Source organism: Pseudomonas sp. PVC-5-1, from assembly GCF_057444345.1.
The window spans coordinates 4396310-4453980 of the sequence record NZ_CM172024.1; the positions used below are offsets into that span (position 1 = coordinate 4396310).

Genomic DNA, 57671 nt, shown 5'->3' on the forward strand with positions numbered 1-57671 from the left:
GTACAGCAGCGCGTAGCCGCCAGTCTTGCCGACCGACTTCATGCTCTGCATGCCGGCGATGCCGCTGACCACGGTGCAGAAGATGATCGGGGCGATGACCATCTTGATCAGTTTGACGAAGCCGTCCCCCAAGGGTTTGAGGGCGACGCCCGTCTCCGGATAGTAGTGGCCGAGCAGGATACCGATGGTGATGGCGACCAACACCTGGACATACAGGGATTTGTACAGCGGCTGACGTGTCGTCATGGCTAATTTTCCTCAAGTGTGCCGGTTCACCCTTCCCAGGGCGATGGGGCACCTGAATCGCTAACCCTCCTGCACCCGGAGGGATTTGTCGTTGTGTTCGAGCTGCCTGGGCAGGCCTCTGCGAGGATCAATAGCAAGGGTGGTGCCAAAATGCCCACGAAGGGTGCAAGTGCCGTATTTGCGAGGGATAAACGCCCAACGACGGGGCGAATTGCCTGAGGAAGGCTGGCGGATTTCCGCCCGGTGGCGGGATTTGTACAGGGGCATTGGCGGGAATCCGCCCATTGTGATTTGCCTATGCGGGCCCTTTCGCGGGCTTGCCCACTCCCACAGGTACTGCGCAGGGCCTGAGTGCAGTGCGGTTCGTGTGGGAGCGGGCAAGCCCGCGAAAGGGCCCGCATAGGCTACAAAATCAATCCAGGTTGAAGGTGATCCTGAACGCCGCGCCCCCCAGAGGAGAATCCCCCAGGCTCAGCTCGGCGTCATAGCTGTCGACGATATCCTTGACCACTGCCAGCCCGATCCCCTGCCCCGGGTGCTGGCTGTCCAGCCGCTCCCCACGCTCCAGAATCCGCTCACGCTGGCCCGCCGGCACCCCCGGCCCGTCGTCCTCGATGCACAAGGTCAACTGCCCAGGCGCCTGCTCCAGACTCACGCGCACCTGGCCCAGGCTCAGGCGGTAGGCGTTCTCCAGCAGGTTGCCCAGCAGCTCCAGCAACGCGCCCTGCTCCATCGGCACCTGCGCCGCATCGGGCAGTTGCAGCGTCACGTCCACCCGCTTGTCCCGGTACACCTTGGCCAAGGTGCTGCACAGGCTTTCGAGCAACGGCCGCAGCAACACGCTGTGGCGTACCAGGCCGCTCTTGCGCAGGCTGGCGCGTTGCAACTGGTAGTCGATCTGCTGGCTCATGCGCTCGATCTGGCTCTGCAGCACGCGCGCCTGCTCGCGCTCGCCGCTACGCTGCTGCAGGCTTTCGCCCACCCCCTGCAACACCGCCAGCGGTGTCTTCAGGCTGTGCGCCAGGTCATCGAGCGAATCACGGTAGCGCTGACGCTGCTCGCGCTCGCTGCGCAACAGGCGGTTCAGCGAGCCGGTCAGGCGCAGCAACTCGCGTGGGTGTTCGCCGCTCAGGCCATCCCGCACTCCCGACTCCACGTCGTCCAGCTCGCGGCTGAGCCGGCGCAACGACCGCAAGCCCCAGGTCAAACCGGCCCACAGCAGCACCAGCAGCGCCAGCAAGGCCGCGCCAAAGCCCAGGTAGAGCTTTTCGCGCAGACCATCAAGGGTGTGCTGGTACTCGCGCACAGGTTGCAAGGCAACGATGCTGTAGGCGGCGCTCTGGCCACCCAGCAGCTTGATCTCGACGTCGTACACAAAAAACTCTTCGCCATCGGCTTGGTGAATGCGGGCGAATTCGTTGCCGCGGCCGTCGTAGCGCGGGCGGTAGTTGATGTTCTGCGCGGCGGTTGCCCGCGACTGCCAGACCAGCTTGCCGTCGCGGTCGAAGATATAGCCGAGCAGGCCGGTGTACGGCAGGTTGTAGCGCTCGTCTGGCAGCAGCGTCGGCATCTGCAGTTGGCCGTGTTCGATACGCGCTGCGGAAATCAGCGTGGTCACATCCGAGGCCAGGCGTTGTTCGATCGACTCCTGCAGGGCCAGGCTGAAGGCCTTCTGCAAGGCCGGCAGCAACGCCAGCATGAACAGCAGCGCCAGCACCGCGGCCGCCAGCATCAGGCGCACCCGCAGCGAACGGATCATCGGCAGCGCTCGGTGAACAGGTAGCCCAGGCCGCGCACGGTGTCGATCGGTTTGAAGCCATGCTCGCCCTCAAGCTTGCGCCGCAAGCGGCCGACCAGCACTTCGATGACATTGGGGTCGCGTTCCTCGTCACCTGGGTACAGCTGCTCCATCAGGCGGTCCTTGGCCACCACCTGCTGGTGATGGCGCATGAGGTATTCGAGGATGCGGTATTCGTAGGCGGTCAGGGCCAGGGGCTGCTCGTCCAGCGTCGCCTGCTTGCGGTTGAGGTCGAGCACCAGCGGGCCGGCGGCAATGGTCGACTGGGTGAAGCCGCTGGAGCGGCGCAGCAGGGCGTTCAGGCGTGCCTCGAGTTCTTCGAACTGGAACGGCTTGACCAGGTAGTCGTCGGCACCGGCGGCCAGGCCCTCGACCTTGTCCTGCCAGTTGCCGCGGGCGGTGAGGATGAGAATGGGGAAGGTCTTGTCCTGGCTGCGCAGGCGCGTGATCAGTTCCAGCCCGCTGATGCCGGGCAGGCCCAGGTCGATGATGGCCAGGTCGAAGTGGTATTGCCCGGCCTGGTACAGCGCCTCCTCGGCATCGGCGACCGCCTCGACCACATGGCCGCCTTCGCCCAGGCGGGTGTAGAGGTGATGGCGAAGCAGGGCTTCGTCCTCGACCACCAGCAGTTTCATGTGCAGCTCCTTGATATGTATTGCCTGTACCGGCCTCTTCGCGGGCACGCCCGCTCCCACAGGGATCGCACAGGCTCCAAGGCTCGTGCAGTACCTGTGGGAGCGGGCGCGCCCGCGAAAGGGCCGGTACAGGATAACCCGGCTCGCCCGTCAGAACTTGTAGCTTGCAGCCAGGTAGGTCTGCGCGCTGCTGGTCAGGCGCAGGGTGCCGTCCTTCGGCCCGCCGTGCGCACCCACTTCGGTGGCGGCATTGGTGCGCAGGTAACGGTAGCCCAGTTCCACAGAAGCCTTGTCGGTGATGTCCTGGATCACGCCGGCCTGCAGGCCATAGGCGTAACCGTCGTCGGTATCCCGGCTGGCCCCCGGCGAGTCCTGGGTCAGCTTGGTCACGCCCAGGCTGCCGCCGCCGAACAGCTTGGTGGTATCTCCCACCGGCAGGAACAGGTCGTAGCTGCCCAGCAGGTTTTCCTGGCGCAGCTTCAGGCCGCTGTGGTCGCCCGAGACATTGTCGTAAGTCATGTAGTAGCGGCCCTGGTCATTGATCTTGCCCACTCGCACGCCCCAGGTGTCGTCCTTGCCGATGATGCCGTCGGCGTTGAGGTGGTCGGTGTTGCGCTGCAGCAGGCCGGACTTGCGAACCTTGTCGCTGGTCTGGCCGTAGGTCAGGCTGGCGAAGTTGTCGTCAGCGGCCTGTGCGGTGGTGATGCCAGCGGCGCAGACGGCCATGGCGGCAAGCAGGGTGTTGAAGGTTTTCATGGCTGGATACTCCAGTTGAGTGCGCTGTTTCGGTCTGGAAGCTAGAGTAAGCAGGGCACCCTGAACCGCGACTGAACCCTGGCTGAACCCCGGCTGAACGAACCGTTTGAAGAACAAGGAGTAGTGACCATGCGCGCCCTGCTGGCCTTGACCCTGATGTGCAGCGCCGCCCTCGCCCAAGCGGCGGTACAAACCCGCGAGATCCCCTACCAGGACGCCGACGGCAATCGCCTGGTCGGCTACTACGCCTATGACGACGCCATCGAAGGCAAGCGCCCCGGCATTGTCGTGGTGCATGAATGGTGGGGGCTGAACGACTATGCCAAGCGCCGCGCCCGCGACCTGGCAGCACTGGGCTACAACGCCCTGGCTATCGACATGTATGGCGACGGCAAGCAAACCGAGCACCCTGCCGACGCCAAGGCATTCATGACAGCAGCGATGAAAGACCCCAAGGCCGCGGAGCGGCGCTTCGATGCCGGCCTCGAACTACTGAAACTGCAGCCGAACACCAACAAGCACCAGTTGGGGGCGGTCGGTTATTGCTTCGGCGGCAAGGTGGTACTGGATGCCGCACGCCGCGGCGAAAAGCTGGACGGCGTGGTGAGCTTCCATGGCGCACTGGCCACCCAGACCCCGGCCAGGCCTGGGGTGGTACGCGCGGAGATCCTGGTCGAGCACGGCGCGGCAGATAGCATGGTTACTCAGCAGCAGGTGGAGGCATTCAAGGCCGAGATGGATGCAGCCAAGGTCAACTATGAGTTTGTCAGTATCGAAGGGGCCAAGCATGGGTTTACCAACCCGGATGCAGACCGGCTGAGCCATGGCGAGCATGGCGGGCCGGATATCGGCTACAACAAGGCGGCGGATGAAAGATCGTGGGCGGATATGCAGGCGTTCTTCAAGAAGGTGTTCAAGTAAACAACGCGAGGGGCCGCTTTGCGGCCCAATCGCCGGCAAGCCAGCTCCCACAGGGGCCGCGCATTGGGAGCTGGCTTGCCGGCGATTGGGCTGCAAAGCAGCCCCTGCGATCCGATCTCCCACACCGTCGCCTCGGCTGGCACAATACCCCCCATGAACACACTCCCCGCCTGCTGCGCCCCGCTCCAGCACCACTGGCCCCTGCCCCGCCCCCTACCCGGCGCGGTGCTGGTCAGTTGCGCCTTCGACCCCGCCCGCCTGGCACCCGATGACTTCCAGCGCGCCGGTGTCGTGCCAGGCGACAGCCTGCAGCGCTCGGTGGCCAAGCGCCAGGCCGAGTACCTGGCTGGCCGGGTATGTGCCCGCGCCGCGCTGCAGCGCCTGGACGGCCGTGACTACGTGCCCGGTACCCACGAGGACCGTTCGCCCATCTGGCCCGCCGGCATCCACGGCTCGATCACCCACGGCAAAGGCTGGGCTGCCGCCGTGGTTGCTGCCGAGGGCAGTTGCCAGGGCCTGGGCCTGGATCAGGAAGCACTGCTGGATGACCAGCGTGCCGAGCGGCTGATGGGCGAAATCCTCACCCCCCCCGAACTCGAGCGCCTGGACCGCCGCCAGCTCGGCCTTGCCGTCACCCTGACCTTCTCGCTGAAGGAAAGCCTGTTCAAGACGCTCTACCCGCTGACCCGACAGCGCTTCTACTTCGAGCATGCCGAAGTACTGGACTGGTCCGCCGAAGGCCTGGCCCACCTGCGCCTGCTCACCGACCTGTCGCCGCAGTGGCGGCATGGCGCCGAACTGCAGGGCCAGTTCTGCCTGCAGGACGGCCACCTGCTCAGCCTGGTCAGCGTCTGACCGTCACAGCGGTGCCTGCTGCCGTGGCCAGTTCAGGCTGAAGCAGGCGCCACCCAGCGCGGCGCTGCGCCCCACTGTGGCTCGGCCCGCGTGCCAGTAGATGATCCGCCGCACGATCGACAAGCCCAGGCCATGCCCGCCCGAAGCGCGGGTACGGCTGTCGTCGAGGCGGGTGAACGGTGTGAAGATACGGTCCCAGACGCCCTCGGGGATCCCCGGGCCGTCATCCTCCACATCGATGCGGCAGCGTTGCTGCCCCAACTGGTAGCTCAGGCGCACCTCGGCCTCGGCGTGGCGCATGGCGTTGCCCACCAGGTTCTGCAGCGCCCGGTGCAGGTAGCGCGGTTCGGCTTCGACCCAGGCGCCTCCGCCATCGGCACCCTGGCACTCACCGCGCACCACCCTTACCTCGGCACGCAACGGCGCGAGTTCTTCGATCACCCGGTCGAGCAAGGCATCCAGGTCTACCCGCTCGAACTTCAGCGCCGGTGCGCCCTGCTCCAGGCGGGCGTAGGTGAGCATCTCGTCGACCAACTTGTCGAGGTCCTGGATATCGCCGTCCATGCCCGCCAGGTGCTTGGCCCGGGCCTGCTCGGTGGTGGCACTTTCGATCATCTCCAGGCCAAAGCGCAGACGTGCCACTGGCGTGCGCAGCTCGTGGGAAACCGCCCGCACCAGTTCGCGCTGCATGGTCAGCGAGCGCTGCAGATGCTCGGCCATGCCGTTGAAGGCCGCAGCCAGGCGCCCCACCGAGTCGGCGCCGCCGGCCGGCACGCGGGTGTCCAGGCTGCCTTGGGCGATGCGCGTGGCGGCAATCTCCAGGCCCGACACGCGCCGCTCCAGTTGGCGTACCAGCAGGTAGACCACCAGGCCGATCAGGCACAGACCAAGAAAGGTTATCAGGATCAGCAACTGCGGCGGATAGGGGTTGAGCTGGTACAGCGGGCCGATTTCCAGCACCCAGGGCGAACCCGCTAGCCCGGCGAACACACGGATCGAGTCGCCATCCTTGCCCAGGGCCATGACCGTATCGCCCTCCTCGACCCGGCGCCGCTGGTCATCGTCCAGGCTCACCCGCTCGATGCGCTGCAGGGCCACGCCAAAGCCGAAGCCCTTTTCTTTCTTGATCTGTGCCAGGCGCTGCTGCTGTTCGGTCACCGGGTAGCGCACCAGTTCGTCGGCCAGCAGATAGAGGGTGGCCCGCGCCAGTTGCTCGCTGATCTGTTTGATCTGCGCCACAAGCATCAGGTCTTCCTGGCCGACCTTGCGTAGCACCTCGGCCGCATGCGGGCCGGTCTTCTCGACCACCACCAGGCCGCGGTACAGGCGCGCCCGCTGACCGCCATCGAGTGTGCGCGCGGTCATGGGCTGCAGCGCCAGTGGCACGCCGAGCAGGCGCTCCCAGATCAGCAGCGAGCGCTTGCGCTCGGTATCGTTCTGCAGCGCCAGGTTGTCGGCCATCAGGCTGAAGGTGCCCTGGGCCAGGCCTTCTCGGTGCTGGGCGGCACGCACTTCGTTGACCAGGTGCAGGCTGAGTACACCGAGCAGGGCCACCAGCACCAACACGGCCAACATGCCGCCATAGATACGCAGGAAGATCGAATTGTTCATGGGGCCTCGCCGACGAACAGGTAGCCCTTGCTGCGAAGGGTCTTGATCAGCCTTGGCTGGAGCGGGTCGTCGCCGATCTTTGGGCGGATCTTGGAAATGCGTATGTCGATGGAGCGGTCCTGCCCGTCGTAGCCGACCCCACGTAGCGCGGTGAAGATCTGCTCGCGCGTCAGCACCCGGCCGGCGTTGCTGGCCAGCAGCCAGAGCAGGTCGAATTCGGCGCCGGTCAGCTCTATCAGCTGTTCGCCCAGGCGCGCCTCGCGCAGGCGATTGTCGATGCGCAGCGCGCCGAAGGCCAGGTCCTGGCGCTTGCTGTCCGGTGCTTCGCTGCGGCGCAGCAGTGCCTGGATACGCGCCAGGAGGAGCCGTGGGCGTACGGGTTTGCAGACATAGTCATCGGCCCCAAGGTCCAGGCCCTGGACTTGGTCGAGTTCATCGCTGCGGGCGGTCAGCATGAGGATCGGGCCGGGGTACTGGCTGCGCACCCGGCGACAGATGCTCAGGCCGTCCTCGCCGGGCAGCATCAGGTCGAGAATGACCAGGTCGGGCTGGCTGTCGACGATGCGCCGCGCGGCGCGAGCGCCATCGCCCTCGACGCTGATTTCGTAGCCGTTGGCCTGCAGGTACTCGGCGGTGAGCTCGGCCAGGCGCTGGTCGTCTTCGACGATGAGGATGCGGGGTGCGGGGTGGTCCATGGCTTGTGCCTATGTTTGTTGTTTTTCTATGGCCTGTGCCGGCCTATTCGCGGGTGAACCCGCTCCCACAAGGACCGCACCGCTTTCGAACCCTGTGCAGTACCTGTGGGGCGTGCCCGCGAAGGGGCCGGTGCAGGCAACATACCCTTTAACCAAAAGGCAACATCTGCTTCGGATACTACGTCCCGCCCCCGGGCACTGCCAACCTGCCAGCAGCCCCTCGACTGAACCGTTTTTTGTGATAGGGTTCGCGCCCGAAAAATTCTGCCCCGGGGCAGCAAGACGCAGAAAAATACTGCAAACCACTTGGCACAAGGCCTACAGCGAATACCCACCATTCACTCACAAAGTACGCACAAGTTATCCACAGGCGCTCGCCTTGCAAAGCCCCCGATACCGCATTATCTTGTATCCCGATCGCAGCGAACCACTAGATATAGGGTTTCGTGCAAAATCACACACAAAAGTCAACCCGCAAAATCAAGCGATTTATCGGGTGAACTTCAAGTGATTCCAGCAGCCAAACCGCTCCTGCGGAGGGCGACCGAGGCAAGCCCCTCCAGGGCCTTGTTCGGGTATGGGTGTTGCAGGCCAGGCCTGGCATCCATCAGCAACAGTTTTTGGGCCCGGCCCAGAACCTTTGACTTCGGCCAGGGAGCGGCGAGCCATTGCCCCTTATTCCTGAGTCTGTCCCGAAGTTGGTACGCCCGCGCGGGCGGATGCGCATGCATTGCCCATCCCCGCCAGGCCATCGAGCAAGTGGACGGAACGGTGGGCGCCCAAAAGGCGCCTGAACAATATAGAAACTGTGGAGACACCCACCCATGCAAACCGACACAACTCGCGAGAACCCGCAGGCCAAGGTGCCGCAGGCCGCCGATTCCAACCAGGATCTGGCCGCCACCGCTCCCGGCCAACTGCGCGTGATCAAGCGTAACGGCACTGTCGTCCCCTACACCGACGACAAGATCACCGTGGCCATCACCAAGGCGTTCCTCGCAGTTGAAGGCGGCACCGCCGCCGCTTCGTCGCGCATCCACGACACCGTCGCGCGCCTGACCGAGCAGGTCACCGCCACGTTCAAACGTCGCATGCCATCGGGTGGCACCATCCACATCGAAGAAATCCAGGACCAGGTCGAACTGGCCCTGATGCGCGCCGGCGAGCAGAAGGTCGCCCGTGACTACGTGATCTACCGTGAGCAGCGCGCCAAGGAGCGTGCCACCCGCGTCAACACCGAGTCCGTGGTCGAGCCGCACCCGAGCATTCGCATCACCCTGGCCGACGGCAGCCTGGCGCCGCTCGACATGGCCCGCCTGAACACCATCATCAGCGAAGCCTGCGAAGGCCTGGCCGAAGTCGATGGCGACCTGATCCAGCGCGATACCCTGAAGAACCTGTACGACGGCGTGGCCATCAAGGACGTCAACACTGCCCTGGTGATGACCGCCCGTACCCTGGTGGAGCGCGAGCCGAACTACTCGTTCGTGACCGCCCGCCTGCTGATGGACACCCTGCGTGCCGAAGGCCTGGGCTTCCTGAACGTGGCCGAGAGCGCCACCCACCACGAAATGGCCGACCTGTACGCCAAGGCCCTGCCGGCCTATGTCGAGAAAGGCGTCGAGTTCGAGCTGCTGGACCCGGCCCTGAAAGGCTACGACCTGGAGCGCCTGGGCAAGGCCATCGACCACGAGCGTGACCAGCAATTCACCTACCTGGGCCTGCAGACTCTGTACGACCGCTACTTCATCCACAAGGATGGCGTGCGCTTCGAGCTGCCACAGGTGTTCTTCATGCGTGTGGCCATGGGCCTGGCGCTGGAAGAGAAAGACAAAGAAGCCCGTGCCATCGAGTTCTACAACCTGTTGTCGTCCTTCGACTACATGGCCTCGACCCCGACCCTGTTCAACGCCGGCACCCTGCGCCCGCAGCTGTCCAGCTGCTACCTGACCACCGTGCCGGACGACCTGTCGGGCATCTACCACGCGATCCACGACAACGCCATGCTGTCGAAATTCGCCGGTGGCCTGGGCAACGACTGGACCCCTGTGCGTGCACTGGGCTCCTACATCAAGGGCACCAACGGCAAATCCCAGGGCGTGGTTCCGTTCCTGAAAGTGGTCAACGACACCGCCGTTGCCGTCAACCAGGGTGGCAAGCGCAAGGGCGCCGTGTGTGCCTACCTGGAAACCTGGCACCTGGACATCGAAGAATTCATCGAGCTGCGCAAGAACACCGGTGATGACCGTCGTCGTACCCACGACATGAACACCGCCAACTGGATCCCTGACCTGTTCATGAAGCGTGTCTTCGATGACGGCAAGTGGACCCTGTTCTCGCCTTCGGAAGTGCCAGACCTGCACGACCTGACCGGCAAGGCCTTCGAAGAGCGCTACGAGTACTACGAAGCCCTGACCGAGTACAACAAGATCAAGGTGTTCAAGACCATCCAGGCCAAAGACCTGTGGCGCAAGATGCTGTCGATGCTGTTCGAGACCGGCCACCCGTGGCTGACCTTCAAGGACCCGTGCAACCTGCGTTCGCCGCAGCAGCACGTGGGCGTGGTCCACAGCTCGAACCTGTGCACCGAGATCACCCTGAACACCAACAAGGACGAGATCGCGGTCTGCAACCTGGGCTCGATCAACCTGCCGAACCACATCGTCGACGGCAAGCTGGACACCGCCAAGCTGCAACGCACCGTGAACACCGCCGTGCGCATGCTCGACAACGTGATCGACATCAACTACTACTCGGTGCCGCAAGCGCGTAACTCGAACTTCAAGCACCGCCCGGTCGGCCTGGGCATCATGGGCTTCCAGGATGCGCTGTACCTGCAGCACATTCCGTACGGCTCCGATGCTGCCGTCGAGTTCGCCGACAAGTCGATGGAAGCGGTCAGCTTCTACGCCATCCAGGCGTCCTGCGACCTGGCCGACGAGCGCGGTGCGTACGAGACCTTCCAGGGTTCGCTGTGGTCCAAGGGCATCCTGCCGCTGGATTCGCAACAGATCCTGATCGAGGCCCGTGGCGCCAAGTACATCGACGTCAACCTGGAAGAGTCCCTGGACTGGGCCCCGGTACGCGAGCGCGTCAAGAAAGGTATTCGTAACTCGAACATCATGGCCATCGCGCCGACCGCGACCATCGCCAACATCACCGGCGTGTCGCAGTCCATCGAGCCGACCTACCAGAACCTGTACGTGAAATCGAACCTGTCGGGCGAGTTCACCGTGATCAACCCGTACCTGGTCCGCGACCTGAAGGCCCGTGGCCTGTGGGACTCGGTAATGATCAACGACCTGAAGTACTACGACGGTTCGGTGCAGCAGATCGAGCGTATCCCGCAAGAGCTGAAGGACCTGTACGCCACCGCGTTCGAAGTCGAGACCAAGTGGATCGTCGATGCCGCCTCGCGTCGCCAGAAGTGGATCGACCAGGCCCAGTCGCTGAACCTGTACATCGCCGGCGCCTCGGGCAAGAAGCTGGACGTTACCTACCGCATGGCCTGGTACCGTGGCCTGAAGACCACCTACTACCTCCGTGCCCTGGCCGCGACCAGCACCGAGAAGTCGACCATCAACACCGGCAAGCTCAACGCCGTTTCCAGCGGTGGCGACAGCGCCCCGGTCCAGGCAGCCGGCCCTGCGCCAGTGCCGAAGGCCTGCGCGATCGACGAGCCTGACTGCGAAGCCTGCCAGTAAGGCCAGGCCGAGGCTTCCTGCGGGAAGCCTCAACGCGTTTTCCGCACCACTGCGGACCCTGTGGGAGCGGGTTCACCCGCGATGAGGCCGGCACTCCCGCCGCCTCTCCACAGCCAGACACAACAAGCCGTGGCTGCAAAGCCGCGGCCAGCCCTTTTCGGGCACCTCAGATTTGCGTGCACCGCACCGCAACCAAGATCCACCGGCCATACTTGATAGATGGCCCTCAAGCAGGAGCATCTCACCATGCTGAGTTGGGACGAATTCGATAAAGAAGACGGCGAAGTAGCCGCCAAAGGCAACACCCCTGCGCAGGCCGCTGCCGCCGCCACCCTCGACAAGCTCGACAGCGCCGGTGGTGCCGCCGCCCTGGAAGCCCGTGCCGCCACCGCCGACGACTCCGACGCAGTCAAGCGCGCCAAGGCTGCCCTGAACGACCTCGACATCGCCGAAGGCCTGGCCGAGCTGGAAGGCTCCAGCGCCCGCGTGCGTGTTGACGAAAAGCGCATGATCAACTGCCGCGCCGACCTCAACCAGCTGGTACCGTTCAAGTACGACTGGGCCTGGCAGAAGTACCTGGACGGCTGCGCCAACCACTGGATGCCGCAAGAGGTCAACATGACCGCCGACATCGCCCTGTGGAAGAGCATGGACGGCCTGACCGAAGACGAGCGTCGCATCGTCATGCGCAACCTCGGCTTCTTCTCCACTGCCGACTCGCTGGTAGCCAACAACCTGGCCCTGGCCGTGTACCGCCTGATCACCAACCCGGAGTGCCGCCAGTACATCCTGCGCCAGGCCTTCGAAGAGGCGATCCACACCCACGCCTACCAGTACTGCATCGAGTCGCTGGGCATGGATGAAGGCGAGATCTTCAACATGTACCACGAGATCCCGTCGGTAGCGAAGAAAGCCGCCTGGGGCCTGAAGTACACCCGCGCCATCTCCGATCCGGAATTCAACACCGGCACCGTCGAAACCGACAAAGAGCTGCTGCGCAACCTGATCGCCTACTACTGCGTGCTGGAAGGCATCTTCTTCTACTGCGGCTTCACCCAGATCCTGTCCATGGGCCGCCGGAACAAGATGACCGGCGTGGCCGAGCAGTTCCAGTACATCCTGCGTGACGAGTCGATGCACCTGAACTTCGGTATCGACGTGATCAACCAGATCAAGATCGAGAACCCGCACCTGTGGGACGCGGCGATGAAGGAAGAAGCGACCCAGATGATCCTGCAAGGGACCCAGCTGGAGATCGAATACGCCCGTGACACCATGCCTCGCGGCGTGCTGGGCATGAACGCAGCGATGATGGAAGACTACCTCAAGTTCATCGCCAACCGTCGCCTGACCCAGATTGGCCTGAAGGAAGAGTACCCAGGGACCACCAACCCGTTCCCTTGGATGAGCGAGATCATGGACTTGAAGAAAGAGAAGAACTTCTTCGAGACCCGTGTGATCGAGTATCAGACTGGTGGGGCGTTGAGCTGGGATTGATAATCCGAGCGAAGCATAGAGAAGGCTGCCGATTGGCAGCCTTTTTTATTGGCAGGAAAAAAGCCGAAGTGGAAGCTTCCTACAAGGTTCTCATTGTGACTTTTGTATCGTCGCGATAACGTCTGTCGGCGCTTAAGAACGCTCACGCAGCGGTATTCCGTTCCCGTTAGCTGCGGCTCTCCAATTCAGGATGGCCAAGATGGACAGTTTCAATACACCTACCCTCTTCACCCGCCGCAACCGCCCCCTCCACACCCTCTGGCTCGAATCCCAAGCCTGGTTTTGCGCCCACGAACTCGGCCGGCTGAGTGGTCACTTCTACGACGAACACTGCATGCGCAAGCTCGACCCAGATCAGTACCGCTCCGTGCAGTTGCTGCGCTATGGCAAGTACCAGGAAACCACGATGGTCAGCGAGTCCGGGGCGTATACCTTGTTGGCGCATCACCATGTGCCGGAGAACCGGCATCTGCGTTGGTGGCTGACGCATGAGGTGGTGGCGGTGTTGCGTGATCGGCAGGAAGACGGGGTGGAAGATGTCCCGCGACTGGGGCAGATGTGCTGGCCTGGGGGACAGAGCGCGACGTTGTTGTATTGGCAGAGTGAGCCTTGGGTGAGGATGCGGGATATGCCGGTGGTGCTGGCTGGGGAAGTGCAACAGCTGCCGCCAGTAGAGCAGCCGAAGTTGAGTTGGCGGGAGTGTGCGCAGCGGGCGCTGCGATTGCATGGGGTTTAAGCGGCGGGTTTGCCTGGGCGGGCCTCTTCGCGGGTGAACCGCTCCCACAGGTACTGCGGTGGCTTCAGGTTAATGCTGTACCTGTGGGAGCGGCCGTGGCCGCGAACACCGGCACAGCCGGTGCCATCCACCGCGTCGCATTCTTCGCGGGCACGCCCGCTCCCACAGGTACAGCGCTAGCTTATGGGCTGCGCTGTACCCTGAGATACCTTGGAACCGCCAGATCCCTGAAGTCTATTCAAGCCGCTCGGCAGCCTTCTTGTATGCCTGGTCCCGTTCGCGACGATCAACAGCGACGACAAAAACCACGATCTCTTGGTCAATGACCTGATAGACCAGTCGATACCCGCTGCTGCGCAGCTTTATCTTGTAGCAGTCAGGCAGCGAGTGAAGGCGATTTGCCTCGATTCGAGGGTTCAGCAGAACTTCCGCCAGTTTCTTCTTGAACTGCTGACGCACCGTATCGCCCAGCTTCTTCCACTCTTTCAATGCACGTGAATCGAAGTCGAGGCTATAGGTCATCCAACTGGACCCTCACGCGCTGCGGGGAAGCAAGCCGCTCTTTCACAGTCGCAATGAGATCTTCATCGTCCTCAGTCATCAGGACAGGGCGGAAGGGCAGCTTGCCTCGCTCTGCAACATATTGCAGAGCCTGGCGCATGAGTTCGGAGGGGGTAACGCCGAGGCGCTCAAGCTCTTTGTATGCGCGGGCTTTGAGTTCGTCGTCGACACGTATGTTGATGGATGCCATGGGTCGGCCCTAAGGTAAAGACGTTTGTCATTACAATGCACGCGTCATTTCGATTTCGCAATGGCAGTTTGTCTGGGGCTCAGCAGTGCGACATGAACTGCTGGGGTGCGGCGCAGCCCTTTCGCGGCAAAAGGCCGCTCCCACGGGGATCGCGTAGCTCGGGAGATTTCAGAATGGCAGTGGTCGAGCAGGCTCGACCGCCTTGGGCGGCCGAATACGAATTGAGAGGCCTCGCCCACGCCGACAAGGGGGTGCGGCACCACAAGGTGCCGGGACTGGACATGCCAGTCTACGTGGTCGAGGGCGAGGCCAGTTCTGAAGATAGCTCAGGGTAGAGGTACCGTCCACGACTTCAATCCAGCTGCTGGGCTCGCAAATCCTGCGCCAGCATGTCGATGAAGGCCCTGACCTTGGCCGAACCGTACTTGCTCTCCCGGTGCAGTATATGGATTGGCCACGGCGCCTCTTCGTATTCGGCAAGGATCACCTGCAACTGCCCACTGGCCACCTCATCCGCGACCTGATACGACAGCAGGCGGGCAATTCCCAACCCGCCGCTGGCGGCAGCGATTGCCCCGTCATTGCTGGTCACCGTCAAGCGAGGCTTCATGCGCACCAACGTTGGTTCATCGGTTACTCCGAAACGCCAGCCGGCTCGCGGCGACAGGTTGGTGGTGCCGATCACCGCATGCTCCGCCAGGTCGGACGGGTGCTTCGGCACGCCATGGCGCGCCAGATATTCGGGAGAGGCGCACAGCATGCGCCGGACCCTGCCCACCCGCAGTGCTTTGAGCCCGGAGTCGGGCAAGGGGCCGATACGAACGGCCACGTCCATGCCCTCTTCGACCATGTTGACGATGCGGTCGAGGAAGTAGGCGGAAACGTCGACCTCGGGGTACTGCTGCAGGTAGTGGACGATGCACGGCATGACGAACTTCTTGCCGAACAGGATGGGCGCGGTGACGGCAAGGTCCCCCTTGGGGGTTGAGTTGATGCCGGCGGCGGCTTCGTTGGCCTCGTGGATGCTGGCGAGGATATGGCGGGTGTCTTCCAGATAGCGGCCACCGGCTTCGGTCAGGCGTACGCTGCGGGTGGTGCGCAGCAGCAGTTTGACCCCCAGCTGATCCTCCAGGGCGCTAACGGCGCGGGTGACTGCGGCAGGGGAGATGTCCAGACGGCGGGCAGCGGCGGCGAAGCTTTCCAGCTCGCCTACGGCGACGAACACCTTCATCAGGTGGATCTGGTCCATGCGGGCTCCTGGGGCTATGAAGTGCCGGGATTATCTTTCATCCGAGCGTTTTGTGTTGCCTCTGTCCCGTACGCGGTCCCTTGTAGGAGCGGCCTTGTGTCGCGAAAGGGCTGCACAGCAGCCCCAGCAATTAATGCTTCACTACTGAAATCCTGGGGCCGCGCTGCGGCCCTTTCGCGACACAAGGCCGCTCCTACAGGGGACCGCGCACGATCAGATATCCAGCACCAACGCCTGCCCCCCCTCCTCGACCCGCGCCGGCACGGCACAACAGATCAGCACCGACCCCGCCTCCGGCAGCTCGGCCGGCGGGTTCGGGTAATGCACCTGACCACTGACCAACCGTGTCTTGCAGGTACCACACGACCCACCTCGGCAACTGAACTCCGGCGACAATCCGCGAGCCTCGGCCAGCTCCAGCAGCGTCCCGCTACCGGGCGCCCAGCGCGCCTCCTTGGCCGAAGCCGCAAAGTACACCGGCACCGGCTCGCTGGCCGCGGGCGGCTGTTGCAGGGTGGGCTGGTCATCGTCGGTGTGCCGCCGGAGCGTTGACGGGCCAAAGGCTTCGGCATGAATCCGCGCATCCGGCACATGCAGCCCGCGCAGCCCTTCATACAGGTCCTGGGTAAAACTGCCTGGGCCGCACAGGTAGAAATCGTAGTCGTCCAGCGCCAGCGTCGCCTTGACCTGCTCGATACCCAGCCGACCGGCAAACTCGTAATCACGCCCCGCCAGCGCATGCTCTTCCGGCTGGCTCAGGGCGCGGTAAACGTGCAGCAGGCCGCCGGCCTGTTGCCGCAAACTTGCCAGCTCCTCACGGAACGGCAGGTCGGCCAGGCTGCGCGCACCATGGAACAGATGAATGCGCCGTGCCTGCCCCTTGCTCAACTGCTCGCGCAGCATGGCCAGTAACGGCGTGATACCCACACCCGCGCCGATCAGCACCAGCGGCCGCGTACTCTGCTGGTCCAGCGTGAAGCTGCCCATCGGCGAGCGCACGTTCAGCACATCGCCTGCCACGACGTGCTCATGCAGGTGCCGCGAGGCCGGGCCCTGGGCTTTGACGCTGATGCGCAGGTAACCGTCGGAAGGCGCGCTGGACAGGCTGTAGGTGCGGATCAGCGCCGCCTCACCGTCGAGCTGGACTTGCACCGGAACATGCTGCCCGGGCGCAAAGGCCATCGCACTGCCAGCAGGAGGCTCAAGGTAGAACGAGCGGATATCACGGCTTTCCTGCTCCACCCGCAGCACACGCCAGGCCTGCCATTGGCGCTGCCGCTGGCGTTGCTGCAGGCGTATGTCGGCCTCGGCCCAGGTGCCGGTCATCAGGCTGGTCGGGGCGTACTCCTTGAAGGCCCAACGCAGGGAAACGGCAGCCGGGCGCCGCACCACCTGCTCGACCTCCAGCGTCCACAAGCGCTCGGCGCCTTCGAACGCCTGGATGGCGGGGCTGTCCAGCAGCAACTCGGCATGCCCGTATAGCTGCAACACGTTGCCGTTGCTGAAATCGATGAATAGCAACCCTGCTTGCGGGTTCACCAGCAGGTTGCCCAAGGTGTTGAAGTGCAGGTTGCCAGCATAGTCGGGAATGGTGAGGCGGTTGCCTTCGACCTTGATGAACCCGGGCCGCCCGCCACGGTGGGAGACATCCACCGAACGCTGGCCGTCGACATGCTCGACATAGCTGGCGACAAAGAAGGTGTCGGCTGCCTGGATCATGCTGATAGCCGAGGCATCGAGCGTCGTCGCATCGACACGCCCTTGGGCGGGTTCCGCGACACGGGTGTAGTCACGCAGCTGGATGTACTGCGGGCAGTTGCCGAACGACTGCTCCACAGTCACCTGCAGTTGCCCGTCGCCGGCCTGGTGGATCTGGCCGTTGAGGCGGTTGCGCCGGCGGGTGTGCAGTTCGATCCCCAGCAGGCCGACCGCCTGCCCGGCAGCCAGCCCCGGGGTGGCGGGATCGTCTGCTGGCAGTTGAGTGTCGATCGTCAGCTGGCGCGGGTCCGGCGAGCTGACGAAACCTTCCGGCCCTTCCAGCAGCGTTGCCCAGGGCCGCCCCAGTGCGTCCACGCTGGCGGCGACCATGAACGGCAACTGGTGATAGAAAATACGATGCTGGTCGGGCATGTAGTCACGAATGACCTTCTGCCCGAACGCCTCCATGCGCTCCGCGACACCGGCTTTTTCCTGCAGGGTCTTCTCCCCCGCATGCCAGGGCGAGGAGTGGTGGTCCGGGTTCTGTTGCATGGCGGCGTTCCTCGCAGTGGCGGGATATCAGGCGCTGGTCTGCAGGCCGATCACGGTGCGTGGCATGGGCACGAAGCGCGGCAGCGCCTCGATCCGCGCCAGCCAGCTGCGTACGTTGGCATAGGGCTCCAGCGACACATTGCCCTCCGGTGCGTGGGCGATGTAGGAGTAGTTGGCGATATCGGCGATGGTGGGTGTGCTACCGGCCAGGAAGGGCGTTTTGGCCAGCTCGGCGTCGATCACCTTCAGCAGGGTATGGGCGCGGGTAATCACTTCGTCGGTGTTGAACGAGGCTCCGAACACCGTGACCAGACGCGCGGCAGCAGGGCCGAAGGCCAACGGGCCGGCAGCGACCGACAGCCAGCGCTGGACGCGGGCGGCGGCAGCGGGCTCCTCGGGGAGCCAGGTGCCGTTGTCGTACTTCTTGGCCAGGTACACCAGGATGGCATTGGAGTCGGCGATCACCGTGCCGTTGTCGTCTATGACCGGGACCTGGCCGAACGGGTTGAGGGCCAGGAAGTCCGGCTGCTTGTGCGCGCCTTTGGCCAGGTCGACGAACACCAGCTCGGTGGGCAGGTTCAGCAGCGAAAGCATCAGCTCGATGCGATGGGCGTGGCCGGACTTGGGGAAGTTGTAAAGCTTGATCGGGTTCGACATTGGCTTGGCTCCTGATCAGCACCGGGGTGGGCTGGTGGAGCACATGCTGCACCGGTTCGGCTGGCAGCAGAATCCGTGTGGAGGGGAAACCATAATTTCGCGGAGCGGAATAATGCACTCAGGCTTCTGGCCTCCTCGCGGGCAAGCCCGCTCCAAAAGCACTACACCCTCCCGTGGGAACGGCTTTAGCCGCGAAGAATCCAACGCGGTGCCTGGCACCGGCTGCGCCGGTGTTCGCGGCTAAAGCCGCTCCCACAGGTCCCTGCTAAATCAGAGAAATCAGCCCAATCGCTGCTGCCGTTGGTAGAGGTAAAGAACATGCACAGCATCTACCACCAACGGCACAGTGGCTTGGTGTTCTTCGAGGCTCATCTTGTCCAGGACGGAAAAATTTTCCTCCGAACCGTGCAAGGCAATAGCGTCGAGATATTTTTGAAGATGGGCAGGTAATTCTGTCCATCGTCCCAAACGAACACCCCGCATGTACCCGAAGCACCACTCTTCAAGCACTACAATTTCGCCCTGCGCAGTATCTCTGACCTCAAAGAACAGATTCAGCTCATCCGTGGCTTCGCTGAGCATGATCGCGACGGTATTGTAAAACTTGATGATCAAATCCGTGTAGCGCTGAGCCTGGGCCTTGCTTTTGAACCGAGGCAATTTGCCGCCAGAAACCTCCGGCAGCCACTCACTTGGTGGCAGCATATGCGGCGAGCTGCATAGGGCATTCACAAAGCCATCGAGTTCACTGACATCAAGTATCGCGTCATCATTGCCATACTTGAAAAGCAGCTCTCCCAGCTCGTCCAACTCCTGGTCGGTGATGGGGTTACTCATAGAGGTCAATCCTGCAGCCGGTGGTAACGGTAAAGCCTGCGTGCTGCCTCGGTCACCTGAGGCACGCAGGACTGGATATCCGCTTCGCTCATCTGGTCCAGCAACTCGAAGTTGTCCTCCAGCCCATGCAGCGAAATGGCCTTGAGCAGTTGGTCCTGCTCCGGCGGCAGCTCGGCCCAGCCAGCGACCTGGGTGCCGCGCATATAGCCGAAGCACCATTCCTCCATCACGACCACCGTGCCTGCCTCGCCTTCACTTTCCTCGAACAGCGGTTCGAAGTGATCGACGTCGTCCCCCAACTCCTCCGCCACCTGGCTGGCATAGCGCAGCATCAATGCCGTATACGCCTCTTCATGCGCCGGCTTCTTGAATTTCGGCACCTTGCCACCAGCCACCGCGGGCAGCCACTGTTCCGGGGTGACAGTGGTCGGTGAGCTGGCCAGTGCAGTGAAAAAGCCATTGAGCTCGGCCAGGTTGAGTACCGAGTAGTCATTGCCGTAGGTGATCAGCAGGTCTTCGAGGCGGTCGAGTTCTTTTTCGCTGAGTGCGGGGAGCATGGGTGAACATCCTGGGAAGCAAAAGTGTGTGCACCCTAGCACAGCAACGCCCGAAGGGCTGCCCGCGCTTACAGCTTTGCGGGCAGATTGCTTAACGTGGCAACCAGCCATGCAGCAGCTGCTGCCTGCCAGTTCCGATCAACAGCCATAGCAGAATGCGACACTTGCGCGGACACAACTGCCCCGCCATATGTACCCCCTTGCTCTGCAGATCGATCTCGGCACCGGCAAAACCGTAAGAGGCCGTGGCTGTTGGGCCACTGCCTGTGCGGGTAGCAACAATCACTGGCAAGGTAGGCGCGAGATGGCCAAGCACTTCGGACCAGCTACCGGAAACGTGGCCGGCACCAAAACCGGCGATGACCAGCCCCTCGTAGCCCAGTGCCGCTGTAGCCTTCAACAACGCCGTATCTGCGTCCAGGCACGCTTCCAGCATTGCAACCCGGTGCTCGGTGCGATGCGGTAACGGCAGCACATCTCGTGGGCCAGGTGGCTGACGATATACCACGGCACCTTCCACAACATCGCCCAGCGCTCCGCACCCGGGCGATTCGAATGCAGCCATCGCGAGGCTTGCCGTCTTGCGAACCCTTGCAGCACAGTGGACCTGATCATTCATCAGTACCAGAACGCCGCGCCCACGGCTGCCCGGCGCCAGTGCAACCTGCGCCGCAGCCAGCAGGTTGGCCGGGCCGTCGTTGCCCGGCTGGCTGGCCGCGCGCATGGCACCGGTCATTACCAATGGCGCATCGAATGGCCAGAGCAGATCGAGGAAATACGCCGTTTCCTCGAGGCTGTCGGTACCTTGGGTCAGTATCACCGCGTGTGCTCCGCGAGCCACCTCGCCCCGGGCCCAGGCCAGCACCTCGAGCATCGCCGCAAAGCCCAGCGAGGCACTGGGGAGCAGACCCAGAGTGGCAGCTTCAAGCTGGGCCATCTCACGCAGTTGCGGCAACTCGGCCAGTTGTTCATCGCAGTCAAGCTTGGGCATCACCCCCCATTCGCTCGCACTTGCCCGCATGCTCACCGTCCCTCCAAGGCTGGCAATCGACAACTTGGGCAGGTTTGCATGCGCTTTCATACGCCACCTCCAGCAAGCAGCCCGACCAGCGGAACGATCGCCAGTGTGCTGATGGCCATCGACACTACATTGCCGATGTAACCATGCATGTAGGCCGGCAAGCGCTGACTGATGGCCACTGCCAACGGTGGCGCTACCAGCGCGCCCAGCACTGCACTGGCTACGACCACTTGCCAGTCTCCACCGTGGGTGAGCACAGCGGCAGGTACGATAGAGACGATGGGAATGTAAGTGGGGTACCAGCCTCGCGCCTGCCATTGGCGACGCCAGAACACGACTCCCACCAGTGATGCCAGCGCCTGCCCGGCAACCAGCGGTATCAGCAGCGAACCGTAGACTGGCGCAGCGGGGGCCAGCATGTATGCCAGGAACACCCCCAACAGTAGCCCGAGGCTGGCCAGTTCATTACCGAAGAATGGCGCTTCGCTGAAATCGGCCAGTACACGCCGCAAGGTCCAGGCCACACCGTAGTCGGGCTGGGCCGCATCGGATTCAGGTGCGGCGGTCGGGTGGCTGGGCCGTACCCATGATGGAAAGCGCCAGCACAGCATGAACGCAATCACGCTTGCCAGCGCCATGCCACTTACGTTGCCGACTACCACCGGCAACTGCAGGGGATAGCACAGGTAGTTGACCATCAACAGGCTGGCTGGTGTTACCAACAGCGCTCCCAGCAGTGCGCCGGTGATAGTCACCTGCCAACCCGCACCAAACAACAGCACCATGGCTGCTGGCAAGGATACGAAAGCAACGAAGGTTGGTTGCCAGGTGCCACTGGCCAAGGTCCATCCCCACAACGCGTGACTGAGCAACAAGCCCAGCAGTGAACTGGTGAATACCCACGGCCATAGTCCGCTGCCGTAGCAGATGGCAAAGCCGTGCCAGCGATACCCATGCACATGGGCCCAATGCGCCAGGCAAGCTCCCAGTAGCAAGCCCAGGGCGGGCAACTCGTGCTTATAGAAGGCCACTTCGCTGATATCACCAACTATCCAACGCAAGCGGCTTAGCGGCTGATCAAGCGTCGCTGCCAATTGCGTGTAGTCCGGCCATTGGCCCTGTACGAGGCTGGCGGCCAGCAGCACCAGCAGGCAGGCAAGGATCAACACCGACGAACGCTGCCGGTTGGGGAAGAGTTGCGTTTTCATGTGCAACTCCTCAGCGGGGCATAGGTGCATGAAGGCGATAGCCAAGCGTCGCATCGTAAAGATCGGTGCGCCTGTCCCGCGGCAAGTCGTTGAGGCTGTTCCAGATCGGAGCCGAGCGGGCGCTGCTGAGGTCGACATCAGCGTAGAGAATGCCCTCCTCCTCTGCACTGGCCACCTCGCCAATAGGCCAGCCATTGGTACCGGCAATCAGTGAACAGCCCAGGAAGCGACCACCCCGCTCGCTACCTATACGATTGGCGGCAGCGATATAGACGTTGTTGGCGTGTGCCGCCGTCATGGTCAGGTAGGACGCCATGCAGCGCCCTGATTCATCGAACAGCGGTGGCGGCGTCCATACCCAGTTGTTCAGGCTGCAGATGATGTCGGCGCCTTGCGCAGCCATCAGCCGCGGCACTTCCGGGAACCAGATATCCCAGCAGATCAGCAGGCCGATACGGCCGATCGGTGTCTCGAACACTGGGAAGCCCAGGTCGCCAGGGGTGAACCAGAGCTTTTCCTGGTTCCACAGGTGCGCCTTGCGGTAATGCCCGAGCAAGCCTTGCGGACCGAACAGTGCGGCACTGTCGAAAAGTTTCAGTCCCTCGCGTTCGGCAAAACCCGCAGCCAGATATACCTGGTACTCCTTGGCGAAATCCGCCCAGGCTTTCAGGCTGCGCCCCTCCTCCAGCGTTTCGGCATGGGCATAGGCCTCTGCACGCGTGTGGAAGGTGTAGCCGGTGTTGGCCAGCTCGGGTAACACGATCAGGTTGGCGCCTTCACGCGCCGCGCACCGGGCCAATGCCAGGCCCTTGCTCAGGTTGCCATCGCAATGCTCCAGCCCGACCTGAGGGTCGTACTGGATGACAGCGATACGTACGGGGCTAACGGGCGTGCAGTGTTCAGACATGGCGGCTTCCTTTTATGGTTGTTTTGGAAGGGCGCCAGTAAAGCGGGGTTGGGCGGGGGAGTGACAGTCGGGGAGTTCCTATGGGATCGAAGGACAAGAGAAGTGTTCCAGTAGGAAATTCCCCACAAAAACTCCCGGATGCAGCTATTTCCCAGCTTGATAATGTGGGTAGTGGTTCAGGGTAAAGCCACCATTGAACGATGCCGATGTTCTGTTGCATAGGTTGATGACCACATCAAGCGCCGTGCGTAAACACGGCTCGGTCCAGCCGGCGTCAACAGAGAAGGACTCTCCAGCCAGATACAACCCTGAACTGGCACTCAGATCACGGTTGTACTTCATCAGGCTCACTGCATCGTAATAGGTCCCAGCCCGATACAACTTTGCGCAGCCAAGCGCGTTTCGATCAGTCATCCAACGCTGTATGCGAATGTTTCGGGTATCGATATAAGGCGATATGGGTTCAGCCACGTTGCTCCCCCATTTCAAAAGGGGTTACAGGTTGCTTGTGATTTCCTGCGTTATTCACCAGCGTAAGGTGACGCCCACCCACACGTCGGGACTGCTCGATCAAGGTGATACGGGTAAAGCCGCAACGTAGCAATTCTCGGGCTGCAGTTAGCCCGGTAACACCAGCACCGACAATACATATCCGGTGATCCGGCTGAGTGGCGTATGCAACTCCGCCCTCTTGTTCGAGTAGACGGCGATAATCAAAGCAAAGATCAGGAGGGGTTAGGGTAACGCGCAGCCCACGGCTTTACGGACAGGGATGGCTCGATAGCCAGATCAGCAGGATGGTTGTGTGTTGAGCCGATGGTCATGGTCTCGTGTTCTCAATGAGTTGGGAACATGAGAATGATCAATCAAGAGATGCGTGAGGAGGTTGTTAATTAGCACCAACTGGCCACCACAGGATCGGGAGATATCTGTGGTGGCCGGGTTGATGTCAATAAAGCCGTTACACCTTAAACCGCCAGCGCGCGCTCACGCAGCTCGCTGTTGAGGATGCGGTCGTTCTCGCTGTAATCGACCGGGCAGTCGATCACGTGCACGCCCGGGGTCTTGATACAGTGCTCCAGCAGCGGCAGCAGGCCTTCGGCGCTTTCCACGCGGTGGCCGTTGGCACCGTAGGCTTCGGCGTACTTGACGAAGTCCGGGTTGCCGTAGTCCAGGCCGAAATCGGTGAAGCCCATGTTGGCCTGCTTCCAGCGGATCATGCCGTAGCCGTCGTCACGCAGGATCACCACGGTGATATGCATGCCCAGGCGTACCGCAGTTTCCAGCTCCTGGCTGTTCATCATGAAGCCGCCATCGCCGCAAACCGAAATAACCGGGCGGTCCGGGTGCACCAGGTGCGCGGCCATGGCCGATGGCAGGCCCGCGCCCATGGTCGCCAGGGCGTTGTCCAGCAGTACGGTGTTCGGCTTGTGCGCCTTGTAATTGCGGGCGAACCAGATCTTGTAGATGCCATTGTCCAGGGCAACGATGCCTTCGGACGGCAGCACGCGACGGATGTCGGCGACCATGCGCTGCGGGTAGACCGGGAAGCGGTTGTCGTCGGCACCTTCGGCGATCTGTGCCTCGTTGGCTTCACGGATGGCCATCAGGCGGGTGAAGTCCCAGTGTGTGGTGTCGGTCAGCGCTTCGCTGATCTGCCATACGGCGTTGGCGATGTCGCCGATCACTTCAACCTGCGGGAAGTACACTGCATCGACTTCGGCGGAGCGGAAGTTGATGTGGATGACCTCTGTGCCGCCACGGACCATGAAGAACGGCGGCTTCTCGATCACGTCGTGGCCGATGTTGACGATCAGGTCGGCGGCTTCGACGGCGCGGTGCACGAAGTCACCCGACGACAGTGCGGCGTTGCCCAGGAAGCGCGGGTGGCGCTCGTCGACCACACCTTTGCCCATCTGGGTGGTGATGAACGGGATACCGGTCTTGTCGATCAGTTGCTTGAGGACCTTGGCGGTCATCTTGCGGTTGGCACCGGCGCCGATCACCAGGATCGGGTTGCGAGCTTTCTGCAGTTTTTCCACGGCGGCTTCGATGGCCTTGTGCTCGGCCAGCGGGCGGCGGCTCAGGCTAGGCGGGATCGGCAGGCTTTCGGTCTGCTCGGCGGCGATGTCTTCCGGCAGCTCCAGGTGCACGGCACCCGGCTTCTCTTCTTCGGCCAGGCGGAAGGCTTCGCGCATACGGGCCGGTATGTTGTCGGCGGAGGCGAACTGGTGGGTGTACTTGGTGATGGGGTCCATCATGCCGCACACGTCGATGATCTGGAAGCGGCCCTGCTTGGACTTCTTGATCGGCTTCTGGCCGGTGATCATCATCATCGGCATGCCGCCCAGGTAGGCGTAGGCGCTGGCGGTGACCAGGTTGGTGGCGCCAGGGCCGAGGGTCGACAGGCTGACGCCGGTCTTGCCGGTCAGGCGACCATAGGTGGCAGCCATGAAGCCTGCGGACTGCTCGTGGCGAGTCAGTACCAGCTTGATCTTCGACTTGCGCAGGGATTCCAGCAGATCGAGGTTTTCTTCACCGGGAATACCGAATACATACTCGACACCTTCGTTTTCCAGGCATTGCACAACGACATCGGCGGCCTTGGCCATCTTGCTTGCTACCTCAGGTGATGGGACGGTGGAAGTCCGGAAATGCGCAGCACGGTACGCTGGCATCGCTCAGCCCGGGGCCAGGAGTGCCCCGAACCAAAGTCTTGACGTAGGGTGGACGCGGGAAAGTCACGTGAATGTGACGGGAATATTTTCGCAGCCTGGGTATTTTGCGGTCGGGGTGGGAGCAGGCGTGTCGAGGCGTCGAACCGCCGCGAAGCGGGCGACGTGGTGGATGGCACCGGCTATGCCGGTGTTCGCGGGTGAACCCGCTCCCACAGGGACTGCGTATGCCCGGGAATTTTTGCGCCAGAAAGACAAAACCCCTACCTGCATGCGCAGATAGGGGTTTTGCGAAATGAATCTTGACGATGACCTACTCTCACATGGGGAAACCCCACACTACCATCGGCGATGCATCGTTTCACTGCTGAGTTCGGGATGGGATCAGGTGGTTCCAATGCTCTATGGTCGTCAAGAAATTCTGTTGCCAGAATGTCCAGATGGACAGCCCAGCGAATTCGGATATGCGATATTTGTGATGTTGCGAACTTTCGGTTGTTTCGTCTTCACCACCGCAATCTGCGCTAGCAAATTGCTTGGGTGTTATATGGTCAAGCCTCACGGGCAATTAGTATTGGTTAGCTCAACGCCTCACAGCGCTTACACACCCAACCTATCAACGTCGTAGTCTTCGACGGCCCTTCAGGGGATTCAAGATCCCAGTGAGATCTCATCTTGAGGCAAGTTTCCCGCTTAGATGCTTTCAGCGGTTATCTCTTCCGAACATAGCTACCCGGCAATGCCACTGGCGTGACAACCGGAACACCAGAGGTTCGTCCACTCCGGTCCTCTCGTACTAGGAGCAGCCCCTCTCAAATCTCAAACGTCCACGGCAGATAGGGACCGAACTGTCTCACGACGTTCTAAACCCAGCTCGCGTACCACTTTAAATGGCGAACAGCCATACCCTTGGGACCGGCTTCAGCCCCAGGATGTGATGAGCCGACATCGAGGTGCCAAACACCGCCGTCGATATGAACTCTTGGGCGGTATCAGCCTGTTATCCCCGGAGTACCTTTTATCCGTTGAGCGATGGCCCTTCCATACAGAACCACCGGATCACTAAGACCTACTTTCGTACCTGCTCGACGTGTTTGTCTCGCAGTCAAGCGCGCTTTTGCCTTTATACTCTACGACCGATTTCCGACCGGTCTGAGCGCACCTTCGTACTCCTCCGTTACTCTTTGGGAGGAGACCGCCCCAGTCAAACTACCCACCATACACTGTCCTCGATCCGGATAACGGACCTGAGTTAGAACCTCAAAGTTGCCAGGGTGGTATTTCAAGGATGGCTCCATGAGAACTGGCGTCCCCACTTCAAAGCCTCCCACCTATCCTACACAAGCAAATTCAAAGTCCAGTGCAAAGCTATAGTAAAGGTTCACGGGGTCTTTCCGTCTAGCCGCGGATACACTGCATCTTCACAGCGATTTCAATTTCACTGAGTCTCGGGTGGAGACAGCGCCGCCATCGTTACGCCATTCGTGCAGGTCGGAACTTACCCGACAAGGAATTTCGCTACCTTAGGACCGTTATAGTTACGGCCGCCGTTTACCGGGGCTTCGATCAAGAGCTTCGCTTGCGCTAACCCCATCAATTAACCTTCCGGCACCGGGCAGGCGTCACACCCTATACGTCCACTTTCGTGTTTGCAGAGTGCTGTGTTTTTAATAAACAGTCGCAGCGGCCTGGTATCTTCGACCGGCATGGGCTTACGGAGCAAGTCCTTCACCCTCGCCGGCGCACCTTCTCCCGAAGTTACGGTGCCATTTTGCCTAGTTCCTTCACCCGAGTTCTCTCAAGCGCCTTGGTATTCTCTACCTAACCACCTGTGTCGGTTTGGGGTACGGTTCCCAGTTATCTGAAGCTTAGGAGCTTTTCTTGGAAGCATGGTATCAACCACTTCGTCGCCTAAAGGCAACTCGTCATCAGCTCTCGGCCTTGAAATCCCGGATTTGCCTAAGATTCCAGCCTACCACCTTAAACCTGGACAACCAACGCCAGGCTGGCCTAACCTTCTCCGTCCCTCCATCGCAATAACTGGAAGTACAGGAATATTAACCTGTTTTCCATCGACTACGCTTTTCAGCCTCGCCTTAGGGACCGACTAACCCTGCGTCGATTAACGTTGCGCAGGAAACCTTGGTCTTTCGGCGTGCGAGTTTTTCACTCGCATTGTCGTTACTCATGTCAGCATTCGCACTTCTGATACCTCCAGCAAGCTTCTCAACTCACCTTCACAGGCTTACAGAACGCTCCTCTACCGCGTCATCAAAGATGACACCCGTAGCTTCGGTGCATGGTTTGAGCCCCGTTACATCTTCCGCGCAGGCCGACTCGACTAGTGAGCTATTACGCTTTCTTTAAAGGGTGGCTGCTTCTAAGCCAACCTCCTAGCTGTCTAAGCCTTCCCACATCGTTTCCCACTTAACCATGACTTTGGGACCTTAGCTGACGGTCTGGGTTGTTTCCCTTTTCACGACGGACGTTAGCACCCGCCGTGTGTCTCCCATGCTCGGCACTTCCAGGTATTCGGAGTTTGCATCGGTTTGGTAAGTCGGGATGACCCCCTAGCCGAAACAGTGCTCTACCCCCTGGAGTGATACATGAGGCGCTACCTAAATAGCTTTCGAGGAGAACCAGCTATCTCCGAGCTTGATTAGCCTTTCACTCCGATCCACAGGTCATCCGCTAACTTTTCAACGGTAGTCGGTTCGGTCCTCCAGTCAGTGTTACCTAACCTTCAACCTGCCCATGGATAGATCGCCCGGTTTCGGGTCTATACCCAGCGACTAAACGCCCTATTAAGACTCGCTTTCGCTACGCCTCCCCTATTCGGTTAAGCTCGCCACTGAATATAAGTCGCTGACCCATTATACAAAAGGTACGCAGTCACCTAACAAAGTAGGCTCCCACTGCTTGTACGCATACGGTTTCAGGTTCTATTTCACTCCCCTCTCCGGGGTTCTTTTCGCCTTTCCCTCACGGTACTGGTTCACTATCGGTCAGTCAGTAGTATTTAGCCTTGGAGGATGGTCCCCCCATATTCAGACAAAGTTTCTCGTGCTCCGTCCTACTCGATTTCATTGACAAGAGATTTTCGTGTACGGGGCTATCACCCACTATGGCCGCACTTTCCAGAGCGTTCCACTAATCTCAAATCAACTTAAGGGCTGGTCCCCGTTCGCTCGCCACTACTAAGGGAATCTCGGTTGATTTCTTTTCCTCAGGGTACTTAGATGTTTCAGTTCCCCTGGTTCGCCTCTTGCACCTATGTATTCAGTACAAGATACTCAGCTTGTGCTGAGTGGGTTCCCCCATTCAGAGATCTCTGGATCACAGTCTGTTTGCCGACTCCCCAAAGCTTATCGCAGGCTACCACGTCTTTCATCGCCTCTGACTGCCAAGGCATCCACCGTATGCGCTTCTTCACTTGACCATATAACCCCAAGCAATCTGGTTATACTGTGAAGACGACATTCGCCGAAAATTCGCATGTTGCTCTTTCGAGCAGAACTCACAAATTTTACCTTAGCCTGATTAACCAGCAGTGAAACTGGCCATCAGTCTATATCTATCACATATCCGAATTTTTAAAGAACGATCTGACAAAAGTCAGAAATCAACATTCGAGCTGAATGTTCATTTCTAAGTTCTGACAAGCTACTGCGTACGGCGAAAGTGGTGGAGCCAAGCGGGATCGAACCGCTGACCTCCTGCGTGCAAGGCAGGCGCTCTCCCAGCTGAGCTATGGCCCCGTATTCTACGGCTGAACCATGTAATGGTAGGTCTGGGCAGATTTGAACTGCCGACCTCACCCTTATCAGGGGTGCGCTCTAACCAACTGAGCTACAGACCTATAACAGGGTCGCGTTACAGCATCGTCTTTTACAATGAATCAAGCAATTCGTGTGGGAGCTCATCAGCAGGCTGATGTCGTCGATTAAGGAGGTGATCCAGCCGCAGGTTCCCCTACGGCTACCTTGTTACGACTTCACCCCAGTCATGAATCACACCGTGGTAACCGTCCTCCCGAAGGTTAGACTAGCTACTTCTGGTGCAACCCACTCCCATGGTGTGACGGGCGGTGTGTACAAGGCCCGGGAACGTATTCACCGCGACATTCTGATTCGCGATTACTAGCGATTCCGACTTCACGCAGTCGAGTTGCAGACTGCGATCCGGACTACGATCGGTTTTGTGAGATTAGCTCCACCTCGCGGCTTGGCAACCCTCTGTACCGACCATTGTAGCACGTGTGTAGCCCAGGCCGTAAGGGCCATGATGACTTGACGTCATCCCCACCTTCCTCCGGTTTGTCACCGGCAGTCTCCTTAGAGTGCCCACCATAACGTGCTGGTAACTAAGGACAAGGGTTGCGCTCGTTACGGGACTTAACCCAACATCTCACGACACGAGCTGACGACAGCCATGCAGCACCTGTGTCAGAGTTCCCGAAGGCACCAATCCATCTCTGGAAAGTTCTCTGCATGTCAAGGCCTGGTAAGGTTCTTCGCGTTGCTTCGAATTAAACCACATGCTCCACCGCTTGTGCGGGCCCCCGTCAATTCATTTGAGTTTTAACCTTGCGGCCGTACTCCCCAGGCGGTCAACTTAATGCGTTAGCTGCGCCACTAAAATCTCAAGGATTCCAACGGCTAGTTGACATCGTTTACGGCGTGGACTACCAGGGTATCTAATCCTGTTTGCTCCCCACGCTTTCGCACCTCAGTGTCAGTATCAGTCCAGGTGGTCGCCTTCGCCACTGGTGTTCCTTCCTATATCTACGCATTTCACCGCTACACAGGAAATTCCACCACCCTCTACCGTACTCTAGCTCGCCAGTTTTGGATGCAGTTCCCAGGTTGAGCCCGGGGCTTTCACATCCAACTTAACGAACCACCTACGCGCGCTTTACGCCCAGTAATTCCGATTAACGCTTGCACCCTCTGTATTACCGCGGCTGCTGGCACAGAGTTAGCCGGTGCTTATTCTGTCGGTAACGTCAAAACAGCAAGGTATTAACTTACTGCCCTTCCTCCCAACTTAAAGTGCTTTACAATCCGAAGACCTTCTTCACACACGCGGCATGGCTGGATCAGGCTTTCGCCCATTGTCCAATATTCCCCACTGCTGCCTCCCGTAGGAGTCTGGACCGTGTCTCAGTTCCAGTGTGACTGATCATCCTCTCAGACCAGTTACGGATCGTCGCCTTGGTGAGCCATTACCTCACCAACTAGCTAATCCGACCTAGGCTCATCTGATAGCGCAAGGCCCGAAGGTCCCCTGCTTTCTCCCGTAGGACGTATGCGGTATTAGCGTTCCTTTCGAAACGTTGTCCCCCACTACCAGGCAGATTCCTAGGCATTACTCACCCGTCCGCCGCTGAATCAAGGAGCAAGCTCCCGTCATCCGCTCGACTTGCATGTGTTAGGCCTGCCGCCAGCGTTCAATCTGAGCCATGATCAAACTCTTCAGTTCAATACTGCTTGGGTTTTTAAGAAACCCTAAACTTGGCTCAGCAATCTCAAATGACTATGTGATTTCTCGCATGGCCACTTGTGATGCTGATAATCTTTGTGACTATCAGTCCGTACTCACAAGCACCCACACGAATTGCTTGATTCGATTTGTTAAAGAGCGTTTGGTTAAGAGCGTTTCGTCTCAACCGAGGCGCGCATTCTACGCTTTCCTCATTTGCTGTCAAGCGTTTATTTTGAAGTTTTTTACAACCGATTTCTTTCGAAACCCTTCAACTTCAACAACTTATCGCTTGCCTCGAAGCGTTCAACGCTGCGAGGAGGCGAATAATACGCGCTTTGAGATCAGAGTCAACACCTTGATCTGAAAAAACTTTCTGCCAGCGTTTTACCTTCGTCGGCAACTAATGAAAGCGCCGCGAATCTGTAGAGAAACACCACCCAAAGGAGCGTAGCGGCCATGAGCGATGCGCAAAGCGAGAAAACCCCGGGCCTGTCGGCGGACGAGGAGCAGGAAGTCAGCCTTAACCAACCGCCCCGCGCGGCAGTGCTGCACGAGATCATTCGTTACCAGGGCGACCAGGAACTGGAACGAACACTCGCCGCACTGTGGTGGTCGGCACTGGCCGCAGGCTTGTCCATGGGGTTGTCGCTCATGGCCATGGGGCTGTTCTACGCACGCCTGCCGGAGGGGGACAGTGCCCAGGTTATCGCCAGCATCGGCTATAGCGCAGGCTTCCTTGCAGTGATACTGGCGCGTCAGCAGTTGTTCACCGAAAACACCCTGACCGCCGTGTTGCCGGTAATGACTGCCCCCACCCTGGCCAACTTCGGGCGCCTGCTGCGCCTTTGGAGCGTGGTACTGCTTGGCAACCTCGCCGGCACCTTGCTGGTGGCCTGGGTAATGCTGGAGCTGCCGATCTTCGACAGCAAGACCGACGTGGCCTTCCTGGAGGTTGGCCGCAAGGTCATGAAAAACGATGTCAGCCAGATGTTCGCCAAAGGCATCGTATCGGGGTGGATGATCGCCACCATGGTCTGGATGATCCCGTCGATGGAACATGCCAAGATCTGGATCATCCTGATGATCACCTATCTGATGGCCCTGGGCGACTTCACCCATATAGTGGTCGGCTCGGTCGAGGTGTCCTATCTGGTCTGGGCCGGCGATGAAACCTGGAGCAGTTTCTGGCTGGAGTTCGCCCTGCCGACACTGGCGGGCAACATCATCGGCGGCAGTTTCATCTTCGGATTGATCAGCCATGCACAGGTGCGCAGCGACAGCGGCAAACCGCCCTCACGGCTACTGAAAGAGGACCAGCCACCCTCCCCGCGCCGCAACAACGGCAACAAATGAACCTCAGCGTGCCGCTACAACGCGCTCGTTCGCCTGGCCGCGCTGACGCACAGGCCGTGGCTGCCACCAGTTCTGCCCGGCGTGCGGAGAGTCAAGGCTGACCCGCTCGCCCATCTGCGGAGTGCTCAGGCGCACCTGTGCCTGGTTGGCCAGCGCCAGGATGCGTTCGAACGGTTCCTGCCAACCATGGATGGACAGGTCGAAAGTGCCGTTGTGAATCGGTAACAGCCAACGCCCGCGTAAATCCAGATGGGCCTGCAGACTCTGCTCCGGCTGCATGTGCACATCGGGCCAGGCGACGTTGTAGGCCCCGGTCTCGATCAAGGTCAGGTCGAACGGCCCGAAGCGCTCGCCAATCTGCTTGAACCCATCGAAGTAGCCGGTATCGCCACTGAAGAATACCCGCACATCCTCGTCGACGATCACCCACGACGCCCACAAGGTCCGGTTGCTGTCCAGCAGCCCACGCCCGGAAAAGTGCTGAGCCGGGGTGGCGACAAAGCGTACGCCCTCGACCTCGCTTTCCTGCCACCAGTCCAGCTGCCGCACCTTCGCCGGTGCCACGCCCCAGGTAATCAGCAAGTTGCCTACGCCCAGCGGGGCCAGGAACACACTTGTTCGCGGTGCAAGTTGGCGAATCGCCTGTTCGTCCAGATGATCGAAGTGATCGTGGGACAGTACCACCGCAGCCAATGGCGGCAATTGGTCCAGTGCCAAGGGTGGCGCATGGAAACGCAGCGGGCCGGCCCACTGCACTGGCGAGGCACGCTCGGCGAATACCGGGTCAGTAATAAAGAAGCGCCCACGCAGCTTGAGCAATACCGTGGAATGGCCCAGGCGCCACAGGCTGCGGTCGGGCGCATCGAGCACCTGCTGGCGGGTCATGGGCTGGAGGCTGACCGGTGTGGCCGGCCGGGTTTCCGGCGGTTTGCGCAGGAACAGGTACTTGAGCCCGATGCGCAGCTTCTTCAATACGCCATCCTGTGGCAACGACGCCTGGTTGTGAAAACGCCCTTCCCGCTGTGGCGCCGGCTCGCCGGCGGGGTTGGCCAAAGGGACCATCAGCAACACTCCGAGCAACAGGAAAGCCTTCATGCTACCCCACAGTGATCGGATCAACCATGAATTGGCTTGTAAGGTCATTTTTCGTCGATGAAACACTGTTCAACAATATTCATGCGAGTTATGCGATAAACGGTGCTTCAGCAGAAGAACGATGATCAAGATGGATAAACGCAGCGGCAAAGGACTTTCATTCGCCAAACGCATCTACCTGCCGCGGGTCATCGGCCTGGGAATCGGCCTGTTCAGTGTCATGGCCGCCATCGCGCCGCTGTCACCGCCCACCTGGGCATGGCTGCTGGTACTGTTCAATGGCCTCTTGTGGCCACATGTGGCCTACCTGTGGGCAGCCCGTTCGGCCACGCCCTACCAGGCAGAACAGCGCAACCTGGTTCTGGACTCCCTGATGGGTGGGTTCTGGACCGCCGCCATGCATTTCAATCCATTGCCCAGTGTGACCGTGCTTTCGATGATGACCATGAACAACGTCGCCGCCGGCGGCAAACGCATGGTCGTTCGCGGGATGCTGGCCCAGTTGGCCGGCATGCTCGTCGCCACATTGTTGCTGGGCCCCGGCCTGCAACTGAATGCCACACCCCTGCAGGTCTATGCCTGCCTGCCGATGCTGACGCTCTACCCACTGGCGCTAGGCTGGGTCTGCTACCAGCTGGCGATCAAGCTGGCCGACCACAAGCGCCGACTGAGTACCCTGAGCCTCACCGACAGCCTGACCGGCCTGCTCAACCACGGTGCCTGGAAAGACCTGCTGCTGCTGAAGTTCCAGGCCTGCCAGCAGCAAAAGGGGCACGCGGTGATTGCCCTGATCGACATCGACCACTTCAAGACCATCAACGACACGTTCGGTCACGTTGTCGGCGACTGTGTGCTGCGCCAACTCGGTGCCGAGCTGCGGCACAACCTACGCGAAGGCGACCAGGCCGGGCGCTACGGCGGTGACGAATTCTGCGTAATCTTGCCGGATACCAGCGAAGCCGAAGCGTGCCTGGCCATGGAGCGCCTGCGCGAGCGGGTCGCCAGCTACCGCAACCCGCAATTGCCGCACCTGCGCATCAGCCTGAGCATCGGCCTTTCGGCATTCGATGCCGACCTGGAGTCACCCGAGCACTGGCTCGAACAGGCGGACAAGGCGCTGTATACCGCCAAGCATGCCGGGCGCGACCAGGTCAATTTTGCCCGCAGCGACGCTGCAACGCTCAGGCTGGCCTATCCTGATTGAACCTCCTTCCTGACTAACTGGCGGGAGGCTGCCTGAAGGAGCCGCTCGCGCATGGCCAGGACCGCCAACCTTCCAACCGCCAGCCCCACCCCGCGCTTCCAGGTGCGTCGCTTGATTGCCGGCTTCAGCGCAGTTTTCGGCCTGGCTTGCCTGGTCATCGTCGGCGCCCTGTTCAATATCGCGGGTACTCTTGACCATCAGGAGCGCCAGCGCAGCGCCTCGCAGGCATCCAAGGCGCTGGAGCAACGGTTGCTCGCATCGCGCCAATTCCTGTCCAGCTACGCCGTATGGGATGCTGCCTTCGAACACCTGGCGGGGCAGGCCGACTGGAAATGGGCCTACGAAGAAAAGAACGTGGGCGAGTCGCTGTACAGCGCCAGCGGCTATGAGGGAGTGTTCGTGGTGGAGGACGCACGCACCACCTACGCCTTGTTCAGAGGCCAGCCTACCCAGGCGGCGGCCAATACCTATATCGATGCAGCGCTGCAGCCAATCATCGACCAGGCCCGGGCAGCGGCCATCCCCCGTGAACAGATCACCCGTTTCGTCCTGTTCAACGGTTGGCCGGCCGTGCTCAGTGCTGCGGCGGTGCGCCCGGACCGGGATGTCACCGAGAGCGAGGTCAGCCAGGCGCCGGTAATGCTGTTTGTCGACCAGCTCACCGAGGACAAGCTGGCGCAACTGAGCAGCGGTGCCGGCCTGACCGGTATGCACGTGGAGAAAAATGATGTGGGCGAGCACGGCCACCTGCGCATCGACCTCGGCGATACCGGCTACCACCTGTCCTGGAGCAGCCCGCTGCCAGGGCACCAGTTGCTGCGTGCTGTGTTGCCCCCGCTGTCGGGAGCCTTGCTGATACTTGGCCTGGTCATGCTCTACCTGTTCCGTCATGCCCTGCGCAGTTCGCGCGCGATCGACCTCACGCTCGCCCACCTTCAGCAGAGCAACCAGGCTCTGGAGGCCAGCGAACAGCGTTTTCGCGCGGTGGCTGAGTCGGCATCCGACTGGATCTGGGAAACCGATCGGCAGCAACGCCTCACCTATCTGTCACAACGTTTTGTCAACGTTACCGGTTACCCTGTGGACGACTGGCTCGGCCACCCACTCAATCAGTTGCTGGCCTGCGATACCACGCCGCTCTCGCCGTGGCTGGATGCCCTGGCCGCGGCCGACCCGCAACAACTTGCCAACCTGCGCTGCACCTACCGCGACCAGAATGGCCAGAACCGCTACTGCCGGATTTCGGCCCGCGCCATCTGGTACGACGACAAGCCCGTCGGTTTTCGTGGCACCGCCAGTGACATCACCGACGAAGTAGATGCCCATGCACGCATCCAGCACCTGTCGCTGCACGACCCGCTGACCGGCCTGGCCAACCGCAACAAGCTAGCCCGCCACCTGGAACAGGCGCTGTTACGTGGGAGCGACTCGCCACCACTGACCTTGCTGCTGCTGGACCTGGACAACTTCAAGCCGATCAACGACTCTCTCGGCCATGCCGCCGGTGACGCGGTGCTGCAGGAGGTAGCGAACCGCCTGCGCGACACTACCCGCGACGGCGACCTGGTCGCGCGTTTGGGCGGCGACGAGTTCCTCCTGGTGCTCAGCGGCATGGACAACCGCAGCGAGATCGACCGTTTCTGTGCGCGCCTTATCAGCCTGCTGCAGCAACCGATCGCCTTCGATAGCCAGACCCTCCATGTTGGCGCCAGCATCGGAGTCGCCCAGACCCGTACCCAAGGCTTCGATGCCGGCGAGCTGATCCGCTGCGCCGATATCGCCCTGTACCAGGCCAAGGCCGACGGCAAGAGCACCTGGCGCTATTTCGCTGCCGAAATGAACCAGCAGATCCAGTACCGCCGCCAACTGGAGAACGACATGCGGCGAGCCCTGCGCAACCAGGAATTCGAGCTGCACTACCAGCCGCGCTACCGCCTCAGCGACCTGCGCATCGTCGCAGTCGAGGCCTTGCTGCGCTGGCAGCATCCGCAGGAAGGGTTGCTGGGGCCGGACACCTTCATCCCCTTGGCCGAACAGAGTGACATCATTGTCGCGCTGGGCCGCTGGGTGTTGCGCGAAGCCTGCCGCACTGCCCATGACTGGCCCGCCGATGTTCTGGTCTCTGTGAACCTGTCACCTGCGCAGTTCCAGCGCAGCGATGTGGTGGCGGATGTACGCGAGATCCTGCTGGAAACCGCTTTCCCCGCACAGCGCCTGGAGCTGGAAATTACCGAGAACGTGATGCTCAATGACATCGAAGGCGCACTGGGCACAATGCTGTCGCTCAAAGAGCTGGGCGTTCGCCTGAACATGGACGACTTCGGCACCGGCTACTCGTCGCTGGGCTACTTGCGCACCTACCCGTTCGACAGCATCAAGATCGACAAACGCTTCATCGGCGGACTGAACAACACCGCTGGCAGCGACCGCGCCGTGGTCCAGGCCATCATCAACCTGGGTGAAGCGATGGGGCTGACCGTGACGGCCGAAGGAGTGGAAAACGAGCAGCAGCTCAGGGCACTGCAGAAGGACCGTTGCCATGAAGTGCAAGGCTATTACCTGAGCAGGCCTCTGAACAGTGCGGGGCTCGAGGCGTTGTTGCAGCAGGCACCCCAGCGCTCGGCGCCCCACCTGTAGCGTAAGTTTGAAAGCTTGCGCAGCCCGCTCCCACAGGGATTTTCAGCACAGCTGCCGCAAGCTGCGCTCAGCCACGATTTCCGGCAGGTCGCGCCGGCGCAGGTAGGTGCGCAGCGGTTCACCGATGTTCAAACGGTCATCCACATGCTGCTCCAGCAACAGCGCCAGCCGTTCGCGGCAAAGAGCCATGCGCAGCCCTTGCTCGGGCCGCCAGACAAACTCGCTGCAGGGCGTGATGCTGGCATCGGCCACGTCCATGCCGAAAGAGTCTTCGGAAAAACGCACGATATGCACGCCGCGCTTGCCATGAAAACCGACGAAGCCCTTGAGCTGGTCGGCAGCGTTGCAGATGTCCTGTGAAGTGATGGCCATGACGTAACCTCGCAATGAAATCGGAAGATACGCACGCCAGGCGGGAAAGGGTTGCCTCTGCCGGACAACTCGTGACTGGCAGCCTAACGCAAGCCATCACACAGGCGCCACGGTTTTCATCGATCAGCAACCACCGTCAACCTGTGAATGCAGCACCTCGCCCAACCATTGCATGAAGGCCTGCACCCGGCGTGGCACATGCCGCTGCCGGGCATACAACAGTGACACGGGCATGGCCGGGGCCTGCCAGCTTTCCAGTACCGAAACCAGCTCACCGCGCTGCAGGTGCTCGGCCACGCCCACCGCCGGCACCTGGATCAGCCCCAACCCGGCCAGGCAGGCCGCCGAGTAGGCCTCGGCATTGTTCACTGTGACCACGCCGGCCATGGCCTGGAAATGCAGTTCACCGTCCTGCAGAAATTCGAAACCGGCACTACGCCCCCCCAGAGTGCGCACGTAATGCACCAAGTGATGCTCGGCCAGGTCCTGCAGCGTGCGCGGCACGCCGTAGCGTGCAAGGTAGGCAGGGCTGGCACAGTTGCGCATGCTCAGTTGGCCGACCGGGCGCGCCACCACATCCAGGTCATGCAGGGCACCAATGCGCATCACGCAATCGAAGCCTTCACGCAGCAGGTCGACCTGGCGGTCGGTACAACTGAGCTCCACCTCCAGGCGCGGGAAGCGCTGCAGTAACTGCGGCAACGCCGGGATGATGACCCGGCGGGCCATCATTGTCGGCAGATCGACGCGCAGGCGCCCGGCCAGCTCGGCATCGTCGGCGCGGAACAAGCCCTCGATTTCGTCCATGCCCGACAGCAGGTCCTTGCTGCGCTCGTACAGCAAGACGCCATCCTGGGTCGCCTGTACCCGGCGGGTGGTGCGGTTGAACAGCTGCGTACCCAGCAAACGCTCGAGCGCCCTGACCTGCTCCGACACAGTCGAACGGGGCAGCCCCAAGCTCTCGGCAGCCAGGGTGAAACTGCTGACCTCGCAGACCCGAACAAAGGTGCGCAACAACTCCAGCTTGTTCAATTCAGCCCTCGTCTATCCGGTTTTACCGAACAGTATTTCCATATTCGCTGGATTTAACAGCACCACACCGACCAATAACCTGTGCTCATCAGCCCACCATGAGGTTTTCACCATGACCCGCAAGATTGCCCTGATCACTGGCGCCAGCCGCGGCCTGGGCCGCAACACCGCAGAACACCTGGCCGCACGCGGCATCGATGTCATCGGCACTTACCACAGCAAGGCCGAGGAAGCCCACGCCGTCGCCGCCCGGCTGGAACAGGCCGGGGTCAAGGCCATCATGCTGCAACTGGACGTCAGCGACAGCGCCAGCTTTGCCGGTTTCGCCGAATGCCTCGGCGCAACCCTGCAGCAACACTTCGGCCGCGAGCGCTTCGACTTTCTGGTGAACAATGCGGGGATCGGATTGAACGTGCCATACACCGAAACCAGCGAGGCACAGTTCGACCAGTTGCTGAACATCCAGCTGAAAGGTCCGTTCTTCCTTACCCAGCGCCTGCTGCCGTTGCTGGTCGACAATGGCCGCATCGTCAACATTTCCACTGGCCTGGCGCGCTTTGCGCTACCGGGGTATGCCGCCTATGCCGCGATGAAGGGGGCGATGGAGGTGCTGACCCGCTATCAGGCCAAGGAACTGGGAGCACGTGGGATTCGTGTGAACATTCTGGCGCCGGGGGCGATCGAGACCGATTTTGGCGGCGGCGTGGTGCGGGATAACCGACAGGTTAATGAATACATTGCCTGCAACACGGCGCTGGGGCGGGTGGGCTTGCCGGATGATATCGGGGCAGCGATTGCGCTGTTGCTGGAAGATGGCAACGGCTGGATCAACGGGCAACGGCTGGAGGTTTCGGGCGGGATGTTCCTCTGAATTCGGTTTTTCCGGGGCCGCATTGCGGCCCATCGCGACGCAAGGCCGCTCCTACAAGAATGCGCAATCGCACGGGGAATACGCGATCGCCTGTAGGAGCGGCCTTGTGTCGCGATGGGCTGCTCAGCAGCCCCTTGGCCCTCACGGCCGGTTCTGCTCCTCATGCACCTGCACACTGGCCGTCATTCCCGCACTCAGGGTCACCCCCTCCGGCACCTGGTCCAGGCGAATCCTTACCGGTATCCGCTGCGCCAGTCGCACCCAGTTGAAGGTCGGCTCGACCTCCGGCAGCAACTGGCTGTCGGGGTTGCTGTTGCGGTCGGTGATACCACGGCTGATGCTTTCCACATGCCCTTGCATCGGTTCGCCCGCGCCCATCAGCCAGACCTTCACCGCATCCCCCACACGAATGCGTGGCAGCTTGGTTTCCTCGAAATAGGCCTGGATATAGAAGGTTGAATCGTCCACCAGGGCCATCACCGCCTCCCCGGTATTCACATAGTTGCCCTCGGCCAGGCGCAGGTTGGTGATATGCCCGCTGCGCGGCGCCCGCACTTCACTGCGCGCCAGGTTGATTTTGGCGACCTGCAATTGTGCCTCGGCCTCATGCAGCTCACCGCGGGCGATGGCCGCATTGATCTGGGCGTTTTCCCGCAATTCGGCACTGATCGCCTCCGGTCCAAGTGCGGTACGCCGGGCCGCTTCACGCTCGCGCAGGCGCAGTTGCTGGCTGCGGGTTTCGGTCACCGCACTGGCTTGGTCGAAAGCAGCCTGGAAGCGTTCGCGGTCGATGCTCATCAGCAGGTCGCCGGCCTTGACCTGCTGATTGTCACGGGCCTTCAGCTCGCGCACCCAGCCGGACACATCGGGGGCGATCACCACCACATCGGCGCGCACACGGGCATCGCGGGTCCAGGGGGTGAGCATGTAGTACTGCCACAGCTGATAGCCGGCGAAGACGGCAAGGGCCACCACACACAAGGTGACCAGGGTACGTACGGCCGCACGCATCGAAACACTCCTTTATAAAGCTCCCAGCAGTCGCACTACCAGGAACAACACACAAACGAACAACGCCGCATCGAACAGCGCTTCATGCCAGATCCAGCGCCCCAACGGCGTGGCCTGCACCACCAGACGCAACACGCCGGTAAGCACCAGCGCCATCAACACATAAACCAGGAAAGGGCTGAACAGCACGCCGCCCAATTCCCACTCACGCAACCCCATGGGATTCCTCCTGCCAACGGCACCACTTGCCCCAGCTTTTTTGCAGTTGCAGCACCGCCCCTTCGGCCAACCGCAGCGGATCGCTGGAGGGTAGACGGCGCAAGGCGCCAATGAACTGTTCGCTTGCGGCATCCAGGCTCTGTCCACGCCCTGGCGCCGGCCCTTTGGCCAGCACTGACTCTACCTGCTGCAGGTATTCACGCTCGGCCCGTCCCAACGGGGCCTGGGCGACCGCCAGGCACATGCGCAAATGCACCAGTTCGTCGCCGATATCCAGGCCGTGCAGGCCGTCGTCCCAGCGCTTGCGTTCGCTCTCGGGCAGGTCGCCGGCATGCCGCGCCAGTTGCATCAGGCGGTCGGCCATGCGCCCGCCAAACCAGCTGTCGGCCCCGCGCAGGTCGCGCCGGGTCAGGCGCACCAGGTCATTCTGGGTCGCCGCGCGCAGGCGCTGGCCCAGCCAGGCCGGGTGGCGAAACACCAACAAGCGGAAGGCCATCACCGCCGCCGACACACCCACCAGCATGGCCAAGGCACTGTTGAGCATGGTGGCCACGCCGAACTGCATGGCGTTGAGCGGCGACACCAGCACGATGAAATGCAGGCAATAAGAAGTAGCCGTGGCCCCGGTCCGCGGGTGAGCCATGCCCAGCGCACCAAGAAACAGCGGCACCCCCATGCCCAGGCAGAGCATGGCGAAGCTGCTCCATTGCGGCAGCAGAATTTGCCCGACCAGAAACGCCGCCGGTATTGCCAGGAGGATCCCTCGTAAAAAGCTCAGGCCGATCTGCGCGCCATTCTCGCGGCTGGCGAACAGGCTGCAGACCACACAGGTCAGCACCAGGCCACCCGGTGCCGAAGGCCAGGCGGTGGCCAGCCAGAAACCACTCATCACCAGAAAGGCCAGCGCACTGCGTGAGCCGAACAGCAAGGCCAGCGACCAGTCGCGGTGCGCGGCCAGGCCCTGAGACACATCCTTGGGCGCCCTGCCCGCCTCCACATCCTCCAGCGCCTGGCTGGCAGCCATGGCGTAATCCAGCAGCAGTGCCATGCGTGCCAGGCAAAAGTGCTCCGCCGGGCTGATCTGATCATCGTGGGCAGCATCCCAGATGCGCTGGCGCAGAAGCAAAAGGCTCGGCTGATCGGGCTTGCCCAACAGTGCGCGCACCTCCTCCAGCCAGGGCGCCAGGCGTTCGGCCTCGCCCTCATCAAGTTGCCGCCACTGGCGGCGCACCGAACGGGAAATGCGCAGCAGCACCATCAGTTTCTGGCTCAGGCCGCGAATGGCACGAGCGCGTTGGCGCCCGCGATTGCCTTCGAACCAGGCGTGTTCGCGTTGGCTGTCGATGGCAACGATACGCCCCAGGCTCTCCAGCAGGCCTTTGCGCGCCTCGTCTTCACCGCCCAGCATGGCACTGGCGGCCTGCAGGCCGTTCTGCCAGGCCTGACGTGCCTGCCCGCCCAGTTGCTGCTCTACCCGCATGGGCCAGAGCAAGGCGCTGCTGGCGGTGGCACAGAAGATACCCAGGCAGATCTCGGTACAGCGCGCCACGGCCTGGTCGAACACCTGCAACGGGTGATCGATGGCCGGCAGGGCAATGATCGCCGCCGTGTAGCCTGCCAACACGAAGGCATAGGCCCAGGCGCTGCGCAACTGGGTGGAGGCGGCGGTGCACAGGGCCAGCCACAGGGCCAGGGTGAGCAGGAACAGACCGGGGGTCTGGGCAAACAGACCGATGAACAGCACCGACATAAACGTGCCGACCAGGGTGCCGGCCAGCCGCGCCAGGCCCTTCTGCACCACCATGCCTGACAACGGCTGGGCGACGATGAAAGCGGTCATCAGGGCCCAGGACGGTTGCTCCAGGCCCCAGCGCATCGCCAACCACAGGGCCAGGCCGCCACCGAGCAGGGTCTTGATGGCGAACTTGAGGGCGAGGCTGCTGGGAGCGAACAGGGCCTGGAAGGTGATGGGCACGAGACGGACCTTGAGGGGATGGTCTTGTAGAAAGATAGACAATGGTGGGAAGGATAAAGCGGAAACGATTAATTAGCTAGCTAATCATCTTTGTTATGGACAGGCTCTCCTGTGCTGCCCTCTTCGCGGGCACGCCCGCTCCCACATGGGACCGCGCACAGTCCGAATCCTGTGAAGTCATTGTGGGAGCGGGCGTGCCCGCGAAGAGGCCGGTACAGGCAACACAAAAATTGCAGGCAAAAAAAATGGGCGACCGAAGTCGCCCTAAATGCCTTGCGTGCTCGTGTACCCGGAAGGTCAGCGTGGTTTGCGCTTGTTCGAGTCCTTCCAGATGAAAATGCCCAGACCGGCAAAGAATGCGACCATCAACCCGACCGTTACCACTCCGGCGATAACCACGTTGTCGAAGAACATGCTGGCCTCCCCATTCGTTTGCCGTTGTCCGATGGGTGCAAGTTAACCAATGTGGAGGCGGGGAAAATTGATCGGGGTCAATGGTGCCCGGGGCCGGGCACGCGAGGCGGGTGCAGGGTTGACCTGCGTCAAGTTTCAGCGCTTCTTCGGCTTGCCCTTGGGCTTCTTTTTCTTGGCACTGTTCAACGGCAGGGCCTGCTCGAACGCATTGCGCATTTCGTTCAGGCGCTTTTCCTTGAGGTCGTGGACGCGCTTGGCGCGTTCGGCATCGAAATCGATGAGGTTGTCTTGGCTCATGGGTGGGCTCGACGATCAACTGAGACTTGCATGATGAAGCCAGGCGCTGGCGCTGACCAGCCCCATGTCAGACTTCGATGTCCACCAGCAGCCCCTGGCGTACATGCTCGCCCATCAATGGCGCTACCGGCACGGTGTTGTCGGCGTTGACCTCGTCACCCGGCATTGCACTGTAGCGTTCGTCGTCGCCCTTCTGCCGACGTTGCTGCTGGCGGCGCTGCTCGTCGCGCAGCAGCAGCGCCTGCTCCTGCGGGTCACGCTGCTGCTTGAGGTCGATGGCACTTTCACCGGATGCAGGCTGGGTCGGCACCACCGGCTTGATGTCGGGTGTCGGCTTGACCGGGTCCTGTTGCGAGGTCACCGGGGCGGCACTGAGCGGAATGATCGGTGGCAGCATGGACGTTCTCCTATGCCCCTGTATCGGCAGGCGCGGGTTTACCTTGATGGCATGCACAACACTTATTCGGCTTCGTCGTCAGGGTTGTCGTCGCTTGGCGGGCTGGCCTCGCTCCAGGGCCGCTTGTACACCTGCTGCCAGACCGCGTCCATGTGCTCGCGCAGCACCTGCGGCGCGCCCTTGAGCGAGGCGCTGTCCTCACGCTCACCGCCGATCGGCTCTTCACCTGCCGGGGTGATCAGCGACTGGCCGGTGATGCTGTAGCTGGCCTGCCCCTCGCGCATCTCGATGGCGATGTCGTGCGGGTCGATGCCACCGCCACAGAATGCGTGGCTGGCAACCGTCACCTCGGCGATGCCGTCCTTGTTCAGGTCGCCGACATCGCTGACGTCGTTATAGAAGTCCACATCCAGGTCCAGGCCCGGGCAGGTGGTTTCCTGTTCGATCTGCCAGCGCGCCTTGAAAGCGTCATTTTCGGCCTTGCGCCCGTACAGCGTGGCCTTGAGTACCACCTTGTCAACTTCCTGCTCGCTTTCCGGGTCGCTGGCCTGGCCATCGCTGCGGCTCAACACCAGCAGGCCTTCACCGTCGCGGTCACGAAAGTGCACGCTCTTGATCGGCGTCTGCACGCCCAGCACCTCGAGCTGTTCGATCGGGATGGCGGGCAAGGTCTCGAAGTTTTTCTGCTCGCAGGCGGCCAGCAGCAACAGGCTGCCCACGGCCATCGAAGCGCTGATCCAGCGGTGCTTGGCAGACATGTTGATCCGGAGCCCTCGTCGGCAGCACGGTGGGGGACGATGAAGCGGCTAGACTGTTGCTACCTATCGCACTTCGGCACCTTTCGATGCGCTCGGCACTTTGGTCTGACCGGCCGATCCGTTAACATAACCGGCTTTTTCATCGCGGGAGTTCAGGCAGTATGGCGCAGCAGTATCAACCGGGGCAACGCTGGATCAGCGACAGCGAAGCCGAGCTCGGCCTGGGTACCATCCTGGCGCAGGATGGCCGCCTGTTGACCGTGCTCTACCCGGCCACTGGCGACACCCGCCAGTATTCCCTGCGCAATGCGCCGCTGACCCGCGTGCGCTTCTCGCCAGGTGACCAGATCACCCACTTCGAAGGCTGGAAGTTGACCGTGCGCGAGGTCGAGGACATCGACGGGCTGATGGTCTACCACGGCCTGGACGGGCAGAACCAGCCGCGCACCCTGCCAGAAACCCAGTTGTCGAACTTCATCCAGTTCCGCCTGGCCAGCGACCGCCTGTTCGCCGGGCAGATCGACCCGCTCTCGTGGTTCAGCCTGCGCTACAACACCCTGCAGCACACCAGCAAGCAGATGCAGTCGGCGCTGTGGGGCCTGGGCGGCTGCCGTGCCCAACCCATCGCCCACCAGTTGCACATCGCCCGCGAAGTCGCCGACCGCAGCGCGCCACGCGTCTTGTTGGCCGACGAAGTGGGCCTGGGCAAAACCATCGAGGCCGGCTTGGTGATCCACCGCCAGCTGCTGTCGGGCCGCGCCAGCCGCGTTCTGATCCTGGTACCGGAAAACCTCCAGCACCAGTGGCTGGTGGAAATGCGCCGTCGCTTCAACCTGCAGGTGGCCCTGTTCGACGCCGAGCGTTTCATCGAAAGCGACGCCAGCAACCCGTTCGAGGATGCCCAGCTGGCGCTGGTGGCCCTGGAGTGGCTGGTCGACGACGAAAAGGCCCAGGACGCGCTGTTCGCTGCCGGCTGGGACCTGATGGTGGTGGACGAAGCTCACCACCTGGTCTGGCACGAAGACCAGGTCAGCGCCGAATACGGCCTGGTCGAACAGCTGGCCCAGGTGATCCCGGGCGTGCTGCTGCTCACCGCCACCCCCGAGCAGCTCGGCCAGGACAGTCACTTCGCCCGCCTGCGCCTGCTCGACCCCAACCGTTTCCACGACCTGGCCGCCTTCCGCGCCGAGAGTGAGCACTATCGCCCGGTGGCCGAAGCCGTACAGGAACTGCTCGACGAAGGCCGCCTGTCGCCCAAGGCCCACGCCACCATCCAGGGCTTCCTGGGTGCCGAAGGCGAAGCCTTGCTGGCTGCGGTCAGCGACGGCGATACCCAGGCCAGCGCGCGCCTGATCCGTGAGCTGCTCGACCGCCACGGCACCGGCCGCGTGCTGTTCCGTAACACCCGCGCGGCGATCCAGGGCTTCCCTGAGCGCCAGCTGCACCCTTACCCACTGGCGACGCCCGAGCAGTACCGCGACCTGCCAGCCGGCGAACATGCCGAGCTGTACCCGGAAGTCGCCTTCCAGGCCCAGGGCGAGGTGGCCGATGACGAGCGCTGGTGGCGTTTCGACCCGCGCGTCGACTGGCTGATCGACACCCTGAAGATGCTAAAGCGTACCAAGGTGCTGGTGATCTGCGCCCATGCCGAAACCGCGATGGACCTGGAGGACGCCCTGCGCGTGCGCTCCGGAATCCCGGCCTCGGTGTTCCATGAGGGCATGAGCATCCTCGAACGCGACCGCGCCGCCGCCTACTTCGCTGACGAAGAGTTCGGCGCGCAGGTGCTGATCTGCTCCGAGATCGGCAGTGAAGGCCGCAACTTCCAGTTTGCCCACCATCTGGTGATGTTCGACCTGCCAGCGCACCCCGACCTGCTAGAACAGCGCATCGGCCGCCTCGACCGTATCGGCCAGAAGCACACCATCCAGCTGCATATCCCGTACCTGCAGGACAGCCCGCAAGAGCGCCTGTTCCAGTGGTACCACGAAGGCCTCAACGCCTTCCTCAACACCTGCCCTACCGGCAACGCCCTGCAGCACCAGTTCGGCCCGCGCCTGCTGCCACTGCTTGAAGGTGGCGAAAGCAAGGCCTGGGAAGCCCTGGTGGCCGACGCCCGCAGCGAACGCGAACGCCTGGAAGCCGAACTGCATACCGGCCGTGACCGTCTGCTGGAGCTCAACTCCGGCGGTGCCGGCGAAGGCCAGGCGCTGGTCGAGGACATTCTCGAACAGGACGACCAGTTCGCCCTGCCGATCTACATGGAAACCCTGTTCGACGCCTTCGGCATCGACAGTGAAGACCATTCCGAGAACGCCCTGATCCTCAAGCCGAGCGAAAAGATGCTCGACGCCAGCTTCCCGCTGGGTGACGACGAAGGCGTGACCATCACCTACGACCGTGGCCAGGCGCTGTCGCGCGAGGACATGCAGTTCCTCACCTGGGAACACCCGATGGTACAAGGCGGCATGGACCTGGTGCTGTCCGGCTCGATGGGCAACACCGCCGTGGCGCTGATCAAGAACAAGGCGCTCAAACCCGGGACCGTGCTGCTTGAACTGCTGTTCGTCAGCGAGGTGGTGGCACCGCGCAGCCTGCAACTGGGGCGTTACCTGCCACCGGCGGCATTGCGCTGCCTGCTCGATGCCAACGGCAACGACCTGGCGTCCCGCGTGGCCTTCGAAACCCTCAACGACCAGCTGGAAAGCGTGCCACGCGCCAGCGCCAACAAGTTCGTCCAGGCCCAGCGTGACGTGCTGGCCCAGCGCATCGGCAGCGGCGAGGCCAAGGTCATGCCGGCCCACGTCGAGCGCGTGGCCGAGGCCCAGCGCCGCCTTACAGCGGAGGCCGACGAAGAACTGGCCCGTCTGGTCGCCCTGCAAGCGGTCAACCCGAGCGTGCGCGACAGCGAGATCGAAGCGCTGCGCAAGCAGCGCGAAGAGGGCCTGGCGATGCTGGAAAAGGCCGCCCTGCGCCTGGAAGCCATTCGCGTGCTGGTGGCTGGCTAGTCTTTCCCCGCACCCGTGTAGGAGCGGCCTTGTGTCGCGATGGGCTGCGCAGCAGCCCCAGCATTTTTGCGGTAGTGCAGAAATCTGGGGCTGCTGCGCAGCCCATCGCGACACAAGGCCGCTCCTACAAATGCGAGCCAATATTCTTGGCGGCGATTGATTCCATAACCAAATCGTAGGAATCAATGTGCCATTAGTCAGGAAGGCTTAAACACCTCTTCCTATACTGCCTCTGGACAGTCTGCACAGGGTTTAGCGCAGACGAGTGAAAACTCGATCATGAGGCATTCCATGGAATGGCTGGGGCTGCAACTGTTCGCCGACCTGCCGGCAACCGGGCGCATCGTCATCGATTGCCGGCATGAACCGTTCCTGGTTCTGCTTGCCTACCTCGTCGCCTGTGCGGCCTGCTTCGCCACGCTGGACATGGCCGAGCGACAATCCCACAGCGAAGACCCCACCGCCCACCGACAATGGAACATGCTCGGTGCCTGCTGCCTGGCAGGTGGCATCTGGGCCATGCATTTCATCAGCATGCTGGCCTTCCGGGCACCAGTGGAAGTGCACTACGACGCTTCCCTGACCATCCTTTCGCTGCTCATCGCACTGGCCGTCGCCTGGCTGGCCATGCACAGCCTCGACCGCAGCCAGATGCGCGCAATCCATTACCTGCAAAGTGCAGTACTGATCGGCCTGGGCATCATCCTGATGCACTTCGTAGGCATGGCCGCCCTGGAAACCGGTGCCCGCCAGTACTACCAGACCGGCCTGCTGCTGGCCTCTGCCACCATTGCCCTGCTCACCAGCCTGACCGCGCTATACCTGGCCCGCTACTTCCGGCAGGGCAGCGGTACCTTGCACCAGGCCATGAAGTACGGCGCCAGCCTGCTGATGGCTGGTGGTATCGTTGCCACCCACTTTACCGCGATGTCGGCCATGACCCTGGTCATCCCGGCCGACACCGCCCTGCGCCTGCCCTCTGGCGACAACAGCCTGCAACTGGCGCTGGGCATCGGCTTCATCACCATGCTGATCAGTGCTGCCAGCATCAGTACCGCACTGGCCGACAAGAAGCTGCAAAGCAAGGAGCACGACCTGCGCCGGGTCAGCGTGCTGCTCAGCCAACTGGACCAGGCCCGCGCTTCGCTGCAGCAGGCCGCGCACTACGACGCCCTAACCAACCTGGTCAACCGCCGCGGTTTCAACCAGGTGTTCGCCGAACGCCTGGCCGAGCACCAGGCCACGGAAAGCCACCTGGCGGTGATGTTCCTCGACATCGACCATTTCAAGCGCATAAACGACAGCCTCGGTCACGACGCCGGCGACGAACTGCTCAAAGTGATCGCCGGACACATCAAGGCCGCCACCCGAAACCGCGACCTGGTCGCACGCCTGGGCGGCGACGAGTTCTGCGTGGTCACCAGCCTCACCAACCGCGACGAAGCCCGCCACCTGGCCCAGCGCATCATGCAGAGGATGAAAGAGCCCATAAACCTGGGCGGCCGGCGCATGGTCATGACCACCAGCATCGGCATCAGCATCTTCCCCGACGACGGCACCACCGCCGAAGAGCTGCTCAAGCATGCAGACCTTGCCCTGTACCAGTCCAAGGGTAACGGGCGCAACAGCCTGAACTTCTTCAACGACAGCCTGAAGACCCAGGCCTCGATTGCTCTGCAACTGGAAGAGGAACTGCGGGTGGCGCTGCTCGAGGAGCATGGGCTATGCGTGCACTACCAGCCGATCTTCGACCTGCGCAGCAGGCAAGTGGCCAAACTGGAGGCCCTGGTGCGCTGGCAACACCCGCAACACGGCCTGCTCGGGCCTGATCGTTTTGTCGCCATCGCAGAGGCCAACGGGCTGATCATCGACCTCGATCTGTGGGTGCTGCGCCACGCCTGCACCGACCTGGCCTATCTGCAGCGCCACGGTCATGGAAACCTCAAGGTCACGGTCAATTGTTCGGCCGTCACCCTCAGTCACGACGAACTGCCCAACGAAGTGGAAAAGGCGCTGTTCCACGCCGGGCTCGCACCCCGACAGCTGGAACTGGAAGTGACCGAGAACGCCTTGATGGGTGACATCCAGCGCACGGTTAACCTGCTCACGCGCATACGCGCCCTGGGCGTGGCGCTGTCGATCGATGACTTCGGCACCGGCTACTCGTCGCTGGCCTACCTCAAGCGCCTGCCGCTGGACGTGCTTAAGGTCGACCGCAGCTTCCTGCAGGATGTGCCGGGCAGCCAGAAGGATCGCGAAATTGTCCAGGCGATCATCGTCATGGCGCATACCCTGCATCTGCAGGTGGTCAGCGAGGGCGTGGAAACCGCCGAACAGCTGGCGTTTCTCCAAGCCCACGGCTGCGACTACCTGCAGGGCTACCTGCTGGCCCCCCCGGAGCCGCTGGCCGAACTACGCTCGCTACTGGAGCGGGTTCGGCACAAGGGCGGCGTGTTCAGCCCTTGCTGCGATACAGCTCAACCAGGGTCGCCGGATCCTTTTGCAGGTACCCCTGGCTTGCGTGCAGGCGCATCAATTGTGCAGCAAGGCCACTGAGCGGCGTCGCCGAGCCTTGCTCGCGGGAGAACTTGACCGCGCCATCGAGGTCCTTGAGCAGCGTGCGCACATGCCACTTGATCGGCTCGAAGCGGCTCTCGGCCATTTGCGGAGCGAGGATCTGCAACGGTCTGGAGTCGGCAAAACCACCCGCCAGCGCTTCGGCGATCAGCGTCGCGTCGACACCGGACTGTTCAGCCAAGGCAACCACTTCGGCGATTACCAGAGCATTGCAGGCCACGATCATCTGGTTGCAGGCCTTGGTCACCTGGCCTGCGCCCACCGCGCCCATATGCGTCACGCGCTGGCCAAGTACCTGCAGTACCGGGCGCGCACGCTCCAGGTCGGCTGCCTCGCCACCGACCATGATCGCCAGGGTGCCGGCTTCGGCCCCGGGGGTGCCCCCGGACACTGGCGCGTCCAGCCAGGCCATGCCGCACAGCGCTGCCAGTTCGGCGGCCATTTCACGAGTGGCGGTTGGCTCCAGGCTGGAGAAATCGACCAGTAACTGGCCGCTGCGTCCGCCTTGGGCAATGCCTTGCTCGCCGAACACCACCTCGCGGACCACGGCCGTGTCGGCCAGGCACAGCAGCACCATGTCGCTGTCGCGGCACAGTTCGGCAGGGCTGCTGGCCAGGCGCGCGCCAGCCGCGACCAGTGCAGCGCACTTGTCCGGGCTGCGGTTCCATACCGTCAGCGGGTAACCCGCTGCCAGCAGGCGCCGACACATGGGCAGGCCCATCAGGCCGATGCCGGCGAATCCAAGCGAAGGTAGTGCAGTGCTCATCAATGACTCCGGACAAATTCGATATTGATCCGGGCCGCTTTGCGGCCTTCGCGGGCGCGCCCGCTCCCACAGGACCAGCGCTGGTCTGAAGAGCAACATCTGACCTGTGGGAGCGGGCATGCCCGCGAAGGGCTGTAAGGCAGCCCCCATTACGCATCCCGTAAACTGTTACCGCCACGCCGAATTGTTACTTCCCTCTACCCGCCTTGAGCGCCTTCAAGCACCAAAACGGGGCTGCTGCGCATTTTCGCGCACCAAAAGCGATCATGCCTCTGTCGGGCGCTTTGCCTGAATCACGATGAACGGCGAAACCACCACCGCCCAGATCTCTGGATCGCGGCTTTGCAGGTCCAGGGCCTGCTTGGCGGTTACCGGACCAACAGTGCCATCACTACGCCACTTGGCGAAGATCTCGCTGCGATTCTCGGCCATCGCCTCGGCAACGGTGATCAGGTCGAGGCTCGGGTCGACCCAAATCAGGTCACCCTTGGCCCAGAAACGCTCCAGCGCTTTCCACTCGATGATTGCCGTCTCGCCAAGCAATTTGGCATAGAGGGTGCTTGTTTGATCAGTCATGGGTGGTATCCGCAAAAATCGGCCAATAAAAAAGGTCGGCATTTTTGCAGAAAAACCCGGTTTCAAATATGTAATTTGGTCGATTGATCCCGAACTTGTGGGGCGGGGTCGCAGATGCAGGCAGTTTGATGGCGCCTTTCTGTATCTTTGTGTCGATCAAGCGACAACCCAGGAAGCAGGCACTTTTCGACCGCTTTTCAAGCGCTCGAACAGCGCTCTACACTGTACCGGTACAGTTCCGGGACATGTTCCGGGGGAAGGTGGGCTTGCGCGTTGGCATGGCCACGCCGCAAATCCCGCCCGGTCTGTAGCCCTGGCCGCCAGGACTATAAGAATTACAACAGAATGAGTGGAGCACTATGATCAAGATTTCCAAGCTGTTCGCCGCAATGGTTCTGGCAGGGGTAGCCAGCCATTCGTTTGCCGCCGATACCATCAAGATCGGGATTGCAGGCCCCAAGACCGGCCCTGTGACCCAGTACGGCGACATGCAATTCATCGGCGCAAAGCAAGCCATCAAGGATATCAACGCCGCGGGCGGCGTGGATGGCAAGATGCTCGAAGCCAAGGAATACGACGACGCCTGCGATCCTAAACAGGCCGTGGCAGTCGCCAACAAAGTGGTCAACGACGGCGTCAAGTTCGTCATTGGCCACCTGTGCTCCAGCTCTACCCAGCCTGCGTCCGACATCTACGAAGACGAAGGCGTGATCATGATCACCCCGGCCGCGACCTCCCCGGAAATCACCGCACGTGGCTACAAGCTGATCTTCCGCACCATCGGCTTGGACAGCGCCCAGGGCCCGGCTGCCGGCAACTACATCGCCGACCACGTCAAGCCGAAGGTTGTCGCCGTCCTTCACGACAAGCAGCAGTACGGTGAAGGCATCGCCACCGCGGTCAAGCAGACCCTGGAAGGCAAAGGCACCAAGGTTGCCGTATTCGAAGGCCTGAACGCCGGTGACAAGGACTTCTCCTCGATCATCCAGAAGCTCAAGCAGAATAACGTCGACTTCGTCTACTACGGCGGCTACCACCCAGAGCTGGGCCTGATCCTGCGTCAGGCTCAGGAAAAGGGCCTGAAAGCCAAGTTCATGGGCCCGGAAGGCGTGGGCAACGACTCCATCTCGCAGATCGCCCAGAACGCCTCCGAAGGCCTGCTGGTGACCCTGCCGAAGTCGTTCGACGCGGACCCTGCGAACAAGAAGATCGTCGACGCCATCAAGGCTGACGGCAAGGACCCAAGCGGCCCGTTCGTGTTCCCGGCCTACTCGGCTGTCGAGCTGATCGCCCAGGGCATCAAGGAAGCCAAGTCCGAAGATGCCGACAAGGTGGCAGCCGCCATCCACAAAGGTACCTTCAAGACCCCGACCGGTGACCTGTCGTTCGACGACAAAGGCGACCTGAAAGACTTCAAGTTCGTGGTCTACGAATGGCACTTCGGCAAGCCGAAGACCGAAGTCTCCCCTCAGTAACTGCGTGACTAATAGCTGACCGTAGAAGCCCACTGTGCGAGCAGTGGGCTTTGTTTTACGAGGTTCATGGGCCTGATCCCCGCGATCCGGGGGCGGGCTCACCTGAAAATCTTAAAACCGTCACCCGCGGTTTCCTGGCCTACCCCCGCCAGCGAAATGCAAATCAGGTTTTTAGGAGCGCTGTAATGCCTGAGATCTACCATTTCTTCCAACAACTGGTTAATGGATTGACCATCGGCAGCACCTATGCCTTGATCGCCATCGGCTACACGATGGTGTACGGCATCATTGGCATGATCAACTTCGCCCACGGCGAGGTGTACATGATCGGTTCCTACGTGGCCTTCATCGCCCTGGCGGGCCTGGCCATGATGGGTATCCATTCGCTGCCTGTCCTGATGACCGTCGCCTTTGTCGCGACGATCTTCGTCACCAGTGCCTATGGCTACAGCATCGAACGGGTTGCCTACCGCCCCCTGCGCAACAGCAACCGTCTGATCCCGCTGATTTCCGCCATCGGCATGTCGATCTTCCTGCAGAACACCGTCCTGCTGTCGCAAGATTCCAAGGACAAGTCCATCCCCAACCTGATCCCCGGAAGCTTCTCGTTCGGGCCAGGCGGCGCGGAGGAAGTACTGATCAGCTACATGCAGATCCTGGTGTTCGTGGTCACCCTGGTGGCCATGACCTGCCTCACGCTGTTCATCTCCCGTTCCCGCCTGGGCCGTGCCTGCCGCGCCTGCGCCGAGGACATCAAGATGGCCAACCTGCTGGGCATCAACACCAACAACATCATCGCCCTCACTTTCGTCATCGGTGCCGCCCTGGCGGCGGTGGCGGCCGTGCTGCTGAGCATGCAGTACGGGGTGATCAACCCCAACGCCGGTTTCCTGGTGGGCCTGAAGGCCTTCACCGCGGCGGTGCTGGGTGGCATCGGCAGCATTCCGGGCGCCATGCTCGGCGGGCTGGTGCTGGGCGTGGCCGAAGCGTTCGGTGCCGATATCTTCGGCGACCAGTACAAGGACGTTGTGGCATTCGGCTTGTTGGTTCTTGTCCTGCTATTCCGGCCGACCGGCATCCTGGGCCGCCCGGAGGTTGAAAAAGTATGAACAGAAATCTCAAACAGGCGTTCTTCAGCGCCTTGCTGGTATGGGCCGTGGCCTTCCCGGTACTGGGCCTGAAACTGAGCATCGATGGCATCAGCCTGTCCGTGCACAGCCAGGGTTCCTTCAACCTCAGCATCATTGCCCTGTGCTCGGTGCTGATGTTCCTGCGCGTGCTGTTCGACAAGCAGTGGAGCTCGGTAATGGGCCGCCGTTCGGATCGCAAGCTGATCCCGCCGGCGGTCAGCAACTACCTGACCCTGCCGAAAACCCAGCGCTACGTGATCATGGGCCTGATCGTCGCGGCACTGGTGTGGCCGTTCTTCGGCTCGCGCGGCGCGGTCGACATTGCCACGCTGATCCTGATCTACGTGTTGCTGGGCCTGGGCCTGAACATCGTGGTCGGTTTGGCAGGCCTGCTCGACCTCGGTTACGTCGGCTTCTACGCCGTCGGTGCCTACAGCTACGCCATGCTCTCGCACTACCTGGGCTGGAGCTTCTGGGTATGCCTGCCGATCGCCGGCCTCATGGCCGCTACCTTCGGTTTCCTGCTCGGCTTCCCGGTGCTGCGCCTGCGCGGTGACTACCTGGCGATCGTGACCCTCGGCTTCGGCGAGATCATCCGCCTGTTCCTGCGTAACCTCACCGACTGGACCGGCGGCCCCAACGGCATCAGCAACATTCCCAAGCCGGAGTTCTTCGGCCTGACCTTCGAACGCCGTGCCGCCGAAGGCATGCAGACCTTCCATGAGTTCTTCGGGCTGGAATACAACTCGATCAACAAGGTCATCTTCCTCTATCTGGTGGCCCTGCTGCTGGCCCTGCTGGCGCTGTTCGTGATCAACCGCCTGCTGCGCATGCCGATCGGCCGCGCCTGGGAAGCCCTGCGCGAAGACGAGATCGCCTGCCGTGCTCTGGGCCTGAACCCGACCGTGATCAAGCTGTCGGCATTCACCCTGGGCGCCTGCTTCGCCGGTTTCGCCGGCAGCTTCTTCGCTGCGCGCCAAGGCCTGGTGACGCCGGAGTCGTTCACCTTCATCGAGTCGGCGATCATCCTCGCCATCGTCGTGCTCGGCGGCATGGGCTCACAACTGGGCGTGATCCTCGCGGCCATCGTGATGATCCTGCTGCCCGAGCTGATGCGTGAGTTCAGCGAATACCGGATGCTGATGTTCGGTGCGCTGATGGTGTTGATGATGATCTGGCGTCCGCAAGGCCTGCTGCCTATGCAACGTCCACACATGGAGCTGCGTCGATGAGCCGCGAAATTCTGCAAGTCAGCGGCCTGAGCATGCGCTTCGGCGGCTTGTTGGCGGTCAACGGCGTGGGCCTGACCGTCAAGGAAAAACAGGTGGTGGCACTGATCGGCCCGAACGGCGCCGGCAAGACCACCGTGTTCAACTGCCTGACCGGCTTCTACAAGCCCAGCGGCGGCACCATTCTGCTCGATGGCCAGCCGATCCAGGGCCTGGCCGGGCATCAGATCGCCCGCAAGGGCGTGGTGCGAACATTCCAGAACGTGCGCCTGTTCAAGGAAATGACCGCGCTGGAAAACCTGCTGATCGCCCAGCACCGCCACCTCAACACCAACTTCTTCGCCGGCCTGTTCAAGACCCCAAGCTTCCGCCGCAGCGAGAAGGAGGCCATGGAGCGCGCGCAGTACTGGCTGGAGAAGGTCAACCTGACCGAGTTCGCCAACCGTACCGCCGGCACCCTCGCCTACGGGCAGCAGCGCCGTCTGGAAATCGCCCGCTGCATGATGACCCAGCCGCGCATCATCATGCTCGACGAACCGGCTGCGGGCCTGAACCCGAAGGAAACCGAAGACCTCAAGGCGCTGATCGCCTACCTGCGTGAGTCGCACAACGTCACCGTGCTGCTGATCGAGCACGACATGAAGCTGGTGATGAGCATTTCCGACCATATCGTGGTGATCAACCAGGGCACACCCCTGGCCCACGGCACACCGGAAGAGATCCGCGACAACCCTGATGTGATCAAAGCCTACCTGGGGGAAGCGTAAATGCTGAAGTTCGAGAACGTTTCCACCTTCTACGGCAAGATCCAGGCGCTGCACAGCGTCAATGTGGAGATCAACCAGGGCGAGATCGTCACCCTGATCGGCGCCAACGGCGCCGGCAAGTCAACCTTGCTGATGACCTTGTGCGGCTCGCCGCAGGCGCACAGCGGCAGCATCAAGTACCTGGGTGAAGAGCTGGTCGGCCAGCCGTCTTCGCACATCATGCGCAAGAGCATCGCGGTGGTACCGGAAGGCCGCCGCGTGTTCTCCCGCCTGACCGTCGAGGAAAACCTGGCAATGGGTGGTTTCTTCACCTACAAGGGCGATTACCAGGAGCAGCTGGACAAGGTGTTGCAGCTGTTCCCGCGCCTGAAGGAGCGTTATATCCAGCGTGGCGGCACCATGTCCGGTGGCGAGCAGCAGATGCTCGCCATTGGCCGGGCGCTGATGAGCAAGCCCAAGCTGCTGCTGCTCGACGAGCCATCGCTGGGTCTGGCGCCAATCATCATCCAGCAGATCTTCGACATCATCGAACAGCTGCGCCGTGATGGCGTGACGGTGTTCCTGGTGGAGCAGAACGCCAACCAGGCGCTGAAGATCGCTGACCGGGCGTATGTGCTGGAGAACGGCCGGGTGGTGATGCAGGGTACTGGGGAAGCATTGTTGACCGACCCGAAGGTGCGAGACGCGTACCTGGGGGGTTGACCGGGAAAAGGGCCATCTACTGGCCCTTTTTTCTACCTGTCAGAAATGTATTGCCTGTACTGGCCCTATCGCCGGCAAGCCAGCTCCCACAGATACCCCGCAGTTCCTGAAAGTTGTGGGGGCCTGTGGGAGCTGGCTTGCCGGCGATAGGGCCAGCACAGGCAACCATTAACTTGTGATCCAGCGCCAGCCTGAGTAACGTGGCCGGCTTTCATGGCAAAGATTTCCCCGGAGCCCGCCCCATGCGCCTCACCCCCACCCTGCTGCTCACCGCCCTGCTGCCCTTGTTCGCAGGCTGCCAGCTCATGGCTGACACCCCCAGCGACCCGAACATCGGCACTACGCGCATGCAGGGCGAGCTGCGTGCCGGCGGTGGCCAGCTGCTGTTCAAGCCGTGCAGCGAAAACCGTACTTTCGTGATCAACGACGTCGCCGCAACCGGCATCCTGCAGGAAGCCGCCAACCTCGCCAAGGACGCCAACGACAAACTGTTCGCCGACGTCCGTGGCCACCTCACCGGCAGCAGACAGGCCAACAACGACGGCCAGCTGGAAGTTCGCCGCCTGTACCGCCTGGAACCTTCCACCCGCGCCTGTGAAGACCCTAACTTCAAGCAGCTGACCCTGCGCGCCAACGGCCATGAGCCGGAATGGGACATCAAGGCCAGCGGCAAAGGCATGGTGCTCAACCGCGTCGGCCAGGATCCCCTGCCCCTGCCCTTTCTGGAAGAAGAAGTGCCCGGCGGCGGCCTGACCC

47 protein-coding genes, 2 tRNA genes, 3 rRNA genes and 1 pseudogene (2 of these 53 running past the window's edge) are annotated in these 57671 nt (G+C 61.8%); 17 read left to right on the top strand and 36 right to left on the bottom strand.

All coding sequences use genetic code 11. From position 1 onward, the window contains the following. From AC2T3R_RS20130 to AC2T3R_RS20145, 4 genes are all read right to left on the bottom strand, one after another. Nucleotides 1–246 carry the 5' end (the start) of a dicarboxylate/amino acid:cation symporter gene (locus AC2T3R_RS20130; RefSeq protein ID WP_013973834.1) on the bottom strand. 1077 nt of this gene lie to the left of the window's left edge, so only the first 246 of its 1323 coding nucleotides appear in the window; it begins with the start codon at nucleotides 244–246; its stop codon lies beyond the left edge, outside the window. A 412-nt stretch (nucleotides 247–658) separates the two neighbouring features. Further along, a complete protein-coding gene (locus AC2T3R_RS20135) occupies nucleotides 659–2005 on the bottom strand; it encodes an ATP-binding protein (RefSeq protein ID WP_410953648.1) in 1347 nt (448 codons plus the stop codon). Then, the gene (locus AC2T3R_RS20140) at nucleotides 2002–2679 is read right to left on the bottom strand and encodes a response regulator (protein WP_004375868.1); all 678 of its coding nucleotides are present in this window, start codon (nucleotides 2677–2679) and stop codon (nucleotides 2002–2004) included. The genes AC2T3R_RS20135 and AC2T3R_RS20140 overlap by 4 nt, the downstream gene beginning before the upstream one ends. Nucleotides 2680–2829: 150 nt before the next feature. After that, entirely contained in the window at nucleotides 2830–3435 is a 606-nt protein-coding gene (locus AC2T3R_RS20145) for an outer membrane beta-barrel protein (RefSeq protein WP_486744170.1), read from the bottom strand. A gap of 129 nt (nucleotides 3436–3564) precedes the next feature. Here AC2T3R_RS20145 and AC2T3R_RS20150 point away from each other — a divergent pair, with 129 nt between their 5' ends. Beyond that, nucleotides 3565–4356, top strand: coding sequence for a dienelactone hydrolase family protein (locus AC2T3R_RS20150; protein WP_015271495.1), 792 nt, complete (start codon nucleotides 3565–3567; stop codon nucleotides 4354–4356). 153 nt (nucleotides 4357–4509) lie between these two features. Then, nucleotides 4510–5211, top strand: a complete 702-nt coding sequence (locus AC2T3R_RS20155; RefSeq protein WP_486744171.1) for a 4'-phosphopantetheinyl transferase family protein — start codon at nucleotides 4510–4512, stop codon at nucleotides 5209–5211. A gap of 3 nt (nucleotides 5212–5214) precedes the next feature. Here AC2T3R_RS20155 and AC2T3R_RS20160 read toward each other — a convergent pair whose 3' ends face one another. After that, nucleotides 5215–6822, bottom strand: coding sequence for an ATP-binding protein (locus AC2T3R_RS20160; RefSeq protein WP_061551544.1), 1608 nt, complete (start codon nucleotides 6820–6822; stop codon nucleotides 5215–5217). Then, the gene (locus AC2T3R_RS20165; protein WP_015271498.1) at nucleotides 6819–7517 is read right to left on the bottom strand and encodes a response regulator; all 699 of its coding nucleotides are present in this window, start codon (nucleotides 7515–7517) and stop codon (nucleotides 6819–6821) included. The genes AC2T3R_RS20160 and AC2T3R_RS20165 overlap by 4 nt, the downstream gene beginning before the upstream one ends. Before the next feature lie 824 nt (nucleotides 7518–8341). On the opposite strand from AC2T3R_RS20165, the gene AC2T3R_RS20170 reads away from it, so the two are divergent. From AC2T3R_RS20170 to AC2T3R_RS20180, 3 genes are all read left to right on the top strand, one after another. Next, complete coding sequence (locus AC2T3R_RS20170; RefSeq protein ID WP_013973842.1) at nucleotides 8342–11221, top strand: ribonucleoside-diphosphate reductase subunit alpha; 2880 nt, start codon at nucleotides 8342–8344, stop codon at nucleotides 11219–11221. A gap of 246 nt (nucleotides 11222–11467) precedes the next feature. Next, nucleotides 11468–12718, top strand: a complete 1251-nt coding sequence (locus AC2T3R_RS20175) for a ribonucleotide-diphosphate reductase subunit beta (protein WP_015271500.1) — start codon at nucleotides 11468–11470, stop codon at nucleotides 12716–12718. Nucleotides 12719–12917: 199 nt separating this feature from the next. Next, entirely contained in the window at nucleotides 12918–13454 is a 537-nt protein-coding gene (locus AC2T3R_RS20180; RefSeq protein WP_486744172.1) for a BRO-N domain-containing protein, read from the top strand. 234 nt (nucleotides 13455–13688) lie between these two features. Here the strand turns inward: AC2T3R_RS20180 and AC2T3R_RS20185 are convergent, their stop codons facing one another. From AC2T3R_RS20185 to AC2T3R_RS20270, 18 genes and pseudogenes are all read right to left on the bottom strand, one after another. Then, entirely contained in the window at nucleotides 13689–13976 is a 288-nt protein-coding gene (locus tag AC2T3R_RS20185) for a type II toxin-antitoxin system RelE family toxin (protein ID WP_241105932.1), read from the bottom strand. Beyond that, a complete protein-coding gene (locus AC2T3R_RS20190) occupies nucleotides 13966–14205 on the bottom strand; it encodes a type II toxin-antitoxin system RelB/DinJ family antitoxin (RefSeq protein ID WP_207838200.1) in 240 nt (79 codons plus the stop codon). The genes AC2T3R_RS20185 and AC2T3R_RS20190 overlap by 11 nt, the downstream gene beginning before the upstream one ends. A 352-nt stretch (nucleotides 14206–14557) precedes the next feature. After that, nucleotides 14558–15454, bottom strand: coding sequence for a LysR family transcriptional regulator (locus tag AC2T3R_RS20195; RefSeq protein WP_410953643.1), 897 nt, complete (start codon nucleotides 15452–15454; stop codon nucleotides 14558–14560). A gap of 213 nt (nucleotides 15455–15667) precedes the next feature. Further along, nucleotides 15668–17704, bottom strand: coding sequence for a pyridoxamine 5'-phosphate oxidase family protein (locus AC2T3R_RS20200; protein WP_486744173.1), 2037 nt, complete (start codon nucleotides 17702–17704; stop codon nucleotides 15668–15670). 27 nt (nucleotides 17705–17731) lie between these two features. Then, the gene (locus tag AC2T3R_RS20205) at nucleotides 17732–18361 is read right to left on the bottom strand and encodes a glutathione S-transferase family protein (RefSeq protein ID WP_015271508.1); all 630 of its coding nucleotides are present in this window, start codon (nucleotides 18359–18361) and stop codon (nucleotides 17732–17734) included. Nucleotides 18362–18640: 279 nt separating this feature from the next. Continuing rightward, nucleotides 18641–19198: a UPF0149 family protein gene (locus tag AC2T3R_RS20210; RefSeq protein WP_085721556.1), complete on the bottom strand. Its 558-nt coding sequence runs from the start codon at nucleotides 19196–19198 to the stop codon at nucleotides 18641–18643. A gap of 5 nt (nucleotides 19199–19203) precedes the next feature. Further along, entirely contained in the window at nucleotides 19204–19755 is a 552-nt protein-coding gene (locus AC2T3R_RS20215; RefSeq protein ID WP_100413306.1) for a UPF0149 family protein, read from the bottom strand. 91 nt (nucleotides 19756–19846) lie between these two features. After that, on the bottom strand, nucleotides 19847–20836 hold the full coding sequence (locus AC2T3R_RS20220) for an asparaginase (RefSeq protein ID WP_410953641.1): 990 nt from the start codon (nucleotides 20834–20836) through the stop codon (nucleotides 19847–19849). Beyond that, nucleotides 20833–21984 carry a hypothetical protein gene (locus AC2T3R_RS20225; RefSeq protein WP_486744174.1) on the bottom strand — a complete coding sequence of 384 codons (1152 nt, stop codon included), beginning with the start codon at nucleotides 21982–21984 and terminating at the stop codon, nucleotides 20833–20835. The genes AC2T3R_RS20220 and AC2T3R_RS20225 overlap by 4 nt, the downstream gene beginning before the upstream one ends. 10 nt (nucleotides 21985–21994) lie before the next feature. Next, nucleotides 21995–22891, bottom strand: coding sequence for a nitrilase family protein (locus AC2T3R_RS20230; protein WP_054571840.1), 897 nt, complete (start codon nucleotides 22889–22891; stop codon nucleotides 21995–21997). Nucleotides 22892–23035: 144 nt separating this feature from the next. After that, nucleotides 23036–23368 (bottom strand): annotated as a pseudogene (locus AC2T3R_RS20235) (FAD-dependent oxidoreductase); the annotation flags it as partial. Continuing rightward, a complete protein-coding gene (locus tag AC2T3R_RS20240; RefSeq protein WP_486745296.1) occupies nucleotides 23355–23642 on the bottom strand; it encodes an FAD-dependent oxidoreductase in 288 nt (95 codons plus the stop codon). The gene AC2T3R_RS20240 and the pseudogene AC2T3R_RS20235, both read right to left, overlap by 14 nt. Before the next feature lie 217 nt (nucleotides 23643–23859). Beyond that, nucleotides 23860–25503, bottom strand: a complete 1644-nt coding sequence (locus AC2T3R_RS20245) for an acetolactate synthase large subunit (protein WP_039613940.1) — start codon at nucleotides 25501–25503, stop codon at nucleotides 23860–23862. A gap of 363 nt (nucleotides 25504–25866) precedes the next feature. Continuing rightward, a 5S ribosomal RNA gene (rrf, locus tag AC2T3R_RS20250) occupies nucleotides 25867–25982 on the bottom strand. Nucleotides 25983–26113: 131 nt separating this feature from the next. Next, a 23S ribosomal RNA gene (locus AC2T3R_RS20255) occupies nucleotides 26114–29005 on the bottom strand. 243 nt (nucleotides 29006–29248) lie between these two features. Further along, nucleotides 29249–29324 (bottom strand) — tRNA-Ala (locus AC2T3R_RS20260). A 24-nt stretch (nucleotides 29325–29348) separates the two neighbouring features. Further along, nucleotides 29349–29425 (bottom strand) — tRNA-Ile (locus AC2T3R_RS20265). A gap of 85 nt (nucleotides 29426–29510) precedes the next feature. Then, nucleotides 29511–31047, bottom strand: a 16S ribosomal RNA gene (locus tag AC2T3R_RS20270). The 16S, 23S and 5S rRNA genes sit together here with 2 tRNA genes alongside, the layout of an rRNA operon. Before the next feature lie 459 nt (nucleotides 31048–31506). Between AC2T3R_RS20270 and AC2T3R_RS20275 the strand changes: the two genes are divergently transcribed. Further along, nucleotides 31507–32403, top strand: a complete 897-nt coding sequence (locus tag AC2T3R_RS20275; RefSeq protein ID WP_085721085.1) for a formate/nitrite transporter family protein — start codon at nucleotides 31507–31509, stop codon at nucleotides 32401–32403. Between the two features lie 3 nt (nucleotides 32404–32406). On the opposite strand, the gene AC2T3R_RS20280 is transcribed toward AC2T3R_RS20275, so the two are convergent. Then, nucleotides 32407–33498, bottom strand: a complete 1092-nt coding sequence (locus AC2T3R_RS20280) for an MBL fold metallo-hydrolase (RefSeq protein ID WP_085721084.1) — start codon at nucleotides 33496–33498, stop codon at nucleotides 32407–32409. A 130-nt stretch (nucleotides 33499–33628) separates the two neighbouring features. Between AC2T3R_RS20280 and AC2T3R_RS20285 the strand changes: the two genes are divergently transcribed. Continuing rightward, on the top strand, nucleotides 33629–34702 hold the full coding sequence (locus AC2T3R_RS20285; RefSeq protein WP_367245164.1) for a diguanylate cyclase: 1074 nt from the start codon (nucleotides 33629–33631) through the stop codon (nucleotides 34700–34702). A gap of 51 nt (nucleotides 34703–34753) precedes the next feature. Then, a complete protein-coding gene (locus AC2T3R_RS20290; protein WP_410953244.1) occupies nucleotides 34754–37339 on the top strand; it encodes a bifunctional diguanylate cyclase/phosphodiesterase in 2586 nt (861 codons plus the stop codon). A gap of 42 nt (nucleotides 37340–37381) precedes the next feature. Here AC2T3R_RS20290 and AC2T3R_RS20295 read toward each other — a convergent pair whose 3' ends face one another. Beyond that, the gene (locus AC2T3R_RS20295) at nucleotides 37382–37711 is read right to left on the bottom strand and encodes a DUF2025 family protein (protein WP_486744175.1); all 330 of its coding nucleotides are present in this window, start codon (nucleotides 37709–37711) and stop codon (nucleotides 37382–37384) included. 123 nt (nucleotides 37712–37834) lie between these two features. Next, nucleotides 37835–38743, bottom strand: a complete 909-nt coding sequence (locus AC2T3R_RS20300) for a LysR family transcriptional regulator (protein ID WP_486744176.1) — start codon at nucleotides 38741–38743, stop codon at nucleotides 37835–37837. 112 nt (nucleotides 38744–38855) lie between these two features. Here AC2T3R_RS20300 and AC2T3R_RS20305 point away from each other — a divergent pair, with 112 nt between their 5' ends. After that, the gene (locus AC2T3R_RS20305; RefSeq protein ID WP_486744177.1) at nucleotides 38856–39614 is read left to right on the top strand and encodes an SDR family NAD(P)-dependent oxidoreductase; all 759 of its coding nucleotides are present in this window, start codon (nucleotides 38856–38858) and stop codon (nucleotides 39612–39614) included. 141 nt (nucleotides 39615–39755) lie between these two features. Here AC2T3R_RS20305 and AC2T3R_RS20310 read toward each other — a convergent pair whose 3' ends face one another. The 7 genes from AC2T3R_RS20310 to AC2T3R_RS20340 form a co-directional block, all read right to left on the bottom strand. Further along, nucleotides 39756–40625: an efflux RND transporter periplasmic adaptor subunit gene (locus AC2T3R_RS20310; RefSeq protein WP_486744178.1), complete on the bottom strand. Its 870-nt coding sequence runs from the start codon at nucleotides 40623–40625 to the stop codon at nucleotides 39756–39758. Between the two features lie 12 nt (nucleotides 40626–40637). Then, nucleotides 40638–40844 (bottom strand): DUF1656 domain-containing protein, encoded by a 207-nt coding sequence (locus AC2T3R_RS20315; protein WP_013973910.1) that lies wholly within the window; start codon nucleotides 40842–40844, stop codon nucleotides 40638–40640. Continuing rightward, complete coding sequence (locus AC2T3R_RS20320; protein WP_410953241.1) at nucleotides 40831–42819, bottom strand: FUSC family protein; 1989 nt, start codon at nucleotides 42817–42819, stop codon at nucleotides 40831–40833. The genes AC2T3R_RS20315 and AC2T3R_RS20320 overlap by 14 nt, the downstream gene beginning before the upstream one ends. 297 nt (nucleotides 42820–43116) lie before the next feature. After that, the gene (gene ccoM / locus AC2T3R_RS20325) at nucleotides 43117–43233 is read right to left on the bottom strand and encodes a cytochrome c oxidase subunit CcoM (RefSeq protein WP_003254862.1); all 117 of its coding nucleotides are present in this window, start codon (nucleotides 43231–43233) and stop codon (nucleotides 43117–43119) included. A gap of 135 nt (nucleotides 43234–43368) precedes the next feature. Beyond that, on the bottom strand, nucleotides 43369–43530 hold the full coding sequence (locus AC2T3R_RS20330) for a hypothetical protein (RefSeq protein WP_003258944.1): 162 nt from the start codon (nucleotides 43528–43530) through the stop codon (nucleotides 43369–43371). Nucleotides 43531–43597: 67 nt separating this feature from the next. Next, nucleotides 43598–43927 carry a hypothetical protein gene (locus AC2T3R_RS20335; protein WP_003258942.1) on the bottom strand — a complete coding sequence of 110 codons (330 nt, stop codon included), beginning with the start codon at nucleotides 43925–43927 and terminating at the stop codon, nucleotides 43598–43600. A gap of 62 nt (nucleotides 43928–43989) precedes the next feature. Continuing rightward, nucleotides 43990–44685, bottom strand: coding sequence for a M949_RS01915 family surface polysaccharide biosynthesis protein (locus tag AC2T3R_RS20340; protein WP_410953240.1), 696 nt, complete (start codon nucleotides 44683–44685; stop codon nucleotides 43990–43992). A gap of 161 nt (nucleotides 44686–44846) precedes the next feature. Between AC2T3R_RS20340 and rapA the strand changes: the two genes are divergently transcribed. Together rapA and AC2T3R_RS20350 are read left to right on the top strand one after the other, a co-directional pair. Beyond that, nucleotides 44847–47693 (top strand): RNA polymerase-associated protein RapA, encoded by a 2847-nt coding sequence (rapA, locus tag AC2T3R_RS20345; protein ID WP_274121147.1) that lies wholly within the window; start codon nucleotides 44847–44849, stop codon nucleotides 47691–47693. Between the two features lie 291 nt (nucleotides 47694–47984). Further along, a complete protein-coding gene (locus AC2T3R_RS20350; RefSeq protein ID WP_486745297.1) occupies nucleotides 47985–50249 on the top strand; it encodes a putative bifunctional diguanylate cyclase/phosphodiesterase in 2265 nt (754 codons plus the stop codon). Here AC2T3R_RS20350 and AC2T3R_RS20355 read toward each other — a convergent pair. Next, nucleotides 50149–51036, bottom strand: a complete 888-nt coding sequence (locus AC2T3R_RS20355; protein WP_410953239.1) for an NAD(P)-dependent oxidoreductase — start codon at nucleotides 51034–51036, stop codon at nucleotides 50149–50151. The genes AC2T3R_RS20350 and AC2T3R_RS20355 overlap by 101 nt on opposite strands. Before the next feature lie 264 nt (nucleotides 51037–51300). Then, nucleotides 51301–51612: a DUF2288 domain-containing protein gene (locus AC2T3R_RS20360; protein WP_486744179.1), complete on the bottom strand. Its 312-nt coding sequence runs from the start codon at nucleotides 51610–51612 to the stop codon at nucleotides 51301–51303. A 359-nt stretch (nucleotides 51613–51971) separates the two neighbouring features. On the opposite strand from AC2T3R_RS20360, the gene AC2T3R_RS20365 reads away from it, so the two are divergent. The 6 genes from AC2T3R_RS20365 to AC2T3R_RS20390 form a co-directional block, all read left to right on the top strand. Beyond that, entirely contained in the window at nucleotides 51972–53087 is a 1116-nt protein-coding gene (locus tag AC2T3R_RS20365) for a branched-chain amino acid ABC transporter substrate-binding protein (protein ID WP_024087643.1), read from the top strand. A 185-nt stretch (nucleotides 53088–53272) separates the two neighbouring features. After that, the gene (gene livH / locus AC2T3R_RS20370; RefSeq protein ID WP_013973918.1) at nucleotides 53273–54196 is read left to right on the top strand and encodes a high-affinity branched-chain amino acid ABC transporter permease LivH; all 924 of its coding nucleotides are present in this window, start codon (nucleotides 53273–53275) and stop codon (nucleotides 54194–54196) included. Then, nucleotides 54193–55449 carry a high-affinity branched-chain amino acid ABC transporter permease LivM gene (locus AC2T3R_RS20375; protein WP_063913105.1) on the top strand — a complete coding sequence of 419 codons (1257 nt, stop codon included), beginning with the start codon at nucleotides 54193–54195 and terminating at the stop codon, nucleotides 55447–55449. The genes livH and AC2T3R_RS20375 overlap by 4 nt, the downstream gene beginning before the upstream one ends. Further along, a complete protein-coding gene (gene livG / locus AC2T3R_RS20380) occupies nucleotides 55446–56213 on the top strand; it encodes a high-affinity branched-chain amino acid ABC transporter ATP-binding protein LivG (RefSeq protein WP_013973920.1) in 768 nt (255 codons plus the stop codon). The genes AC2T3R_RS20375 and livG overlap by 4 nt, the downstream gene beginning before the upstream one ends. After that, nucleotides 56214–56915, top strand: coding sequence for an ABC transporter ATP-binding protein (locus AC2T3R_RS20385; RefSeq protein ID WP_486744180.1), 702 nt, complete (start codon nucleotides 56214–56216; stop codon nucleotides 56913–56915). Nucleotides 56916–57157: 242 nt separating this feature from the next. Beyond that, nucleotides 57158–57671 carry the 5' portion of a COG3650 family protein gene (locus AC2T3R_RS20390; protein WP_410953236.1) on the top strand. It continues 161 nt past the right edge of the window, so only the first 514 of its 675 coding nucleotides appear in the window; it begins with the start codon at nucleotides 57158–57160; its stop codon lies off the right edge, out of view.

Coding starts and splice junctions, on each gene's coding strand:
- AC2T3R_RS20225 (WP_486744174.1), bottom strand. CDS start 21,984: ATGAAAACGCAACTCTTCCCCAACCGGCAGCGTTCGTCGGTGTTGATC.
- AC2T3R_RS20160 (WP_061551544.1), bottom strand. CDS start 6,822: ATGAACAATTCGATCTTCCTGCGTATCTATGGCGGCATGTTGGCCGTG.
- AC2T3R_RS20310 (WP_486744178.1), bottom strand. CDS start 40,625: ATGCGTGCGGCCGTACGTACCCTGGTCACCTTGTGTGTGGTGGCCCTT.
- AC2T3R_RS20360 (WP_486744179.1), bottom strand. CDS start 51,612: ATGACTGATCAAACAAGCACCCTCTATGCCAAATTGCTTGGCGAGACG.
- rapA (WP_274121147.1), top strand. CDS start 44,847: ATGGCGCAGCAGTATCAACCGGGGCAACGCTGGATCAGCGACAGCGAA.
- AC2T3R_RS20220 (WP_410953641.1), bottom strand. CDS start 20,836: ATGAAAGCGCATGCAAACCTGCCCAAGTTGTCGATTGCCAGCCTTGGA.
- AC2T3R_RS20330 (WP_003258944.1), bottom strand. CDS start 43,530: ATGAGCCAAGACAACCTCATCGATTTCGATGCCGAACGCGCCAAGCGC.
- AC2T3R_RS20150 (WP_015271495.1), top strand. CDS start 3,565: ATGCGCGCCCTGCTGGCCTTGACCCTGATGTGCAGCGCCGCCCTCGCC.
- AC2T3R_RS20205 (WP_015271508.1), bottom strand. CDS start 18,361: ATGTCGAACCCGATCAAGCTTTACAACTTCCCCAAGTCCGGCCACGCC.
- AC2T3R_RS20295 (WP_486744175.1), bottom strand. CDS start 37,711: ATGGCCATCACTTCACAGGACATCTGCAACGCTGCCGACCAGCTCAAG.
- AC2T3R_RS20245 (WP_039613940.1), bottom strand. CDS start 25,503: ATGGCCAAGGCCGCCGATGTCGTTGTGCAATGCCTGGAAAACGAAGGT.
- AC2T3R_RS20145 (WP_486744170.1), bottom strand. CDS start 3,435: ATGAAAACCTTCAACACCCTGCTTGCCGCCATGGCCGTCTGCGCCGCT.
- AC2T3R_RS20230 (WP_054571840.1), bottom strand. CDS start 22,891: ATGTCTGAACACTGCACGCCCGTTAGCCCCGTACGTATCGCTGTCATC.
- AC2T3R_RS20290 (WP_410953244.1), top strand. CDS start 34,754: ATGGCCAGGACCGCCAACCTTCCAACCGCCAGCCCCACCCCGCGCTTC.
- AC2T3R_RS20355 (WP_410953239.1), bottom strand. CDS start 51,036: ATGAGCACTGCACTACCTTCGCTTGGATTCGCCGGCATCGGCCTGATG.
- livG (WP_013973920.1), top strand. CDS start 55,446: ATGAGCCGCGAAATTCTGCAAGTCAGCGGCCTGAGCATGCGCTTCGGC.
- AC2T3R_RS20365 (WP_024087643.1), top strand. CDS start 51,972: ATGATCAAGATTTCCAAGCTGTTCGCCGCAATGGTTCTGGCAGGGGTA.
- AC2T3R_RS20375 (WP_063913105.1), top strand. CDS start 54,193: ATGAACAGAAATCTCAAACAGGCGTTCTTCAGCGCCTTGCTGGTATGG.
- AC2T3R_RS20190 (WP_207838200.1), bottom strand. CDS start 14,205: ATGGCATCCATCAACATACGTGTCGACGACGAACTCAAAGCCCGCGCA.
- AC2T3R_RS20315 (WP_013973910.1), bottom strand. CDS start 40,844: ATGGGGTTGCGTGAGTGGGAATTGGGCGGCGTGCTGTTCAGCCCTTTC.
- AC2T3R_RS20335 (WP_003258942.1), bottom strand. CDS start 43,927: ATGCTGCCACCGATCATTCCGCTCAGTGCCGCCCCGGTGACCTCGCAA.
- AC2T3R_RS20210 (WP_085721556.1), bottom strand. CDS start 19,198: ATGAGTAACCCCATCACCGACCAGGAGTTGGACGAGCTGGGAGAGCTG.
- AC2T3R_RS20340 (WP_410953240.1), bottom strand. CDS start 44,685: ATGTCTGCCAAGCACCGCTGGATCAGCGCTTCGATGGCCGTGGGCAGC.
- AC2T3R_RS20140 (WP_004375868.1), bottom strand. CDS start 2,679: ATGAAACTGCTGGTGGTCGAGGACGAAGCCCTGCTTCGCCATCACCTC.
- AC2T3R_RS20285 (WP_367245164.1), top strand. CDS start 33,629: ATGGATAAACGCAGCGGCAAAGGACTTTCATTCGCCAAACGCATCTAC.
- AC2T3R_RS20175 (WP_015271500.1), top strand. CDS start 11,468: ATGCTGAGTTGGGACGAATTCGATAAAGAAGACGGCGAAGTAGCCGCC.
- AC2T3R_RS20195 (WP_410953643.1), bottom strand. CDS start 15,454: ATGGACCAGATCCACCTGATGAAGGTGTTCGTCGCCGTAGGCGAGCTG.
- AC2T3R_RS20305 (WP_486744177.1), top strand. CDS start 38,856: ATGACCCGCAAGATTGCCCTGATCACTGGCGCCAGCCGCGGCCTGGGC.
- AC2T3R_RS20155 (WP_486744171.1), top strand. CDS start 4,510: ATGAACACACTCCCCGCCTGCTGCGCCCCGCTCCAGCACCACTGGCCC.
- AC2T3R_RS20275 (WP_085721085.1), top strand. CDS start 31,507: ATGAGCGATGCGCAAAGCGAGAAAACCCCGGGCCTGTCGGCGGACGAG.
- ccoM (WP_003254862.1), bottom strand. CDS start 43,233: ATGTTCTTCGACAACGTGGTTATCGCCGGAGTGGTAACGGTCGGGTTG.
- AC2T3R_RS20135 (WP_410953648.1), bottom strand. CDS start 2,005: ATGATCCGTTCGCTGCGGGTGCGCCTGATGCTGGCGGCCGCGGTGCTG.
- AC2T3R_RS20185 (WP_241105932.1), bottom strand. CDS start 13,976: ATGACCTATAGCCTCGACTTCGATTCACGTGCATTGAAAGAGTGGAAG.
- AC2T3R_RS20385 (WP_486744180.1), top strand. CDS start 56,214: ATGCTGAAGTTCGAGAACGTTTCCACCTTCTACGGCAAGATCCAGGCG.
- AC2T3R_RS20180 (WP_486744172.1), top strand. CDS start 12,918: ATGGACAGTTTCAATACACCTACCCTCTTCACCCGCCGCAACCGCCCC.
- livH (WP_013973918.1), top strand. CDS start 53,273: ATGCCTGAGATCTACCATTTCTTCCAACAACTGGTTAATGGATTGACC.
- AC2T3R_RS20280 (WP_085721084.1), bottom strand. CDS start 33,498: ATGAAGGCTTTCCTGTTGCTCGGAGTGTTGCTGATGGTCCCTTTGGCC.
- AC2T3R_RS20200 (WP_486744173.1), bottom strand. CDS start 17,704: ATGCAACAGAACCCGGACCACCACTCCTCGCCCTGGCATGCGGGGGAG.
- AC2T3R_RS20215 (WP_100413306.1), bottom strand. CDS start 19,755: ATGCTCCCCGCACTCAGCGAAAAAGAACTCGACCGCCTCGAAGACCTG.
- AC2T3R_RS20165 (WP_015271498.1), bottom strand. CDS start 7,517: ATGGACCACCCCGCACCCCGCATCCTCATCGTCGAAGACGACCAGCGC.
- AC2T3R_RS20170 (WP_013973842.1), top strand. CDS start 8,342: ATGCAAACCGACACAACTCGCGAGAACCCGCAGGCCAAGGTGCCGCAG.
- AC2T3R_RS20350 (WP_486745297.1), top strand. CDS start 47,985: ATGGAATGGCTGGGGCTGCAACTGTTCGCCGACCTGCCGGCAACCGGG.